35 protein-coding genes, 4 tRNA genes and 6 rRNA genes (2 of these 45 only partly in view) are annotated in these 57,671 nt (G+C 61.3%); 11 read left to right on the forward strand and 34 right to left on the reverse strand.

Annotation, left to right across the window (positions count from 1 at the left end; all coding sequences use genetic code 11):
- The 18 genes from rpoC to LCW13_RS16715 form a co-directional block, all read right to left on the reverse strand.
- Positions 1 to 682, reverse strand: the 5' portion of a protein-coding gene (gene rpoC, locus LCW13_RS16630; protein WP_043334882.1) for a DNA-directed RNA polymerase subunit beta'. Its footprint begins 3,560 nt before the window's first position; 682 of the gene's 4,242 nt are visible here — the first part of the coding sequence; its start codon is at positions 680 to 682; its stop codon lies beyond the left edge, outside the window.
- Positions 683 to 770: 88 nt separating this feature from the next.
- Positions 771 to 4,847: a DNA-directed RNA polymerase subunit beta gene (gene rpoB, locus LCW13_RS16635; RefSeq protein ID WP_225347413.1), complete on the reverse strand. Its 4,077-nt coding sequence runs from the start codon at positions 4,845 to 4,847 to the stop codon at positions 771 to 773.
- 206 nt (positions 4,848 to 5,053) lie between these two features.
- Entirely contained in the window at positions 5,054 to 5,422 is a 369-nt protein-coding gene (rplL, locus tag LCW13_RS16640; RefSeq protein WP_043334886.1) for a 50S ribosomal protein L7/L12, read from the reverse strand.
- 92 nt (positions 5,423 to 5,514) lie between these two features.
- Positions 5,515 to 6,021 carry a 50S ribosomal protein L10 gene (gene rplJ / locus LCW13_RS16645; protein ID WP_043334888.1) on the reverse strand — a complete coding sequence of 169 codons (507 nt, stop codon included), beginning with the start codon at positions 6,019 to 6,021 and terminating at the stop codon, positions 5,515 to 5,517.
- Positions 6,022 to 6,282: 261 nt separating this feature from the next.
- Positions 6,283 to 6,975, reverse strand: a complete 693-nt coding sequence (gene rplA / locus LCW13_RS16650; RefSeq protein WP_215823600.1) for a 50S ribosomal protein L1 — start codon at positions 6,973 to 6,975, stop codon at positions 6,283 to 6,285.
- Positions 6,976 to 6,977: 2 nt separating this feature from the next.
- A complete protein-coding gene (gene rplK / locus LCW13_RS16655; protein WP_043334893.1) occupies positions 6,978 to 7,409 on the reverse strand; it encodes a 50S ribosomal protein L11 in 432 nt (143 codons plus the stop codon).
- A 120-nt stretch (positions 7,410 to 7,529) separates the two neighbouring features.
- Positions 7,530 to 8,063, reverse strand: a complete 534-nt coding sequence (gene nusG / locus LCW13_RS16660; RefSeq protein ID WP_043334895.1) for a transcription termination/antitermination protein NusG — start codon at positions 8,061 to 8,063, stop codon at positions 7,530 to 7,532.
- Between the two features lie 10 nt (positions 8,064 to 8,073).
- Complete coding sequence (gene secE, locus LCW13_RS16665; protein WP_043334897.1) at positions 8,074 to 8,442, reverse strand: preprotein translocase subunit SecE; 369 nt, start codon at positions 8,440 to 8,442, stop codon at positions 8,074 to 8,076.
- Between the two features lie 77 nt (positions 8,443 to 8,519).
- Positions 8,520 to 8,595: transfer RNA gene (locus LCW13_RS16670), tRNA-Trp, on the reverse strand.
- Between the two features lie 163 nt (positions 8,596 to 8,758).
- Positions 8,759 to 8,833, reverse strand: a tRNA-Thr gene (locus tag LCW13_RS16675).
- Between the two features lie 35 nt (positions 8,834 to 8,868).
- Positions 8,869 to 8,942: transfer RNA gene (locus LCW13_RS16680), tRNA-Gly, on the reverse strand.
- Between the two features lie 46 nt (positions 8,943 to 8,988).
- Positions 8,989 to 9,072 (reverse strand) — tRNA-Tyr (locus tag LCW13_RS16685).
- 109 nt (positions 9,073 to 9,181) lie between these two features.
- Positions 9,182 to 10,021, reverse strand: coding sequence for a type III pantothenate kinase (locus LCW13_RS16690; RefSeq protein ID WP_054556896.1), 840 nt, complete (start codon positions 10,019 to 10,021; stop codon positions 9,182 to 9,184).
- Entirely contained in the window at positions 10,018 to 10,998 is a 981-nt protein-coding gene (locus LCW13_RS16695; RefSeq protein WP_225347414.1) for a biotin--[acetyl-CoA-carboxylase] ligase, read from the reverse strand. Before LCW13_RS16695 ends, LCW13_RS16690 begins: the two co-directional genes overlap by 4 nt.
- Positions 10,999 to 11,089: 91 nt before the next feature.
- Positions 11,090 to 14,053 carry a DUF2339 domain-containing protein gene (locus LCW13_RS16700; RefSeq protein WP_225347415.1) on the reverse strand — a complete coding sequence of 988 codons (2,964 nt, stop codon included), beginning with the start codon at positions 14,051 to 14,053 and terminating at the stop codon, positions 11,090 to 11,092.
- A 180-nt stretch (positions 14,054 to 14,233) separates the two neighbouring features.
- Positions 14,234 to 14,349 (reverse strand): 5S ribosomal RNA (rrf, locus tag LCW13_RS16705).
- A 136-nt stretch (positions 14,350 to 14,485) separates the two neighbouring features.
- A 23S ribosomal RNA gene (locus LCW13_RS16710) occupies positions 14,486 to 17,371 on the reverse strand.
- 245 nt (positions 17,372 to 17,616) lie between these two features.
- Positions 17,617 to 19,157: ribosomal RNA gene (locus LCW13_RS16715) — 16S ribosomal RNA — on the reverse strand.
- A 304-nt stretch (positions 19,158 to 19,461) separates the two neighbouring features.
- Here LCW13_RS16715 and LCW13_RS16720 point away from each other — a divergent pair.
- Positions 19,462 to 19,752: a hypothetical protein gene (locus LCW13_RS16720; protein WP_225347416.1), complete on the forward strand. Its 291-nt coding sequence runs from the start codon at positions 19,462 to 19,464 to the stop codon at positions 19,750 to 19,752.
- A gap of 532 nt (positions 19,753 to 20,284) precedes the next feature.
- On the opposite strand, the gene rrf (LCW13_RS16725) is transcribed toward LCW13_RS16720, so the two are convergent.
- The 5 genes from rrf (LCW13_RS16725) to LCW13_RS16745 form a co-directional block, all read right to left on the reverse strand.
- Positions 20,285 to 20,400, reverse strand: a 5S ribosomal RNA gene (rrf, locus tag LCW13_RS16725).
- Between the two features lie 136 nt (positions 20,401 to 20,536).
- Positions 20,537 to 23,422 (reverse strand): 23S ribosomal RNA (locus LCW13_RS16730).
- 245 nt (positions 23,423 to 23,667) lie between these two features.
- Positions 23,668 to 25,208 (reverse strand): 16S ribosomal RNA (locus LCW13_RS16735).
- Together the 16S, 23S and 5S rRNA genes form the textbook arrangement of a ribosomal RNA operon.
- Positions 25,209 to 25,702: 494 nt before the next feature.
- Positions 25,703 to 28,645: an FAD-binding and (Fe-S)-binding domain-containing protein gene (locus LCW13_RS16740; RefSeq protein WP_225347417.1), complete on the reverse strand. Its 2,943-nt coding sequence runs from the start codon at positions 28,643 to 28,645 to the stop codon at positions 25,703 to 25,705.
- 62 nt (positions 28,646 to 28,707) lie between these two features.
- Positions 28,708 to 30,414, reverse strand: a complete 1,707-nt coding sequence (locus LCW13_RS16745) for an L-lactate permease (RefSeq protein WP_225347418.1) — start codon at positions 30,412 to 30,414, stop codon at positions 28,708 to 28,710.
- A gap of 425 nt (positions 30,415 to 30,839) precedes the next feature.
- Here LCW13_RS16745 and LCW13_RS16750 point away from each other — a divergent pair, with 425 nt between their 5' ends.
- From LCW13_RS16750 to LCW13_RS16760, 3 genes are all read left to right on the forward strand, one after another.
- The gene (locus LCW13_RS16750; RefSeq protein ID WP_054556318.1) at positions 30,840 to 31,610 is read left to right on the forward strand and encodes an FCD domain-containing protein; all 771 of its coding nucleotides are present in this window, start codon (positions 30,840 to 30,842) and stop codon (positions 31,608 to 31,610) included.
- Between the two features lie 83 nt (positions 31,611 to 31,693).
- On the forward strand, positions 31,694 to 34,108 hold the full coding sequence (locus LCW13_RS16755) for an ATP-binding protein (protein ID WP_225347419.1): 2,415 nt from the start codon (positions 31,694 to 31,696) through the stop codon (positions 34,106 to 34,108).
- Positions 34,105 to 35,640, forward strand: a complete 1,536-nt coding sequence (locus LCW13_RS16760; RefSeq protein ID WP_225347420.1) for a sigma-54-dependent transcriptional regulator — start codon at positions 34,105 to 34,107, stop codon at positions 35,638 to 35,640. Before LCW13_RS16755 ends, LCW13_RS16760 begins: the two co-directional genes overlap by 4 nt.
- A 63-nt stretch (positions 35,641 to 35,703) precedes the next feature.
- On the opposite strand, the gene LCW13_RS16765 is transcribed toward LCW13_RS16760, so the two are convergent.
- The 3 genes from LCW13_RS16765 to LCW13_RS16775 form a co-directional block, all read right to left on the reverse strand.
- Positions 35,704 to 36,411, reverse strand: a complete 708-nt coding sequence (locus LCW13_RS16765) for a metal-dependent hydrolase (RefSeq protein ID WP_052384803.1) — start codon at positions 36,409 to 36,411, stop codon at positions 35,704 to 35,706.
- Positions 36,412 to 36,703: 292 nt separating this feature from the next.
- Positions 36,704 to 37,246 carry a gamma carbonic anhydrase family protein gene (locus LCW13_RS16770; RefSeq protein WP_043335714.1) on the reverse strand — a complete coding sequence of 181 codons (543 nt, stop codon included), beginning with the start codon at positions 37,244 to 37,246 and terminating at the stop codon, positions 36,704 to 36,706.
- A 197-nt stretch (positions 37,247 to 37,443) separates the two neighbouring features.
- Entirely contained in the window at positions 37,444 to 38,787 is a 1,344-nt protein-coding gene (locus tag LCW13_RS16775) for a sodium-dependent transporter (RefSeq protein WP_225347421.1), read from the reverse strand.
- A 271-nt stretch (positions 38,788 to 39,058) separates the two neighbouring features.
- Between LCW13_RS16775 and prlC the strand changes: the two genes are divergently transcribed.
- Together prlC and LCW13_RS16785 are read left to right on the forward strand one after the other, a co-directional pair.
- Positions 39,059 to 41,107, forward strand: a complete 2,049-nt coding sequence (gene prlC / locus LCW13_RS16780) for an oligopeptidase A (protein ID WP_192838979.1) — start codon at positions 39,059 to 39,061, stop codon at positions 41,105 to 41,107.
- A 147-nt stretch (positions 41,108 to 41,254) separates the two neighbouring features.
- On the forward strand, positions 41,255 to 41,506 hold the full coding sequence (locus LCW13_RS16785) for a YheV family putative zinc ribbon protein (RefSeq protein ID WP_225347422.1): 252 nt from the start codon (positions 41,255 to 41,257) through the stop codon (positions 41,504 to 41,506).
- A gap of 135 nt (positions 41,507 to 41,641) precedes the next feature.
- On the opposite strand, the gene sodC is transcribed toward LCW13_RS16785, so the two are convergent.
- Positions 41,642 to 42,211, reverse strand: coding sequence for a superoxide dismutase family protein (sodC, locus tag LCW13_RS16790; protein WP_107335816.1), 570 nt, complete (start codon positions 42,209 to 42,211; stop codon positions 41,642 to 41,644).
- Between the two features lie 159 nt (positions 42,212 to 42,370).
- A complete protein-coding gene (metF, locus tag LCW13_RS16795; protein ID WP_153636696.1) occupies positions 42,371 to 43,222 on the reverse strand; it encodes a methylenetetrahydrofolate reductase [NAD(P)H] in 852 nt (283 codons plus the stop codon).
- Positions 43,223 to 43,593: 371 nt separating this feature from the next.
- On the opposite strand from metF, the gene LCW13_RS16800 reads away from it, so the two are divergent.
- Positions 43,594 to 44,523 (forward strand): AEC family transporter, encoded by a 930-nt coding sequence (locus LCW13_RS16800; RefSeq protein ID WP_054556323.1) that lies wholly within the window; start codon positions 43,594 to 43,596, stop codon positions 44,521 to 44,523.
- Between the two features lie 3 nt (positions 44,524 to 44,526).
- On the opposite strand, the gene LCW13_RS16805 is transcribed toward LCW13_RS16800, so the two are convergent.
- The 3 genes from LCW13_RS16805 to LCW13_RS16815 form a co-directional block, all read right to left on the reverse strand.
- On the reverse strand, positions 44,527 to 45,402 hold the full coding sequence (locus tag LCW13_RS16805; protein WP_225347423.1) for a UDP-2,3-diacylglucosamine diphosphatase: 876 nt from the start codon (positions 45,400 to 45,402) through the stop codon (positions 44,527 to 44,529).
- A gap of 178 nt (positions 45,403 to 45,580) precedes the next feature.
- Positions 45,581 to 46,753 carry a GGDEF domain-containing protein gene (locus LCW13_RS16810; RefSeq protein WP_225347424.1) on the reverse strand — a complete coding sequence of 391 codons (1,173 nt, stop codon included), beginning with the start codon at positions 46,751 to 46,753 and terminating at the stop codon, positions 45,581 to 45,583.
- A 360-nt stretch (positions 46,754 to 47,113) separates the two neighbouring features.
- Positions 47,114 to 48,589 carry an NCS1 family nucleobase:cation symporter-1 gene (locus LCW13_RS16815; RefSeq protein WP_225347425.1) on the reverse strand — a complete coding sequence of 492 codons (1,476 nt, stop codon included), beginning with the start codon at positions 48,587 to 48,589 and terminating at the stop codon, positions 47,114 to 47,116.
- A 381-nt stretch (positions 48,590 to 48,970) separates the two neighbouring features.
- Between LCW13_RS16815 and LCW13_RS16820 the strand changes: the two genes are divergently transcribed.
- Complete coding sequence (locus LCW13_RS16820; RefSeq protein ID WP_225347426.1) at positions 48,971 to 49,726, forward strand: aspartate/glutamate racemase family protein; 756 nt, start codon at positions 48,971 to 48,973, stop codon at positions 49,724 to 49,726.
- Positions 49,727 to 49,825: 99 nt separating this feature from the next.
- Here LCW13_RS16820 and LCW13_RS16825 read toward each other — a convergent pair whose 3' ends face one another.
- The 3 genes from LCW13_RS16825 to metK form a co-directional block, all read right to left on the reverse strand.
- A complete protein-coding gene (locus LCW13_RS16825) occupies positions 49,826 to 51,097 on the reverse strand; it encodes a cation:proton antiporter (RefSeq protein ID WP_054556326.1) in 1,272 nt (423 codons plus the stop codon).
- Positions 51,098 to 51,250: 153 nt separating this feature from the next.
- Positions 51,251 to 51,754, reverse strand: coding sequence for a M48 metallopeptidase family protein (locus LCW13_RS16830; protein ID WP_216061197.1), 504 nt, complete (start codon positions 51,752 to 51,754; stop codon positions 51,251 to 51,253).
- A 133-nt stretch (positions 51,755 to 51,887) separates the two neighbouring features.
- Complete coding sequence (gene metK, locus LCW13_RS16835; RefSeq protein WP_043335733.1) at positions 51,888 to 53,108, reverse strand: methionine adenosyltransferase; 1,221 nt, start codon at positions 53,106 to 53,108, stop codon at positions 51,888 to 51,890.
- Positions 53,109 to 53,616: 508 nt separating this feature from the next.
- On the opposite strand from metK, the gene tkt reads away from it, so the two are divergent.
- From tkt to LCW13_RS16850, 3 genes are all read left to right on the forward strand, one after another.
- Positions 53,617 to 55,611, forward strand: a complete 1,995-nt coding sequence (gene tkt, locus LCW13_RS16840) for a transketolase (protein WP_043335737.1) — start codon at positions 53,617 to 53,619, stop codon at positions 55,609 to 55,611.
- A gap of 462 nt (positions 55,612 to 56,073) precedes the next feature.
- Complete coding sequence (locus LCW13_RS16845) at positions 56,074 to 57,183, forward strand: type I glyceraldehyde-3-phosphate dehydrogenase (protein ID WP_225347427.1); 1,110 nt, start codon at positions 56,074 to 56,076, stop codon at positions 57,181 to 57,183.
- Positions 57,180 to 57,671 carry the start of a phosphoglycerate kinase gene (locus LCW13_RS16850; RefSeq protein ID WP_225347428.1) on the forward strand. 672 nt of this gene lie beyond the right edge of the window, so the window shows 492 of its 1,164 coding nt (coding positions 1-492); it begins with the start codon at positions 57,180 to 57,182; its stop codon lies off the right edge, out of view. Before LCW13_RS16845 ends, LCW13_RS16850 begins: the two co-directional genes overlap by 4 nt.

Consider the following 57,671-nt stretch of genomic DNA (forward strand, 5'->3'; position numbering starts at 1 on the left):
AGAAGGCTTCCAGCAGCTTGAGGCGCTTGGACAGCTTCTTGATCTTGGTCTCGGAGTTGGTCTGCGGAATCTCTTCACGCAGGCGCTCGACCTCTTCTTCCAGCTCGATGTCCTCGAGCAGCGCCTTGATGGCTTCGGCACCCATGCGGGCATCGAAATCATCACCGAATTCTTCCAGCGCTTCGAAGTACTGCTCATCGTTGAGCAGATGACCCTTCTCGAGAGTCGTCATGCCCGGGTCGATGACCACGAAGCTTTCGAAGTACAGCACGCGCTCGATATCACGCAGAGTCATGTCGAGCAGCATGCCGATACGAGACGGCAGAGACTTCAGGAACCAGATATGCGCGACCGGGCTCGCCAGTTCGATGTGAGCCATACGCTCACGACGCACTGCCGCCTTGGTCACTTCAACGCCACACTTCTCACAGATGATGCCGCGATGCTTCATCCGCTTGTACTTGCCACACAGGCACTCGTAGTCCTTCACCGGGCCAAAGATCTTGGCACAGAAAAGACCATCACGTTCCGGCTTGAATGTCCGGTAGTTGATGGTTTCAGGCTTCTTCACTTCACCAAAAGACCACGAGCGAATCATGTCCGGAGACGCCAGGGTAATCTTGATGGCGTCGAATTCTTCGGACTGCGCCTGCGATTTGAGAACTTTCACCAAATCTTTCATGGGTCGCTCCGTTGCGGAGTTGTCATGGGCAAAGCCTGGCTGCTGACACCAGGCTTTGCGGACCGTCAATACTTGTGGCTTTTCGGCGTCAGCCTTCCAGCTCCATGTCGATACCCAGCGAGCGGATTTCCTTCACCAGCACGTTGAAGGATTCGGGCATGCCCGCCTGCATGGTGTGATCGCCATCTACGATGCTCTTGTACATCTTGGTACGGCCTTCCACGTCATCGGACTTGACCGTGAGCATCTCCTGGAGGGTGTAGGCAGCGCCGTACGCCTCGAGGGCCCAGACCTCCATCTCACCGAAGCGCTGACCACCAAACTGCGCCTTACCACCCAGCGGCTGCTGCGTGACGAGGGAGTAGGAGCCGGTCGAACGCGCATGCATCTTGTCATCCACCAGGTGGTTGAGCTTGAGCATGTACATGTAACCGACGGTCACCTTGCGATCGAACTTCTCGCCGGTGCGGCCATCGTAGAGGTCCATCTGTCCGGAATCAGGGATACCGGCCAGCGTGAGCAACTGCTTGATCTCGTGTTCCTTGGCGCCATCGAAGACCGGCGTTGCCATCGGCACGCCCTTCTTCAGGTTGTGCGCCATGGTGATGATTTCATCATCGCTGAGCACGGAGAGGTCTTCCTGGCGACCGCCGACGGTGTTGTACACCTTGTCGAGGAATTCGCGGATCTGCTTGACCTGCTCGGCACGCTCTTCGCGCAGCATGTGCTCGATCTTCACGCCCAGACCACGCGCGGCCATGCCGAGGTGGGTCTCGAGGATCTGACCGACGTTCATGCGCGACGGTACACCCAGCGGGTTCAGCACGACGTCAACCGACTCGCCATTGCCATCGAACGGCATGTCTTCGACCGGCATGATCGCGGAAATGACACCCTTGTTACCGTGACGACCGGCCATCTTGTCACCCGGCTGGATACGACGCTTCACGGCGACGTACACCTTGACGATCTTGAGCACGCCCGGTGCCAGATCATCACCCTGGGTGAGCTTGCGCTTCTTGTCTTCGAAGCGCTCGTCCATCTCGCGACGACGGATCTCGAGCTGCTCATCGGCCTGAGCCAGCAGTTCGTTGAGAGACTCGTCCTGCAGACGCAGCTTGAACCACTCCTGGCGCGGCAGTGCTTCCAGGTAGTCATCGGTCAGCACGTCGCCCTTCTTGAGCTTCGGACCACCGTTGACGGCCTGACCGACCAGGTTGCGCTGCATACGCTCGAAGGTCGCCTCTTCCGCGATGCGGTAGGTTTCCTGCAGATCCTTGCGGACCTCGGCCAGCTGCATCTGCTCGATGGAGAGCGCACGCTGATCCTTCTCGACGCCGTCACGGGTGAAGACCTGAACGTCGATGACGGTGGCCTTCATGCCGGTCGGGGCACGCAGAGAGGTGTCCTTAACGTCGGACGCCTTCTCGCCGAAGATGGCACGCAACAGCTTCTCTTCCGGCGTCAGCTGGGTCTCGCCCTTCGGCGTGACCTTGCCGACCAGGATGTCGCCCGGGTTCAGCTCGGCACCGATGTAGACGACACCGGACTCATCCAGCTTGGAGAGTGCGGATTCGCCGACATTCGGGATATCGGAAGTGATTTCTTCCGGCCCGAGCTTGGTGTCACGCGCGACACAGGTCAGTTCCTGGATGTGGATGGTGGTGAAGCGATCTTCCTGCACCACACGCTCCGAGAACAGGATGGAATCCTCGAAGTTGAAGCCGTTCCAGGGCATGAACGCCAGACGCATGTTCTGCCCCAGGGCCAGATCACCCATGTCGACGGACGGGCCGTCGGCCAGGATGTCGCCGATGGCGACTTCGTCGCCAGGGCGCACGATCGGGCGCTGGTTCTGACAGGTATTCTGGTTCGAGCGCACGTACTTGGTCAGGTTGTAGATATCAACGCCGGCTTCACCGCCGATGATCTCTTCTTCCCGCACACGCACGACGATGCGCTTGGCATCGACGGAATCGATGACGCCGCCACGACGTGCCACGGCGCAGACGCCGGAGTCACGCGCCACGAAGCGCTCCATGCCGGTACCGACCAGCGGCTTGTCAGCCTTCAGAGTCGGAACGGCCTGACGCTGCATGTTCGCACCCATCAAGGCGCGGTTGGCATCATCGTGCTCGAGGAACGGGATCAGTGCGGCAGCGACAGAGACGACCTGACGCGGAGACACGTCCATCATGGTGACCTTTTCCGGCGCCATGAAGGTGGTCTCGCCACGGTGACGAACCTGAACCAGGTCGTCGACCAGACGGCCGTTCTCGTCGACGGTCGCGGAGGCCTGGGCGATGATGAAATCGCCTTCCTCTATCGCGGACAGATCGACGACATCGTCGGTGACCTGACAATCCACGACCTTGCGGTACGGCGTCTCGAGGAAGCCATAGCTGTTGGTCTTGGAGTAGGTCGCCAGCGAGTTGATCAGACCGATGTTCGGGCCTTCCGGCGTTTCGATCGGGCACAGACGGCCGTAGTGCGTGGCGTGAACGTCACGAACTTCGAAGCCGGCGCGCTCACGGGTCAGACCACCCGGACCAAGCGCGGAGACACGGCGCTTGTGCGTCACTTCGGACAGCGGGTTGTTCTGATCCATGAACTGGGAGAGCTGGCTGGAACCGAAGAATTCCTTCACCGCCGCCGCAACCGGCTTGGCGTTGATGAGATCCTGCGGCATCAGGCCTTCGCTCTCGGCCATGGACAGACGCTCCTTGACCGCACGCTCGACGCGGACCAGGCCGACACGGAACTGGTTTTCCGCCATTTCGCCCACAGAGCGAATACGACGGTTGCCCAGGTGGTCGATGTCATCGACATCGCCATTGCCGTTACGGATGCTGATCAGCTCCTTCATGACGGTCAGGATATCGTCCTGATCGAGCACGCCGCTGCCGGTATCGCTTTCGCGACGCAGGCGACGGTTGAACTTCATGCGGCCCACGCCCGACAGGTCGTAGCGGTCTTCGCTGAAGAACAGGTTCTGGAACAGTGACTCTGCTGCATCCTTGGTGGGCGGCTCGCCCGGACGCATCATGCGGTAGATCTCGACCAATGCCTCGAGCTGGTTACGCGTGGTATCCAGTTTCAGGGTATCGGACACGAACGGACCGCAATCCAGGTCGTTGGTGTAGATGACTTCGAACTGGGTGATCTTGGCCTGAGCCATCTTCTCCAGCAGTTCCGGAGTGATCTCGCTGTTGCTTTCGCAGACCAGCTCACCAGTGGCCGGATCGACCTGATCCTTGGCCAGCACCTTGCCGTACAGGTAGTCCATCGGCACTTCGAGACGCTCGAGGCCGGAGGCTTCCATCTGACGGACGTGCTTCTGTGTAATACGACGACCTTCCTCCACGATCACGCTACCGTCGGCATCCTTGATGTCGAAGGCGGCGGTCTCGCCACGCAGACGTGCCGGCACCAGCTCAACGGAGAAGCCGCTGCGCTCGATGTGGTACATCGTGGTGTCGAAGAACGTACCGAGAATCTCTTCGCTGGTCATGCCCATGGCACGCAGCAGAACGGAAGCCGGCAGCTTGCGACGACGGTCGATACGGACGTAGACGTTGTCCTTCGGATCAAACTCGAAGTCCAACCAGGAACCGCGGTAAGGAATCACACGTGCGGAGTACAGCAGCTTGCCGGACGAGTGGCTCTTGCCCTTGTCGTGGTCGAAGAACACACCCGGCGAGCGGTGCAGCTGTGACACGATGACACGTTCGGTACCATTGATGACGAAGGTACCGTTCTCTGTCATCAGGGGGATTTCCCCCATGTAGACTTCCTGCTCCTTGATGTCCTTGATCGCCTTGTTCGACGATTCCTTGTCATAGATCATCAGGCGCACTTTCACGCGCAGCGGTGCAGAGTAAGTGACTCCGCGCAGCTGACATTCCTTGACGTCGAACGCCGGCGTACCGAAGCGGTAGCTGACATACTCGAGCGCTGCGTTGCCAGAGAAGCTGGCAATCGGGAACACGGACTTGAAGGCAGCGTGAAGGCCGACTTCCAGGCGCTGTTCTGGCACCCTGTCCTGCTGGAGAAAGTCGTGGTAGGAATCAAGCTGGATGGCCAGCAGGTAAGGCACATCCATCACTTGGGGCAGTTTGCCAAAATCCTTGCGGATGCGTTTTTTCTCAGTGTATGAGTAAGCCATCTGTATTCCCCAGCTTGTTCACCTTGGGTGACCGATGCGTGGTCGGCTCATCCCTGATGGCGCGGCGATGTCCATCAGGCGCGGACGGCAAGCCTCCCTTGCGGGCTGGCTCGCCGTCATAATTCGTCTTGCAACAGAAAAAGGCTGGTGGCGGAGTCCGCCACCAGCCAGGAAGCTTACGCAGCGTGCGTAGCCTGGAACACGAGTTACTTGAGTTCCACGGACGCGCCAGCTTCTTCCAGCTTCTTCTTCGCTTCTTCAGCGTCTTCCTTGCTCACGCCTTCTTTCAGGGTGGCCGGAGCGCCGTCGACAGCTGCCTTGGCTTCTTTCAGACCCAAGCCAGTCAGTTCACGAACAGCCTTGATGACGTTGACTTTCTTGTCACCAGCAGCAGTCAGAACGATGTCGAACTCGGTCTGTTCTTCAGCGGCTTCACCAGCAGCGGCCGGGCCAGCGACGACGGCGGCAGCGGCGGAAACGCCGAACTTCTCTTCCATTGCTTCGATCAGCTCAGCCACTTCCATGACGGTCATGTCAGCGACGGCGTTGATGATGTCTTCTTTGGTCAGTGCCATTTTAGCAATCCTAAACTTTGCGGAGCAAAGATGCTCGGTCAAACGGAAATCGATTCAGGCTGCACGAGACAGCCAGGAGGTCAAAGCGCTGCTTACGCGGCGGCTTCGGCTTCCTTCTGATCGCGCAGTGCTGCGATAGTACGGACCAGCTTGCCTGCAGAAGCTTCCTTCATGACAGACAGCAGCTTGGACAGTGCTTCATCGCGGGTCGGCAGAGATGCCAGACGGTCGATATTCGCCGCCGGGATGAACTCGCCTTCGTAGGCCAATGCCTTGACTTCGAACGCCTCGACCTTCTTGGCAAATTCCTTGAACAGACGAGCGCCAGCGCCCGGGTGTTCCATGGAGAATGCAAGCAGAGTCGGGCCGACGAATGACTCGTTCAGCACCTCGTAAGAGGTACCGGACAGCGCACGACGAGCTAGAGTGTTGCGAACAACACGCAGCTGGACGCCCGCTTCGCGGCACTGTTTGCGCAATTCGGTCATTGCACCAACAGTTACACCACGAGAGTCGGCAGCGACTACGGAGAGAGCACCCTTGGCGGTTTCGCTGACCTCAGCAACAATTGCCTTCTTGTCTTCGAGACCTAAAGCCACGGTGTTGACTCCATTTCGTGCCGGGGAACGAATTCCCCAGTGGTTTACCATCTCTCTCACCAGAACTGCGCGGGAGAGTCTTGGAGGATGGCTGCCACCAGCAGGGCTGGGACACCATCTGCGCAGGCTACGCGCAATGCAAGCATCGCGGCGCGATTAAGCCGGCCCCGTCACCGAGATGACAAGGCCAGCGCCTGCGGTCTTTGACGGCGCCCCGCGGCTGAGCACGGGGACCGCAAAGTGAAACATTCTGAGACTGCCTTACGCGTACTTGGCGTGATCGACAGTCAGACCCGGGCCCATGGTGCTGGACAGGGTGATCTTCTTCAGGTAGACACCCTTGGAAGTGCTCGGCTTCAGCTTCTTGACTTCGGCCACCAGGGCGTCAATGTTACCCTGAATGGAGTCAGCACTGAAGTCGATCTTGCCGATACCGGCGTGAATGATGCCGTTCTTGTCAGTACGGAAACGCACCTGACCAGCCTTGGCATTCTTCACGGCAGTCGCGACGTCAGGCGTCACGGTACCGACTTTCGGGTTCGGCATCAGGCCGCGCGGACCGAGGATCTGGCCCAGCTGACCGACAACGCGCATGGCATCCGGAGAAGCGATGACGACGTCGAAGTCCATCACGCCTTTCTTGACCTGTTCTGCCAGGTCGTCCATGCCGATCACGTCTGCACCGGCTTCCTTCGCTGCTTCAGCGTTGGCGCCCTGGGTGAAGACAGCGACGCGCACTTCGTTACCAGTACCATTCGGCATCACGGTAGCGCCGCGAACGACCTGATCGGATTTACGCGGGTCAACACCGAGGTTCAGAGAGACTTCGATGGTCTCCTTGAACTTGACGGTGGACAGCTCGGACAGCAGAGCAACAGCTTCTTCGACGCTGTAGACCTTGCCGGATTCAACTTTCGCGTTGATCGCCTGGGCGCGCTTTGAAATCTTGGCCATGATCAAAGACCCTCCACGTTCAGGCCCATGCTACGGGCAGTACCGGCGATGGTGCGAACAGCAGCGTCCAGATTGGAAGCTGTCAGGTCCGGTTCCTTGGTGGTCGCGATCTCTTCGAGCTGAGCGCGAGTCACGGTACCGACCTTCTTCTTGTTCGGCTCGCCAGAACCGGACTTCAGACCAGCCGCTTTCAGCAGCAGGACGGCCGCAGGCGGCGTCTTGGTAACGAAAGTGAAGCTACGGTCGGAGTAGACAGTGATGACTACGGGAGTCGGGAGACCCGGCTCGACGTTCTGGGTAGCGGCGTTGAACGCTTTACAGAACTCCATGATGTTGACACCGTGCTGACCGAGGGCAGGACCCACGGGCGGGCTCGGGTTAGCTTTACCGGCTGCAACCTGCAGCTTGATGTAAGCCTGTACTTTCTTGGCCATGATAGGACTCCAGTATGGGTGGTAGCGCCTTGCGGCTCCCCGTAAAACCGGGCCGCCTCAGGCGACCCGTCGTGTTGCCGTGATGCTCGTATTCAAACAGGTGAGATGATGACCCTGAGATCAGTCCTTCTCGACCTGGGAGAACTCGAGCTCCACCGGCGTAGCACGCCCGAAGATCAGCACGCTGACCTGCAGACGGCTCTTTTCGTAATTCACTTCTTCGACTACGCCATTGAAGTCCGCGAACGGACCATCAGTGACACGCACCGTTTCACCCGGCTCGAAGAGAGTCTTCGGACGCGGCTTGTCGGTGCCATCCTGAACGCGACGCAGCATGGCGTCGGCTTCTTTCTGGGTAATCGCTGCCGGCTTCTCCGGGGTTCCGCCAATGAAACCCATGACGCGCGGGGTTTCATTCACCAGGTGCCAGGACTGATCATTCATGTCCATCTCGACCAGCACGTAGCCCGGGTAGAACTTGCGCTCGCTCTTGCGGCGCTTGCCGTCACGCATTTCGACGATTTCTTCGACCGGCACGAGAATCTCACCGAAGTGATCTTCCATGGCGTAAAGCTTCACACGCTCGTTGAGCGAACGCATGACCTGCTTTTCGAAACCGGAATAGGCGTGTATGACATACCAACGCTTGGACATGGAAACTCCGTTAACTGACGATGCCGGACATCAGCCAGCCGAGGGTGGTATCGATGAGCCATAGCAACAGGCCCACGATAAGCACGGCACCCAGCACGATGGCAGTTGTCTGGACAGTTTCCTGTCGGGTCGGCCAAACGACGCGCTGGATCTCGCGGCGCGCACTACTTGCCAGCTCGACAACATCACGGCCTTTGTTGGTCGTGATCGCCAGAGCAGCCGCTGCAACACCAAGCACGACGACGCCAAGCACGCGATAAAGCAGCGCTTGGTCAGCAAAATAGGCGTTGCCAGCAACAGCCAGCACAAGAAGAATGACAACGACCGACCACTTGAACCCGTCGTGGCGCGCTTCCTGCACCTCGGCGTTCTGTTTCATCAAAGAGACTCCTCAAGGGTGCAGCGATCGCTAGAATCGAGAATCGGTAAGAAGTCGAATACCATCCTGGGGAAGGATGGCAGGCCAGGAGGGAATCGAACCCCCAACCTGCGGTTTTGGAGACCGCTGCTCTGCCAATTGAGCTACTGGCCTGTAACACTTGCGTGTTCCAGAGACTAAAAACAAGGCTGAATGAACAGCGGGCGCCATCATAGCTGAGACAACCCAAACTGACAAGCCTTATCTTTGACCGCGACCTGGGAGGTCGCCGGAAACGAAAAAGACGAGCCAAACCGCGACTCGCCTTTCCGTTGTATGGAGCTCGTGGGCGGATTTGAACCGCCGACCTCACCCTTACCAAGGGTGTGCTCTACCCCTGAGCTACACGAGCAAAACCTTTGCGCAATCTCGACTGGCGAGATGAACTGGAGCGGGCAGCGGGAATCGAACCCGCGTCATCAGCTTGGAAGGCTGAGGTTCTACCATTAAACTATGCCCGCTTTCCAACTCTTGCTGCCCTGATGCACACGGCATCATAAGCGAATCTGGTGGTGGGGGAAGGATTCGAACCTTCGAAGCTTTCGCGGCAGATTTACAGTCTGCTCCCTTTGGCCACTCGGGAACCCCACCATCTGTGACGACGAATCTTACGTCGCTTGGGATACGCTGTCAAGTGCTTGATTTCATTCTACTTCAAGCGCTTGAGGGAATGTATCGCCTCAGAACGGGACGTAGTATGTCAAAGCATCTGGGTGAGCGCAAGCCCTGAGCGAAGTTTTTCTAGATCAGGCACTCGCGGCTGGTCGGGCGCACCTGACAGGCGCCCTGCCCGCTCGGCAGCGGTCAATGGATACAGCGCCTCCAGGCCGGCATACACCATGTCTGGCCACAGCGCATGCGGCACCCGCAGACCGCGCGCCACCACCCGCGCGTCACCGCCGGTCAGCAGTAGCGGCAAGGCTACCCCTTCACGATCGCAGACCTCGGCATAGAGACGATTGACCGCGCTGACGGCCGCCATGTAGATGCCGTGATTGACGGCCTCTACCGTATTGCGACCCGGCGCGAGCAACGTATCCACCTCGGTATCCGGGTCGATGGCCACATTGCGCGTGCCCAGCTTGAGGCTTTCCTTCATCAGACGCAGCCCCGGGAGAATATAGCCCCCCAGATGCTTGCCACCCGGCAGTACGAAATCCACCGTGATCGCGCTACCGCAATCGACGCTGCAACAGCCCCCGGTGAGATGATGGCCGGCGAGTGCGCCCAACCAGCGATCGACGCCCAGGCGTTGCGGCTCTTCATAGCCGCAGGTGACGCCCAGCGCCTCCCGCGTCGAGTGTGCGACATGCACGACGCCGACCTGCTTGCGCAGCAACTCCACCGTCTCATCCAGCACCTGCTTGCGCGCCACGCTGGAGATACGCACGGCCGTGACGACATCCAGGTCAGGAATGTCCGCGCCCGGCCGCCACTCCTCTCGCGTCCAGACGGCGCCGCGCGAGCGGATCTCGCTGGAAACGGTGTCCTTGAGACGCCATTTTGACAAGGTGTTGCCGATATCAAGATCCAGAATCATGAGACGGCGCGCAGACTGATCTCGCCACCGGCGAGAGTGATGGTTTCGCCATTCATGCGCACCTCGAGATTTCCATTGATATCGACACCTTCTGCCACGGCTTCTTCTCGTCTGTCTCCGCGCAGAATCACCACATCACGCCCCTTGAAGGCATTGCGCTCATTCCAGCGCGCCTGCCATCCGGCAAAGCCCTGCGACTCGAACTCGGGCAACAGTGCCAGCAATGACTCCATCAGACGCGCGGCATAGCGATTGCGTGAAGCACCAGGAATGATGTCACGTATCGCAGCCACCGGCTGGGTGATCGCCTCGCGCCGGGAGGCCGGCAACTCGATGTTCATGCCGATACCGATGACGACATCACAGGGACCGGACACATCCCCTGTGACCTCGACCAGGATACCGGCGATCTTGGGTTGATCCTTCTGTATCTGCAGCAGGACATCGTTGGGCCACTTGAGGCGCGCGGGCAGGCCATCGGCCTCGAGCACCTCCGCCACCGCCACGCCGATCGCCAGACTCAGGCCCTCAAGCGATGCGGCGCCTGATTCGAAGCGCCAGCCAAGCGAGAAGACCAGGCTGCGCCCCCAGGGGGTCTCCCACTCACGCCCACGACGGCCACGCCCAGCCGACTGCACCTCCGCCAGACAGACCTCGGCATGGCCGGCTCCCTGACGAAAGCGCTCGCGGATGAAGGTATTGGTCGAGTCCACCGACTCCTCGACGAACAGGCGCGTCAGGTGTTTGCGAGTCTCGCGCGGCAGCGCCTCGATGATCTGTTGACCATCGAGCAACTCGATGGGGTTGGCCAGTCGATAGCCAAGCCCCTTGATGGCTTCCAGCGGAATGTCGAGCGCCTCAAGTTTCTTGAGCTGCTTCCAGACCGCCGTACGCGACACCCCGAGCTCTTCGCCCAGGGCCTCTCCGGAGTGGTAGCCACCATCTCCAAGCAGACGAATGAGATCACGGATGGTCATGCGGAGGCCTGTCCCTGTGCAAAAGCGCACATTCTATCGGATTCATGGGCTTGCGAGCCAAGAACAACGACCAAAGATAACGCTCTTTTCGTCAATTCCGCTCCCCGGCACGCATTCCCGCCCCTGCCAGGCGATTGAACAAGGCAGAAAGCAGCATCAGGACACTGCCCAGTCCCAGCCATGAACCTACTCGCCACAGCCCCTCAAGGGTGGCGGTATCCCATACCCCCACCTTGATCACGGTGAGGATCAGAATGCCCTGTCCGATGCGCTGCCAGTGCTGCTGCCCCACCTTGGCGCCACTCACGACCAGCGCCGCCGCGACGACCAGCATCAGCACACTGTAGGCATATAGCTCCGCCTGCTCGATGCCCTGCCATAGCCCCAGCTCAGCGCCATGCCAGCAGTGACGCAAGTTGAGCGCCAACCACAAGCCGGCTGACAACAGACCGAGCACTTCGCTCAGCCCGCGCATTCGTGAGCGTGACGCGGCGCTTCCCGTATCCACGTCCGGTGCGCGCCTGGATGTCATGCGCCAGAGCATAGCGGCGCCGAGTGCAGGCAGGCCGTATGCCGGCAGAAGCCAATTGACCAGCGGCCAGCTCCCGACATCCGCCGGGTGCCAGAGCGGATTGAAGATGCCCAGCACGCCGACACTCCAGAGGATCACAGCCGCTCCGCCGACCACCAGTGCCAGCACGCGATACAGCTGCGTCCCTGTCCGCGCCTCAGCACCGGCGCCACGAGCACGCCAGGCGTAGCTTGCCGCCACCCCGGCCAGCGCCAATACCTGCAGGGAAAGCTCCGCCAGGGTGAGGCTGCCCTCGAAGGGCTTCCCACCAGTCAACATATAACGGATTTCCATCACCACCGTCGCGACGGCAAGCTGGACAACGGCACCTTCCAGCCAGCGCTGTGTCCGCGGGCGGTGGCGCATGCCGAGACTGGTCATGGCCACACAGGCCAATACCGGCAGCAGTATCTGCAGTGGCCAGTGCGCGATATCGGCATAGTCGTCATGCGCCATGCCATACATCAAGCGAGCCACGACACCCCACGCCAGCAAGCGTGACAGCTCAGCAAACACGGAGCGCGCCGCGGTATGCCCCTCGCGATACCAGCGCCATTCACAAGCGGTCAAACCCAATAGCTGCAGCGCCAGCGCCAGGGTCAGCGATGGCCCCTCCAGCACTGCCACCAGGGCAAGGAATATTCCGGCCTGCGCCGGCAGCCACAGTCCTGCGGCAAGCTGAGCGCCTTCACGCGCCTGGAAACGCATGGCACCTGCCCAGCACACCAGCCCCCAGATCAATGGCGGCAGCCCTATGTTGACTAGCCCTGTGTTGATCAGCCTCCCTGCATCATTCGCCCCGCTCGCCCATGGCATGACGTCTTGCCAGAGGGCCAGAGCCCACGCCAGCAGCGGCACCATGGTCGCCAATGCCCACCAACAGGCTGCAAGCGACCTCTCTGCTCTTTCACCCGCATCATGACGCGGTCGCCAACGCGCCAGCGACAACAGGCCGACACTCAGTATCAGCGGGCTGATCATCGCGCTGCTCGACAGCGGTGCCGTCAAAGCAAGCCCCCACACCAGCAACCAGAGTCCGTTGCCAGCAACCACCATCGACCACAGCACCGCATGGCGGCGACTAGACCAGGCAATCACCAGCATCGGCATGAGGCTAGCCAGCCACCCCCGATGCCACAGGGACACACCGGAGCCGGCCATTTCAGAAGGCGCCACCAATGAGTCAAAGGAGACGCCATGCACGAGACTGCCCAGCCAGGGCAGCCAGAGTCCCAGCACGACGCTCACTGAGACAAGCCCCCCGGCGAGCCAGTGCCGACGCAGGTCAAGAGATGCGCGCCAGGGCAACCAGGTCGCAAGTGAGGTCTTCGCCTGCCGCTCATCCTTTTCTGCGGCGCCCGTGGATGGCTCCCACACCTCCTCCCACAGATACCCCAACGCCAGCACGGCCAGCCAGACACCACCCACCCAGGGCAACAGCCCCACCAGCAATGTCGTGGCAGAGGAGATACCGAAGGGCATCAACAGCAACCACCAGGCGAGCGCTCCCACCAGACCGCCCCAATACAGCCAGCTCACCGCGACCTGGCGGTACAGCACACGACACGCTGCCGCGATCACACCCGCATACCCCAGCAACAGCAAGGTCGAGGCTTCCTGCCACTGCTGGTGAATGGGCAGCGCCAAGGGCAGAGCATATCCGCCCAACATGCCCAATGCTGCCAACCACGGCCCATGGTGCCGCGCACGCTCCAGCATCCACAGACTCAAGGCTGCCAACAGCACGAAGGTGACCGGCATGGACACCAGCGAAAGCAGAAAGTGACCAGCCAGCAGGCTCGCCACGAGCACCAGACTGCCGGCACCGCTGACGGCGCCTGTCAAACTCGATGACTGGGACGTACGCAGTCTCAGCCACTCGGCCAATACCGTCATGCTCAGGCCGAACCCGAGACCCAGCGCCAGCCGTACCCCCGGCCCCAGCAAGCCCTGCTCAAGGGAGTACCCGACGAGCAGGATGCCTGCCATCACCAGAGACAAGGCACCCACAAGAATCATCCAGTGTTCCTGAAGGAGCGTCAGCAGACGTGATATGCCCCCCGGCAGCACCTCTGATGCCTTGCTTGCAGGGTCTGCGCCCTGCCCCTTCTCGCCTGAACGACTGGAGTCAGCGCCATGCAACAAGCGCTGAAGCAGCCGGTAGGACAGAGAGTGGCCGCCACTGGATGATGCAGCGGCTCGCGAGTCGCGGATCGGTGGTGTTGCATCGGCTGCTGCCAGTCCCTCCCGGGGCGGCACTTCGGCAGGCGATTTGTCCACACCCCCTTCTTGCAAGGGGGTGTGCATAACCGGGGCGCCATGAGCAGGAAGCTCGCGAGCAAGCCTGGCCTCCATATCGCGCAGTCGCTGCTCCAGCGCCTTGATGCGCAGCATGCTGAGCCACCCCATCAAGGAACCACCCAGTACCAGCAACGCCATCATGACGCCCACCAACATCAGCTCATCCATCGTCCAGCCCGTCATCGAAGAGTCGTGCTCAGAGACTACGGCATTTTGCCTGGCACCTCATGCTGTCAGTCTCTCGGCACCGTATTTGCACATTGAACGCAAAAAGCCCGACTCCTGGGGGAGTCGGGCTTTCTTTTCCTGCGCACAAAGAGAACCGCCCCTGCAGCAAGGCTGCAGGGGCGGTTCGGGATAAGTGCCTGACGATGACCTACTCTCACATGGAGAAACTCCACACTACCATCGGCGCTAAGCGGTTTCACTTCCGAGTTCGGCATGGGATCGGGTGGTTCACGCTCGCTATGGTCGTCAGGCGAAACGGTGGCATCTTGCGATGCCTGAGTCTCGAGGCGTATGGCCTCGCGACTCGCAATATGAATCATGCTGACCGATATGTCTCGATCCTGTCGCAATCCCGGCGTTTGCCTGCGCAAACCCCTTGGGTGTTATATGGTCAAGCCTCACGGGCAATTAGTACTGGTTAGCTCAACACATTGCTGTGCTTCCACACCCAGCCTATCAACCTTGTAGTCTTCAAGGGCCCTTCAGGAGGCGCAAGGCCTCAGGGAAGTCTCATCTTGAAGGGGGCTTCCCGCTTAGATGCTTTCAGCGGTTATCCCGTCCGAACGTAGCTACCGGGCAATGCCATTGGCATGACAACCCGAACACCAGAGGTTCGTCCACTCCGGTCCTCTCGTACTAGGAGCAGCTCTTCTCAAACTTCCGACGCCCACGGCAGATAGGGACCGAACTGTCTCACGACGTTCTAAACCCAGCTCGCGTACCACTTTAAATGGCGAACAGCCATACCCTTGGGACCGACTTCAGCCCCAGGATGTGATGAGCCGACATCGAGGTGCCAAACACCGCCGTCGATGTGAACTCTTGGGCGGTATCAGCCTGTTATCCCCGGAGTACCTTTTATCCGTTGAGCGATGGCCCTTCCATACAGAACCACCGGATCACTAGAACCTACTTTCGTACCTGCTCGACGTGTCTGTCTCGCAGTCAAGCACCCTTATGCTCTTGCACTCAATGCACGATTTCCAACCGTGCTGAGGGTACCTTCGTGCTCCTCCGTTACTCTTTAGGAGGAGACCGCCCCAGTCAAACTACCCACCATACACTGTCCTCGATCCGGATAACGGACCTGAGTTAGAACGCCAATGATGTCAGGCTGGTATTTCAAGGTTGGCTCCACCGCATCTGGCGACGTGGTTTCAAAGCCTCCCAGCTATCCTACACAGACAACATCAGCATCCAGTGTAAAGCTATAGTAAAGGTTCACGGGGTCTTTCCGTCTAGCCGCGGGTACACAGCATCTTCACTGCGATTTCAATTTCACTGAGTCTCGGGTGGAGACAGCGTGGCCATCATTACGCCATTCGTGCAGGTCGGAACTTACCCGACAAGGAATTTCGCTACCTTAGGACCGTTATAGTTACGGCCGCCGTTTACCGGGGCTTCGATCAAGAGCTTCGCGTGAGCTAACCCCATCAATTAACCTTCCGGCACCGGGCAGGCGTCACACCCTATACGTCCGCTTGCGCGTTTGCAGAGTGCTGTGTTTTTAATAAACAGTTGCAGCCACCTGGTATCTTCGACCGGTAAGAGCTTACGAAGCAAGTCCTTCACTCGAACCGGTGCACCTTCTCCCGAAGTTACGGTGCCATTTTGCCTAGTTCCTTCACCCGAGTTCTCTCAAGCGCCTTGGTATTCTCTACCTGACCACCTGTGTCGGTTTGGGGTACGGTCGCATGTGATCTGAAGCTTAGAGGCTTTTCCTGGAAGCGTGGCATCGATGACTTCCTGACCGTGGTCAGTTCGTCTCGCATCTCGACCTCAGAGGAACCGGATTTGCCTGATTCCTCGGCCTACATGCTTTCACCAGGACAACCAACGCCTGGCTCACCTAGCCTTCTTCGTCCCCCCATCGCAACCACATCCGGTACGGGAATATTAACCCGTTTCCCATCGACTACGCGTTTCCGCCTCGCCTTAGGGGCCGACTCACTCTGCTCCGATTAACGTAGAACAGAAAACCTTGGTCTTCCGGCGGGGGAGTTTTTCACTCCCCTTATCGTTACTCATGTCAGCATTCGCACTCGTGATACCTCCAGCAGACTTCTCAATCCACCTTCATTGGCTTACACGACGCTCCTCTACCGCTCATCCAGAGGATGAACCCGTAGCTTCGGTACCTGATTTAGCCCCGTTATATCTTCCGCGCAGGCCGACTCGACTAGTGAGCTATTACGCTTTCTTTAAAGGATGGCTGCTTCTAAGCCAACCTCCTAGCTGTCTGAGCCTTCCCACATCGTTTCCCACTTAATCAGGATTTTGGGACCTTAGCTGACGGTCTGGGTTGTTTCCCTTTTCACAACGGACGTTAGCACCCGCTGTGTGTCTCCCACGCTGCACTCACTGGTATTCGGAGTTTGCCTCGGGTTGGTAAGTCGGGATGACCCCCTAGCCGAAACAGTGCTCTACCCCCAGCGGTGATACGTGAGGCGCTACCTAAATAGCTTTCGAGGAGAACCAGCTATCTCCGGGCTTGATTAGCCTTTCACTCCGATCCACAGCTCATCCCAGCATTTTTCAACATACTTGGGTTCGGGCCTCCAATTGATGTTACTCAATCTTCACCCTGGCCATGGATAGATCGCCCGGTTTCGGGTCTATACCCTGCGACTGGTCGCCCAGTTAAGACTCGGTTTCCCTACGCCTCCCCTATACGGTTAAGCTCGCCACAGAATATAAGTCGCTGACCCATTATACAAAAGGTACGCGGTCACACCACGAAGGTGCTCCCACTGCTTGTACGCATACGGTTTCAGGATCTATTTCACTCCCCTCGCCGGGGTTCTTTTCGCCTTTCCCTCACGGTACTGGTTCACTATCGGTCAGCCAGGAGTATTTAGCCTTGGAGGATGGTCCCCCCATGTTCAGTCAAGGTTTCTCGTGCCCCGACCTACTCGATTTCACGTGACTCAGACTTCGACTACGGGACTATCACCCTGTATCGTCAAGCTTCCCAGCTTGTTCGTCTGTCAGTTGTCACGCTTAAGGGCTGGTCCCCGTTCGCTCGCCGCTACTTGGGGAATCTCGGTTGATTTCTTTTCCTCCGGGTACTTAGATGTTTCAGTTCCCCGGGTTTGCCTCTATAGGTTATGTATTGGCCTATAGATACTCACCTGATGGTGAGTGGGTTTCCCCATTCGGAAATCGTTGGGTCGCAGGGTATTTGCCACCTCGCCAACGCTTATCGCAGGCTATCACGTCCTTCATCGCCTCTGGCTGCCAAGGCATCCACCGTATGCGCTTAATCGCTTGACCATATAACCCCAAGGGGTCTGTCAAGGATTACGAATCTGTCGGACCTCTCCGACATATCGTTTTGATAGACATGCGCTTGGCGCACACATCTATCGTCAGCATGATTCACATTGTTAAAGAGCGGCTGTTCAGAGAACAGTGAGAAGCGCGCTCTGTGATGAGCACGCTTGCCACTGCCGGCTAAGCCAGCAATAAGATCAGGTAATTCGTTGTGAGCACTTGCCGCGAGCAGTAGACAGTGTCGATAAGGAGGTGATCCAGCCCCAGGTTCCCCTAGGGCTACCTTGTTACGACTTCACCCCAGTCATGAACCACACCGTGGTGATCGCCCTCCCGAAGGTTAGGCTAACCACTTCTGGTGCAGTCCACTCCCATGGTGTGACGGGCGGTGTGTACAAGGCCCGGGAACGTATTCACCGTGGCATTCTGATCCACGATTACTAGCGATTCCGACTTCATGGAGTCGAGTTGCAGACTCCAATCCGGACTGAGGCAAGCTTTATGGGATTGGCTCCACTTCGCAGTATTGCAACCCTTTGTACTTGCCATTGTAGCACGTGTGTAGCCCTACCCGTAAGGGCCATGATGACTTGACGTCGTCCCCACCTTCCTCCGGTTTGTCACCGGCAGTCTCCTTAGAGTTCCCGACATTACTCGCTGGCAAATAAGGATAGGGGTTGCGCTCGTTACGGGACTTAACCCAACATTTCACAACACGAGCTGACGACAGCCATGCAGCACCTGTCTCAGAGTTCCCGAAGGCACCAATCCATCTCTGGAAAGTCCTCTGGATGTCAAGGGTAGGTAAGGTTCTTCGCGTTGCATCGAATTAAACCACATGCTCCACCGCTTGTGCGGGCCCCCGTCAATTCATTTGAGTTTTAACCTTGCGGCCGTACTCCCCAGGCGGTCAACTTATTGCGTTAGCTGCGCCACTAAGTCCTCAAGGGACCCAACGGCTAGTTGACATCGTTTACGGCGTGGACTACCAGGGTATCTAATCCTGTTTGCTACCCACGCTTTCGCACCTCAGTGTCAGTGTCAGTCCAGAAGGCCGCCTTCGCCACTGGTATTCCTCCCGATCTCTACGCATTTCACCGCTACACCGGGAATTCTACCTTCCTCTCCTGCACTCTAGCCAAGCAGTTCCAGATGCCGTTCCCAGGTTGAGCCCGGGGCTTTCACACCTGGCTGACTTAGCCACCTACGCGCGCTTTACGCCCAGTAATTCCGATTAACGCTTGCACCCTCCGTATTACCGCGGCTGCTGGCACGGAGTTAGCCGGTGCTTCTTCTGCGAGTGATGTCTTTCCTCGGGAGTATTAATCCCAAGGCGTTCTTCCTCGCTGAAAGTGCTTTACAACCCGAAGGCCTTCTTCACACACGCGGCATGGCTGGATCAGGCTTTCGCCCATTGTCCAATATTCCCCACTGCTGCCTCCCGTAGGAGTCTGGGCCGTGTCTCAGTCCCAGTGTGGCTGATCATCCTCTCAGACCAGCTACGGATCGTCGCCTTGGTGAGCCATTACCTCACCAACAAGCTAATCCGACATGGGCTCATCCGATAGCGCAAGGTCCGAAGATCCCCTGCTTTCTCCCGTAGGACGTATGCGGTATTAGCCTGAGTTTCCCCAGGTTGTCCCCCACTATCGGGCAGATTCCCATGCATTACTCACCCGTCCGCCGCTCGACGCCTCCTAGCAAGCTAGGATCGTTTCCGCTCGACTTGCATGTGTTAAGCCTGCCGCCAGCGTTCAATCTGAGCCATGATCAAACTCTTCAGTTGAAAGCTTGATAGTCTGTTAAGCAGACCAAACTTGGTTCAGAGTCAAACTTCTCGTGAGAGGCTTGCTCCGATATTTGGTGACCTTGTCACCACTCATCGGCAAGCGCTCACACGAATTACCTGATCAAATTTTTAAAGAGCATCGCTGTTAAGCGAGGAGGCATATTCTACCCGGAACGTTTGAGAAGTCAAGCACTTGATAATGAGTCAGTCGACTGCCTCTAAGCATCATCAAGCGGTGAGGAGCGTTGCTCGATCACCTGTTCCGTAAGGAGTGCGGCGTATTCTAGCGAATCGCCCGGGATTGTCAACCGATGATCTCGAAGCGGACTTCAAAAACACCAAGCAAAACAATCACCTGCAAACCTCGTTCACCGCTGGTAACGCCATGCGTCCCCGGCAGCGGATGCGTACTTTACGCACGAACCACCGTGAGGGCAAGGGCTTTTTGAAGATCAGGCCAGATTTCGCCTTCACACCCCTGATTCTGGCACCTGGAGCACTCCAGCCAGCCGATCTCTGGCAACAAGACTCGTCTTTAGCACCCTTTTCTTCACCTGGCGGCGCACGCAAAAAAGCCCAGTTTTGCGCATAAAAAATATCCCGAATGACGCCACTCCCGACCCAGACATGATGGAAGTGAGCATCTCTCTGATGAACTCCGACGCTGACAGGTTCATGCGAGTTGCTTCTAGCCGCACAAAAATACGCCCCCACATCAAAAGCTGCAGGGGCGATGCTTGGCAAAACCAGGGATAAAGAAAGAGCGCACATCATTTTTCGTCAATGGCAGAACCATCACAGCACGATGATGAGCCAAAGACTTTCTTCTTGTGCAGCCTGGGAAGGTTATCTCTCGCACCACTTTTCCATGCACGTCTTTCTGCACACGGATTTTCTATTGAGCCAATTTTTCCTGGCCACAAAGAGAACCGCCCCTGCAGCAAGGTTACAGGGGCGGCTCGGTATAAGTGCTTGACGAACTTTTCATGACTGTCATGGGGCGGCCATCCGCGACTCTTGCAGGGAGAGACTGTTCTAGCCGCATTCTTTCCTGAGCACAACTTTTCCTGAACACAAAGAGAACCGCCCCTGCAGCAAGGCTACAGGGGCGGTTCGATATAAGTGCCTGACGATGACCTACTCTCACATGGAGAAACTCCACACTACCATCGGCGCTAAGCGGTTTCACTTCCGAGTTCGGCATGGGATCGGGTGGTTCACGCTCGCTATGGTCGTCAGGCGAAACGGTGGCATCTTGCGATGCCTGAGTCTCGAGGCGTATGGCCTCGCGACTCGCAATATGAATCATGCTGACCGATATGTCTCGATCCTGTCGCAATCCCGGCGTTTGCCTGCGCAAACCCCTTGGGTGTTATATGGTCAAGCCTCACGGGCAATTAGTACTGGTTAGCTCAACACATTGCTGTGCTTCCACACCCAGCCTATCAACCTTGTAGTCTTCAAGGGCCCTTCAGGAGGCGCAAGGCCTCAGGGAAGTCTCATCTTGAAGGGGGCTTCCCGCTTAGATGCTTTCAGCGGTTATCCCGTCCGAACGTAGCTACCGGGCAATGCCATTGGCATGACAACCCGAACACCAGAGGTTCGTCCACTCCGGTCCTCTCGTACTAGGAGCAGCTCTTCTCAAACTTCCGACGCCCACGGCAGATAGGGACCGAACTGTCTCACGACGTTCTAAACCCAGCTCGCGTACCACTTTAAATGGCGAACAGCCATACCCTTGGGACCGACTTCAGCCCCAGGATGTGATGAGCCGACATCGAGGTGCCAAACACCGCCGTCGATGTGAACTCTTGGGCGGTATCAGCCTGTTATCCCCGGAGTACCTTTTATCCGTTGAGCGATGGCCCTTCCATACAGAACCACCGGATCACTAGAACCTACTTTCGTACCTGCTCGACGTGTCTGTCTCGCAGTCAAGCACCCTTATGCTCTTGCACTCAATGCACGATTTCCAACCGTGCTGAGGGTACCTTCGTGCTCCTCCGTTACTCTTTAGGAGGAGACCGCCCCAGTCAAACTACCCACCATACACTGTCCTCGATCCGGATAACGGACCTGAGTTAGAACGCCAATGATGTCAGGCTGGTATTTCAAGGTTGGCTCCACCGCATCTGGCGACGTGGTTTCAAAGCCTCCCAGCTATCCTACACAGACAACATCAGCATCCAGTGTAAAGCTATAGTAAAGGTTCACGGGGTCTTTCCGTCTAGCCGCGGGTACACAGCATCTTCACTGCGATTTCAATTTCACTGAGTCTCGGGTGGAGACAGCGTGGCCATCATTACGCCATTCGTGCAGGTCGGAACTTACCCGACAAGGAATTTCGCTACCTTAGGACCGTTATAGTTACGGCCGCCGTTTACCGGGGCTTCGATCAAGAGCTTCGCGTGAGCTAACCCCATCAATTAACCTTCCGGCACCGGGCAGGCGTCACACCCTATACGTCCGCTTGCGCGTTTGCAGAGTGCTGTGTTTTTAATAAACAGTTGCAGCCACCTGGTATCTTCGACCGGTAAGAGCTTACGAAGCAAGTCCTTCACTCGAACCGGTGCACCTTCTCCCGAAGTTACGGTGCCATTTTGCCTAGTTCCTTCACCCGAGTTCTCTCAAGCGCCTTGGTATTCTCTACCTGACCACCTGTGTCGGTTTGGGGTACGGTCGCATGTGATCTGAAGCTTAGAGGCTTTTCCTGGAAGCGTGGCATCGATGACTTCCTGACCGTGGTCAGTTCGTCTCGCATCTCGACCTCAGAGGAACCGGATTTGCCTGATTCCTCGGCCTACATGCTTTCACCAGGACAACCAACGCCTGGCTCACCTAGCCTTCTTCGTCCCCCCATCGCAACCACATCCGGTACGGGAATATTAACCCGTTTCCCATCGACTACGCGTTTCCGCCTCGCCTTAGGGGCCGACTCACTCTGCTCCGATTAACGTAGAACAGAAAACCTTGGTCTTCCGGCGGGGGAGTTTTTCACTCCCCTTATCGTTACTCATGTCAGCATTCGCACTCGTGATACCTCCAGCAGACTTCTCAATCCACCTTCATTGGCTTACACGACGCTCCTCTACCGCTCATCCAGAGGATGAACCCGTAGCTTCGGTACCTGATTTAGCCCCGTTATATCTTCCGCGCAGGCCGACTCGACTAGTGAGCTATTACGCTTTCTTTAAAGGATGGCTGCTTCTAAGCCAACCTCCTAGCTGTCTGAGCCTTCCCACATCGTTTCCCACTTAATCAGGATTTTGGGACCTTAGCTGACGGTCTGGGTTGTTTCCCTTTTCACAACGGACGTTAGCACCCGCTGTGTGTCTCCCACGCTGCACTCACTGGTATTCGGAGTTTGCCTCGGGTTGGTAAGTCGGGATGACCCCCTAGCCGAAACAGTGCTCTACCCCCAGCGGTGATACGTGAGGCGCTACCTAAATAGCTTTCGAGGAGAACCAGCTATCTCCGGGCTTGATTAGCCTTTCACTCCGATCCACAGCTCATCCCAGCATTTTTCAACATACTTGGGTTCGGGCCTCCAATTGATGTTACTCAATCTTCACCCTGGCCATGGATAGATCGCCCGGTTTCGGGTCTATACCCTGCGACTGGTCGCCCAGTTAAGACTCGGTTTCCCTACGCCTCCCCTATACGGTTAAGCTCGCCACAGAATATAAGTCGCTGACCCATTATACAAAAGGTACGCGGTCACACCACGAAGGTGCTCCCACTGCTTGTACGCATACGGTTTCAGGATCTATTTCACTCCCCTCGCCGGGGTTCTTTTCGCCTTTCCCTCACGGTACTGGTTCACTATCGGTCAGCCAGGAGTATTTAGCCTTGGAGGATGGTCCCCCCATGTTCAGTCAAGGTTTCTCGTGCCCCGACCTACTCGATTTCACGTGACTCAGACTTCGACTACGGGACTATCACCCTGTATCGTCAAGCTTCCCAGCTTGTTCGTCTGTCAGTTGTCACGCTTAAGGGCTGGTCCCCGTTCGCTCGCCGCTACTTGGGGAATCTCGGTTGATTTCTTTTCCTCCGGGTACTTAGATGTTTCAGTTCCCCGGGTTTGCCTCTATAGGTTATGTATTGGCCTATAGATACTCACCTGATGGTGAGTGGGTTTCCCCATTCGGAAATCGTTGGGTCGCAGGGTATTTGCCACCTCGCCAACGCTTATCGCAGGCTATCACGTCCTTCATCGCCTCTGGCTGCCAAGGCATCCACCGTATGCGCTTAATCGCTTGACCATATAACCCCAAGGGGTCTGTCAAGGATTACGAATCTGTCGGACCTCTCCGACATATCGTTTTGATAGACATGCGCTTGGCGCACACATCTATCGTCAGCATGATTCACATTGTTAAAGAGCGGCTGTTCAGAGAACAGTGAGAAGCGCGCTCTGTGATGAGCACGCTTGCCACTGCCGGCTAAGCCAGCAATAAGATCAGGTAATTCGTTGTGAGCACTTGCCGCGAGCAGTAGACAGTGTCGATAAGGAGGTGATCCAGCCCCAGGTTCCCCTAGGGCTACCTTGTTACGACTTCACCCCAGTCATGAACCACACCGTGGTGATCGCCCTCCCGAAGGTTAGGCTAACCACTTCTGGTGCAGTCCACTCCCATGGTGTGACGGGCGGTGTGTACAAGGCCCGGGAACGTATTCACCGTGGCATTCTGATCCACGATTACTAGCGATTCCGACTTCATGGAGTCGAGTTGCAGACTCCAATCCGGACTGAGGCAAGCTTTATGGGATTGGCTCCACTTCGCAGTATTGCAACCCTTTGTACTTGCCATTGTAGCACGTGTGTAGCCCTACCCGTAAGGGCCATGATGACTTGACGTCGTCCCCACCTTCCTCCGGTTTGTCACCGGCAGTCTCCTTAGAGTTCCCGACATTACTCGCTGGCAAATAAGGATAGGGGTTGCGCTCGTTACGGGACTTAACCCAACATTTCACAACACGAGCTGACGACAGCCATGCAGCACCTGTCTCAGAGTTCCCGAAGGCACCAATCCATCTCTGGAAAGTCCTCTGGATGTCAAGGGTAGGTAAGGTTCTTCGCGTTGCATCGAATTAAACCACATGCTCCACCGCTTGTGCGGGCCCCCGTCAATTCATTTGAGTTTTAACCTTGCGGCCGTACTCCCCAGGCGGTCAACTTATTGCGTTAGCTGCGCCACTAAGTCCTCAAGGGACCCAACGGCTAGTTGACATCGTTTACGGCGTGGACTACCAGGGTATCTAATCCTGTTTGCTACCCACGCTTTCGCACCTCAGTGTCAGTGTCAGTCCAGAAGGCCGCCTTCGCCACTGGTATTCCTCCCGATCTCTACGCATTTCACCGCTACACCGGGAATTCTACCTTCCTCTCCTGCACTCTAGCCAAGCAGTTCCAGATGCCGTTCCCAGGTTGAGCCCGGGGCTTTCACACCTGGCTGACTTAGCCACCTACGCGCGCTTTACGCCCAGTAATTCCGATTAACGCTTGCACCCTCCGTATTACCGCGGCTGCTGGCACGGAGTTAGCCGGTGCTTCTTCTGCGAGTGATGTCTTTCCTCGGGAGTATTAATCCCAAGGCGTTCTTCCTCGCTGAAAGTGCTTTACAACCCGAAGGCCTTCTTCACACACGCGGCATGGCTGGATCAGGCTTTCGCCCATTGTCCAATATTCCCCACTGCTGCCTCCCGTAGGAGTCTGGGCCGTGTCTCAGTCCCAGTGTGGCTGATCATCCTCTCAGACCAGCTACGGATCGTCGCCTTGGTGAGCCATTACCTCACCAACAAGCTAATCCGACATGGGCTCATCCGATAGCGCAAGGTCCGAAGATCCCCTGCTTTCTCCCGTAGGACGTATGCGGTATTAGCCTGAGTTTCCCCAGGTTGTCCCCCACTATCGGGCAGATTCCCATGCATTACTCACCCGTCCGCCGCTCGACGCCTCCTAGCAAGCTAGGATCGTTTCCGCTCGACTTGCATGTGTTAAGCCTGCCGCCAGCGTTCAATCTGAGCCATGATCAAACTCTTCAGTTGAAAGCTTGATAGTCTGTTAAGCAGACCAAACTTGGTTCAGAGTCAAACTTCTCGTGAGAGGCTTGCTCCGATATTTGGTGACCTTGTCACCACTCATCGGCAAGCGCTCACACGAATTACCTGATCAAATTTTTAAAGAGCATCGCTGTTAAGCGAGGAGGCATATTCTACCCGGAACGTTTGAGAAGTCAAGCACTTGATAATGAGTCAGTCGACTGCCTCTAAGCATCATCAAGCGGTGAGGAGCGTTGCTCGATCACCTGTTCCGTAAGGAGTGCGGCGTATTCTAGCGAATCGCCCGGGATTGTCAACCGATGATCTCGAAGCGGACTTCAAAAACACCAAGCAAAACAATCACCTGCAAACCTCGTTCACCGCTGGTAACGCCATGCGTCCCCGGCAGCGGATGCGTACTTTACGCACGAACCACCGTGAGGGCAAGGGCTTTTTCAAGAGATTGTCATCAGGGTGTCATGCATCTCGAACACCTCCCATCACCTTGGTGCCGAGGCTCTATCGACCAGACCGAGAATCGATTGATAGCTGAGTCCGGAGTGCTCACTCAGCCCTATCTCGCAGGTGCGCGAATTGGAAACCCCGTAGTCGCAATCGGCCACTACCTCCTTCAGTCCCTTCAATGCCGAGGCATTGAGCTCCGGTGTACTGAAGCCCTTGTCGCCGGCGAAGCCGCAGCAGGTGATCTCTTCCGGCACGACGACTTCACTGGCGCACTGCCGCGCCAGCGCCACGAACTGCTCTGCCAGCCCCATGCGGACACTGGAGCAGGTGACATGCACCGCGACTCTCGCCTTGAGCGGTGTGATCGAGAGATAGGGCAATAGATAGTCGAGTACCAGCTGCACCGGCTCGACCAGAGTCAGCGACACCTCGAGATGCTCGCCCGCATAGGCCTGAGCCTGTGCCAGGCACGGACTGGTATCACAGAAGATCGGCAGCCGTCCGCCGTCACTCGCCTCCACCAGCGCCGTTGCCAGCTCGGCGGCCTTGGCATCTCCCGCCTCGAACTGCCCCTTGGACTGGAAGGCCATGCCACAGCACAGCGCCTCCAGACCTTTCGGCAGCACGACCTCGAAGCCGGCCTTGTCCATCAAGGCCAGCGCCATTTCCGTGACACTGCGCGGATCGCGATCATCAGCAGCGACCCCGAAGACACGCGTGGCGCAGGACGGGAAGTAGACGACATGCCCATTGGGCGCTGCACTGCGCCCCAGTGGCTGCGCGAGACGCTTGAGATAATCACGCGCAGCGGCAGCCGGCATGCTGGGAGTCCATTGCTGCACCCTGTCGCCGGACACCTTGCGAGCAGTCTGGGTCAGGCGGCGCATGTTGCGCGTGCCGACGACACCATGCAGCCCATCCGCCAGCCTGAGCACGCCACGCATGCCGCTGGTGACACGCGTGAAGTGCTCACCGGCCCAATGCGCCACCTTCATCTTGCCTGGATGATCGGCACCGGCGTTCTCCTCATGACGTAGCCCCCGGATCAGATCACCGGTATTGATGCCGACCGGACACTGGGTCGCGCACAGGCCATCGCCCGCACAGGTCTCCATGCCCTGATAGGCGTATTCCTGCCTGAGCACTGCCAGCTGGTCGCGCTGTGCATCATCCAGTGCCTCGAGCGCAGCCAGGCGTGCGATCTCCCGCCGGATGACGATGCGCTGGCGCGGCGTCAGGCTCAGGTTCTTCGACGGGCAGACCGACTCACAGAAACCGCACTCGATGCAGCGGTCTACCAGCGGGTCCGCCGCCGGCAATGGCTTGAGGTTTTCCAGATGCAGGCGAGGATTGCGCGTCAGGATCACTTCCGGGTTGAGCAGGTTGTCCGGATCGAAGGCCTCCTTGATACGCCACATCAGGGCATAGGCATCCTTGCCCCACTCAAGCTCTACATAAGGCGCCATGTTGCGACCGGTGCCATGCTCGGCCTTGAGCGAGCCACCATATTCCTGCCCCACCAGCTGCGCGACGTCATCCATCAGCGCCTGATAGCGCGCCACCTCGCCTTCGCGCTCGAAGCCCTGCGGGAAGACGAAGTGAAGATTGCCCTCCAGCGCATGGCCAAACAGGATCGCCTGGGAGTAACCATGCCGCTGGAAGACCTCCGTCAGCGCACCGACGCCTTCCGCCAGCCGCTCGATGGGGAAGGCGACATCCTCGATGATCACGGTGGTCCCCAGATCACGCACTGCACCGACCGCCGGGAACAGCCCCTTGCGGATCTTCCAGTACAGCGCATAACGCTGCGCATCCTGAGTGAAGGCCCACGACTCGCAGGTCTCGATGCCTTCCAGCACGCGGGCAACCTCGGCCATGCGCGCCTCCAGCTCCTGATGATGCGCGCCCCGCACATCCACCAGCAGCGCGACCGCCTCTTCCGGCAGGGCGCGCAACACGTCCGGCATGCCCGGTGCGTCCTCCACGGAGCGCAGCGCCGCGCGGTCCATCAGCTCCACCGCCGCGACCGGTGCCATCTTCAGCAGCATGGTGGCGCGACAGGCCGCATCGATGTTCGGGTAGTACACCAGCGCCGCCGCCTTGTGCGGCTCCTCGATCACGGTGCGGTAGGTAATGGAGGCGATGAAGCCCAGCGTGCCTTCCGAACCGATCATCAGATGCTTGAGGATCTCGAGACCATCGGCATAGTCGACCAGCGCATTGAGGCTATAACCGGTGGTGTTCTTGAGCCGGTACTTGTGGCGGATGCGCTCGGCCAGCTCAGGGTCGGCGCGCACACTGGCCGCCATGCGTTCCAGCTCCGCCAGCAGACCACCATGACTGGCGCGAAAGGCCTGCACGCTCTCCGGCGAGGCCGTATCCAGGCAGGTGCCATCGGCGAGAATGACGCGCAGGTCCTCGACGGTGCGATAACTGTTGTGTGCCGTGCCGCAGCACATGCCGGACGCATTGTTGGCCGCGATACCGCCGATCATGCAACTGTTGATCGAAGCCGGGTCCGGGCCGATCTTGCGTCCGAAGGGGGCCAGCAGCTGATTGGCACGCGCCCCGATCACCCCCGGCTGCAGGCAGATGCGACTGCCCTGCTCCAGCACCTTCGCCCCTCGCCACTCACCACCCAGCTGGATGAGCACCGAATCCGTCAGCGCCTGACCGGACAGTGACGTCCCTGCCGCACGGAAGGTCACCGGCAACTTGCGCGCCCGGCACTCGCGCAACACATGCCCCAGCTCCTGCTCGTCATGCACCCGCACCACCAGCTGCGGCACCAGCCGATAGAAGCTGGCATCCGTCCCGTAGGCCAGGGTGCGCAGCGGATCATGGATCAGGCGCTCACCGGGAATGTGCTGCGCCAACGCCTCGCGCAGGGCGTCATAGGCAGCAGCACGCGCCTGGGGTGAGGCATGCCCGCCCATGGCAGGGTGAGCAGTGGAGTCAGGGGCAGCAGCGGCGGTCATGGCCAGTCTCTTTATCAGTCAGTCAGGATGTCTTTCAGGGTATCAGTCAGCACGGATCACGCTTACGGCAGCAGCGGATCACTCAGACCCACCAGGTGGAACGCCAGCATGCCCAGCACGCCGGAGGCCAATAGATAGTAGGCGGTCGGAATCGCCGTCATGCGCAGGGTACGACCCTCACGCCCCAGCAGACCGACGGTCGCCGAGGCCGCCACGACGTTGTGGATGGCGATCATGTTGCCGGCCGCAGCCCCGACCGCCTGCAGCGCCACCATCAGCGCTCCCGACAGCCCGAGCTGGGCGGCGACGTTGAACTGGAACTGGGACAGCATCATGTTGGAGACCGTATTGGAGCCGGCGATGAAGGCACCCAGCGCGCCGATGCCCGAGGCGAACAACGGATAGGCCTGACCGAGGCTGTCAGCTACCACGTCCGCCATCACCACCGGCATGGACGCCAGGTCGTTCAGGTTGACGCCGGAGTTGATCAGGATGCGTACCATCGGAATGGTGAACACCAGCACGAAGCCGGCGCCGACCAGTGTGCGCCAGGATTCGCTGGCCGCCGCCACCAGCTGGCGAGAGGCCATGCGATGCAGCAGCAGCGTGATCAGCGCCACGAAGACCATGATGCCGCCAGGCAGATAGAGCGGCTGAATCGCGCCGGAGATACCGCTGGCACCCAGCAGGTCAGTGGCACTGAATTGCACGCTGACCAGCCAGCCCTTGAAGTCACTCGATACGCGTGAGGCGACCAGCAGCAGCGCGATCAGCCCATAGGGCAACCACGCCAGCCACAGAGGCAGCGGCTTTCTGCCCGCCGCGGCGGTCTCGACATCATCACGCTCCAGCGTCAGGTCACCCAGCCAATGCTTGGGCCACTCGGCCTCGGGCGGAAAATCCCAGCTGTCCTTCGGCAGTAGAAATCCGGCACGCGCCGCTGGCACCACGAGGATCAAGCCGACCAGAGCGCCGATCAGTGACGGGAATTCCGGGCCGAGGAAGATACCCGCTGCCACGTAGGGCAGCGTGAAGCACAGGCCGGCGAACAGCGCGAACGGCGCAATCGACAGTCCTTCGCTCCAGCTTTTCTTCGCGCCGAAGAAGCGCGTCATCATCACGGTCATGAACAACGGCATCAGCAGGCCGACGATGCCATGCACGATGGCGACCTCCGAGGTGATCAGCTGCATGAAGGCCTCCCAGCTGGAGTGGTTCGCCAGCAGCTGCTCACCGAGATTGGCCTTGTCGAGGCCCGCATTCACGCCGATCACGATCGGCGTGCCCACCGCCCCGAATGATACCGGCGTCGACTGGATCATCATGCCCACCATCACCGCCCCCAGCGCCGGGAAGCCGATGGCGACCAGCAACGGCGCCGCGATGGCCGCAGGCGTCCCGAAGCCGGAAGCGCCCTCGATGAAGCTGCCGAACAGCCAGGCGATGATGATGGCCTGTACGCGACGGTCGGGACTGACGGTGGTGAAGGCGCCGCGGATCACCGCGATCGCCCCGGAATGCTTGAGCGTATTGAGCAGGAAGATGGCGCCGAAGATGATCCACAGCACCGAGACGGTCACCATCAGCCCCTGCAGCGTGGAGGCCAGAATGCGCGTCAGCGACATCTGCCACACGAAATAGCCGATGGCAGCGGTGACGAGAAAGATCAATGGCATGGCGCGACGCGCGGGCCATTGCAGACCGACGAGCAGGATGCCCGCCAGCAGGATAGGGGTGAAGGCCAGCAAGGCCAGCAGTGGCTCGGACATGACGGAAACTCCGCAGGCGAATTGTTGTGATTGTTGTCTGGCACGGCAGTGAAGGACTCGGGGGTTGGCGCACCCTTGGGTCAGGCCTTTCGATAAATTGGTCATACCAATTTACCCTACTGTGCTTCGGCATAATCTAGGCGTCGCCTCGAAAGGGGTCAAACATCATGTGGTACAAGGTATCTAGACATTGGTCAAAGCAGCCTCATTGCGTAAAATTGGTCTTACCAATTACTGAGAACGCCAACCTCCCACGCGAGGCGTGGTTATCACACATATTGGTAAGACCAATGTCGGCTGTGGCGTGGAATGCCCACGGGCCACACTGATCATCGGCAGCGCCGCAAGCGCCCCTCTCTTGCATGCTGCGCTCTGGCTTTCCAGCGTTCGGCGCCGCCTTTCACCTTTGCCGCAAGGACACTTCCATGCGTTACGCCCCTGTCCGCCAACCCCGTATCGCCGATGTACTCACCGAGCGCCTCGAAAGCATGATCATCGAGGGCAGCCTGAAACCCGGCGAGCGCCTGCCACCGGAGCGCACCCTGGCCGAGCAGTTCGAGGTCTCGCGCCCCTCCGTGCGGGAGGCCATCCAGAAGCTGGCCGCGCGCGGACTGCTGACTTCACGCCAGGGCGGCGGCACCTACGTCTCTGAAGAGCTGGCGCGCGCCTGGTCGGACCCGCTCAGCGCGCTGCTGGGGCGCCACGGCGAGTTCAATCTCGACCTGCTGGAATTTCGCGATGCGCTGGAGGGCATCAGCGCCTACTACGCCGCCATGCGCTCCACCCCTGCCGACAAGGCAATGCTGCGCCAGCGCTTCGAGGACCTGGAGAAGAGCTTCGAGGGACGTGACCCGGAGCGCGAGGCCGGTGCCGATGCCGCCTTCCACCTCGCCATCGCCGAGGCCGCGCACAACGTGGTGCTGCTGCACTCGATGCGCAGCCTGTTCCAGTTGCTGGAGAAGAGCATCGTGGCCAACCTGCGCCACCTGTTCGAGAAGCCGGAATCACGCCCGCGCCTGATCCAGCAGCACCGCAGCCTGTTCGAGGCGATCATGGAAGGCCGCGCCGAAGATGCGCGCAACGCCGCCCATGAGCATCTGGTATTCGTCGAGGATTCGCTGCTGGAACTGGAGCGCGCCGAGACTCGTGCCCAGCGCGCCTTGCGCCGTGCCCAGGCGGCGCCGGATGGCTCATGACGCTCAGTCATGACGCTCTGGCTGAATATGGAGTTCCGGATATGCAGTGCTTGAGATGAGGGCCTGAACATGAAGGCTTGCCGATGAAGGACACGCGCCTGCCCCAGCTGTGGCGTCTCGTACTGGCGGTCGCGCTACCGCTGGGGCTGATGCTATGCGTGTGGCAGGCGGTCTCGATGGCGCGCAGCCAGGGTCTGGAGCGCCTGGGGCATGAGGCAGACAACGAACTGCGTCTGACCGCCGCCAGCCTGCGTGGCCAGCTGAATCGCCACGCCTATCTGCCCAGACTGGTGGCAGAGAATGACCAGCTGCGCGACTTCCTCGATCACCCAGAAGACCCCAGCGCGGAAGTGGCACTCAATCAGCGACTGGACCGCATGCGTGAGCTGGCCGGCATCTCGGACCTCTATCTGGTCGATGACACCGGCACCACCATCGCCGCCAGCAACTGGCGCTCCGCCAATACCTTCATCGGCCAGAACTATCGCTTCCGCCCCTACTGGCAAGACGCCATCAATGGCGGCGAGGGGCGCTTCTACGGGCTGGGCACCAGCTCCGGTGAGCGCGGTTACTTCTTCAGCGCTGCCGTCACCAGCCCGCAGGGACGACGTGGCGTGGCCGTGGTCAAGGTGCAGATAGAGGCTCTGGAGGCGGCGTGGCTCGACCAGAATGCCGACATCATGGTCACTGATCCGCATGGCGTGATCTTCATCGCCAGCCAGGCGCAGCGGGTACTGCGCACGCTGGAGCCACTCAGCGAGGAGACACGCAACCGGCTGCTCGACACCCAGCGCTATGCCAATCAGCGCCTGCGCCCGCTGCGCCTGCATCACCGCGAGGCGCTGCCGGAGCTTTTGGGCCCGCCCTTTGAGTCGCGCCGCGACACGACCTCCATCGAGCTGTTGCAGCTGACACCGGGGGATCTCTGGCAGCACGCCTGGTTGAGCCTGTCCCAGCCACTGCCGGACATCGGCTGGCGCCTGCATGTGCTCAAGCCACTGGCACCGCTGCGCAGCGGTATCTGGCAAGCGGCCGGACTCGCGGCCGGTGGCTATGCCTTGCTGTGTCTGCTGGCAGGGCTGGGCTGGCAGCGACTGCGCATCCTGCGTGAGCGTCGCCTGTTCGCCGAGCGCGAGCGCCAGAATCTCGCCAGCAGCCAGCAACGGGTGCGCGGCATCATCGACCGCACTCAGGCTGGCCTGTGCATCCTCGATGAGCGGGTGCGGCTGGTGTATCTCAATCCGACGGCCATTGCGCTGTTCGGCTCGCCCTTGAGTGCCGATGCCTCACCGGGCGACTCACTCCGCCAGCCCAGCGCCCGCGAAGGGCGTGATCTGCGCGAGCTTTTCCTGCCAGCCGAGCGCCACCTGCTGGACCGCCTGACCCAGGCCCGCTCCGTCGGGCCGCTGGAAGTGCATGGCCTGCGCGAGGGTGTCGCGGTACCACTGGAGCTTTCCTGCTCGCCGCTGCCCAGTCCCAACGGTCCGCGCTGGCTGGTCACGGTCTTCGATGTCAGCGAACGCCGTGCCCAGGCCGAACAGCTCGCCCAGGCACGCGATGCCTTCGAGCAACGGGTGGTCGAGCGCACCCGCGACCTCGCCGCCAGCAACACGCGCCTGAGTGCCGAAGTCGAGGAGCGCACCCGCGCCGAACGCGAGCTGCGCGAGACGCGCGATGAATTGATCCAGACCGCCAAGCTCGCCGTCCTGGGGGAACTGGCCGCCGGCATCAATCACGAGCTCAATCAGCCATTGGCCGCCATCCGCGCCTATGCCGAGAACGCGACCGCCTTCCTCGCCCGCGCCCAGACCACCCAGGTCGAGAGCAACCTGCGCCAGATCACCGAGCTGACCCAGCGCATGGGCGAGATCAGCGCGCAGCTGCGTCAGTTCTCACGCAAGAGCGGTGACCGTCTGGAGGCCATCGATCTCACCACCAGCCTCGACTACGCCCTGCGCCTGCTGCATGCACGCTGCGAGGCACTCGGCGTGACCCTCATTCACGAAGCGAGTCCAAAGCTAGCGCGGGTGCGCGCCGAGCCGGTACGTCTGGAGCAGGTATTGGTCAACCTGATCGGCAATGCACTGGATGCGCTTGCCGACATGCCCCCCGAGCGCACGGAGCCCCCCAGCATCCAGCTCAACCTGCATGAGCAAGCGGGCAGCGCCGGCAATCAGGTCGTGCTGGAAGTCCACGACAACGGCCCCGGCCTCGAGCCATCGCAACTGGTGCGGGTGTTCGAACCCTTCTATACCCAGCGCGCCGACGGTCAGGGACTCGGGCTGGGGTTATCGATCAGCGCGCGTATCGTCGCTGACCTCGGCGGCACCCTCGAGGCGTACCCCTCGCCGCTGGGTGGTGCACTGTTCCGGCTGACGCTGCCGGCACTCTCGATGCCCTCACTATCGATACACTCACTTGCGACGCCCTCACATCAGCCGTCGCCCTCACAACCCCCAATGCCACCCACCGCCAACCATTCACAGGAGCCGTCATGAGCGACGTCACGAATACCGACATGCAGGTGCTGGTGGTGGATGACGAACCGCACCTGCGCGACAGCCTGAGCCAGAGTCTGATGCTGGCCGATTACCGCACTCGCCCGCTGGCCAGTGCCGAGCAGGCGCTGGCGATCCTGCGCGCCGAAGCGCCCTTCGAGGGTGTGGTGGTCACGGACATTCGCATGCCGGGCATGGATGGCCTGAGCCTGCTGCACGCGGCGCATGCCGTGGATGACGAGCTGCCGGTGATCGTGATGACCGGTCATGGCGACATCGACACCGCCGTCGCGGCCATGCAGGCCGGTGCCTGGGATTTCATCGAGAAGCCCTTCGATCGCGAGCGCATGCTCGATGGCGTGCGGCGTGCGGTGGCCGCCCGCCGGCTGACGCTGGAGAACCGCTCGCTGCGCGAACAGCTGGATACCCAGCGCAACAGCGCCGGCCCCAGGCTGGTCGGCAGCAGTGACATCATGCAGCGCCTGGACGCCCAGGTGTCACGCCTGGCGGCGGTCGATGCCGACACCCTGCTGTATGGCGAGACCGGCGCCGGCAAGGACCGTGTCGCCCGCTGCCTGCACGAGCGCAGCGCTCGCGCCAGCAAGCCCTTCGTGGCGCTCAACTGTGGCGGCATGCCGGAGACGTTGATCGAGTCGGAACTGTTCGGCCATGAGAAAGGTGCCTTCACCGGTGCCAGCGAGCGCCGCATCGGCAAGCTGGAACACGCCGACGGCGGCACCCTGTTTCTCGATGAGATCGAATCGATGCCGATGTCGTTGCAGATCAAGCTGTTGCGGGTGCTGCAGGAGCGCAGCATCGAGCGGCTCGGCAGCAATACGCCACGCCCCATCGATATCCGCGTCATCGCCGCCACCAAGCGGGATCTGCGCGAAGCGGCCAGCGCCGGCGAGTTTCGCGAAGACCTCTACTACCGCCTGAACGTGGTCACGCTGTATCTGCCGCCACTGCGCGAGCATGCCGAGGATATCCTGCAACTGTTTCGGCACTTCGCGATTCTGGCCAGCGAACGCACCAGTCTGGAAGTCCCGCCGCTGGACGCCACCACCCTGCAGGCACTGCTGGCGCATGACTGGCCGGGCAACGTGCGTGAATTGAGAAACTGTGCGGAACGCCATGTGCTGCTTGGCGGGCTGGAGGGCAACATCGGCGACAGCATGGCGGAAGGGCGACCGCTCACCGCGGGCACGAGTGGCCCAGCCGTGAACAGCACGGAAGCCACAAGAGAGGCGGTCAGAGAAGGCATCACCGCCGGCATGGGCGAGCGGGATGCTTCAGGCGCACCGAGGGAATCAGGCGAGCTGGGGGAACTGGAGCACAACGTGAAGGCAGCCACGCAGGCGCAATCGCTGCCGCAGCGCATGGAGGCGTTCGAGGCCGCGCTGATTCGCGAGGCCCTGGCGGCCAGCAAAGGTCAGGTGGTGATGGCCTGCGAACGACTGGGGCTGCCGCGCAAGACACTCTACGACAAGCTCAAGAAGCACGGCCTGAGCGCCGAGCCCTATCGTGCCTGATGCATCACAACCAAGGCATCACAACAGCAACGGAGATTCGCGCCGGCCTTCAGCCAGACGGCATCAGACGCCGGCCATCAGCCGCGACAGACCTGCGCCGAACACGGACAGCGGCCCCTGCAGGTGCATGATGTCCACCAGTACCGACAATGGTGGCAGCCAGGGCGTCATGGCGGCGATCACCGCCACCATCGCCAGCGAATTGCCCGGCTCACGATAATCGAACAGCTTGAAGGCGGTGCCGAAGCTGCGCTTCAGGCGTGCGCCGACCATGTCGACGCTGTACATCTCATCGAGCAGCAGGTGGATCATGGCGCCGAACAACAGGGCCGCGCCCTGCCACCAGGCCTGCTCTTCACTCTGGCCCAGCACATGCAGGCTGGCGGCCGTCACGCCCAGCGAGCACAGCAGTGACGCCAGCAGCGAGTGCCAGATACCGCGATGGACGGTAAAACGCTTGAAGATGGCGCTGGCCACATAGCGCACGCCCAGATAGGTGGCGCCGCCCGCCATCATCAAAGGCCCCGCCAGCAGGCGGTCCTGCAGCAACAGCACGCAGGCCATGGTCGCCAGTACCGCAAACAGCGTGAACAGGATACGGATGGCGCGCGAGTTGTCGGAGTCGATATCCGGCAGGATACCGCCGAAGGTGGTCAGGCTCGCCAGCGGAACCCCCTCCGCCAGCGACCACAGGCCGCCCTGCCAGCCCGCCGCCGCGACGATGCCGCCGGCAAAGGCCGCTACGGTGATATGGGTACGAAAATTGGCCATGAAATACGGGTCGCGAGCCCTCGACGATGTCACTGGACCAGACGCCACACGCTGGCACTGGATATACGTCCAGATTATGACGCAAGCATTTCATGAAAAACAATGGCTTGTCCTGGTTTGTACGCACCACTGCCACATCTGCCTTCTTAAGCTCGTGGAAAACCGACCCTGGCTTGCGTCAAATCCGCCCCTGGCTTGTGGAGAATCCGGCCCTGAAACGAGCACTCCCCCGCCGGCCTGAGCCGACGGGGGAGTGATCATTGCTGCGTCTGCCGCTCTGTGCGAGGGAGATTCAGTCGACGTAGTCTTCGGCCAGATGCTGATCCTTCAGCTTGACGTAGTTCACCGCCGAATAGGTGAAGAACTCACGCTCACTGTCCTTGATCGGGCGCAGTGCCTTGGCCGGGTTGCCGGCATACACATGCCCGCCCTCGAGACGCTTGCCCGGTGGCACCAGCGCACCCGCCGCGATGATGACTTCATCTTCCACCACCACGCCGTCCATCACGATGGCGCCCATGCCGACCAGCACACGGTCGTGAATGGTGCAGCCATGCAATACGGCCTTGTGGCCGATGGTGACGTCATCACCGATTTCCAGCGGATAGCCGCCCGGATTGAAGTCACTGGCGTGGGTGATATGCAGTACCGCGCCATCCTGCACGCTGGTGCGCGCGCCGATGCGGATACGGTGCATGTCGCCGCGAATCACCGCCAGCGGCCATACCGAGCTGTCATCCCCGAGGGCGACATCACCCAGCACCACACTGGCCGGATCGACGAAAACCCGCTCGCCCAGTCGCGGCGTCAGGCCCTTGAAGGATCTAATGCTCATGCCTTACCTCCTGAATTAGGCAACCAGCCTACTGCGCCAAACACCGGGATGCCAATAGCGCAACGGCCTGACTCGCGTTGCGATGTTTTCGACACCCCGTCCCGACGCCCCGCTTGCAGGCTCGCCATGCCCCACGCATCGCGCCATGCCGCACGCCGACTCAACGCCAGATTCACGTACCGATTGCGCAGGCGCGCTTACTTGAAGAAGCTCCAGCCCAGCACGACGACAACCAGCGGAATCGAGATCCAGCGCAGCACCCAACGCCAAGTGCGGAAGAAGCCACGCGAGGTGCCGAGGCCTGCCAGCGCACGATTCTGCGGCATCACCCAGGCCGCGAAGATGGCGATCAGCAGCCCGCCGATCGGCAGGAAGAAGTCCGGCGGAATCGTCGTCACCGCATCGAAGACATTCATCTCGCCCAGCACGTGCACGTCCTTGAGGCTCGAGAAGGACAGCACCGACAACAGCCCCATCGCCCACACCGAGACACCGACCACCAGTGCCGCGTGGCGACGCTTGAGACCCCAGCCCTCCAGCACCTCGACGATGGGCTCGGCGATGTTGATCGAGCTGGTCCAGGTCGCCAGCAGCAACAGCAGGAAGAACAGCGCCAGCAGCACGCTGCCGCCCGGCAGATTGGCGAAGGCGATCGGCAGGCTGACGAACATCAGGCCAGGGCCGGAGGCCGGGTCCATGCCCTGGCTGAAGACCGCCGCGAAGATGGCGATCCCCGCCAGCAGCGCCACACCGATATCCAGTGCCGCCACGGCGATCGCCGCCGTCGGCAGACTCTGGCGCTCCGGCATGTAGGCGCCGTAGGCCATCAGGGCACAGGCGCCGACCGCCAGAGTGAAGAAGGCATGCCCCATGGCATTGAGCATCACGTCCAGCGTGATGGCACTCGGGTTGGGCATGAACAGCCAGCTCAGCGCGGGGCCGAAGCCGGGCGTACTGATGCTGTAACCCGCCAGCGCCAGCAACAGCACGTAGAGCAGCGGCATCATCAGGTTGTTGAGGCGCTCGAGCCCGGAAGAGATGCCGGCGACCACCACACTCATCGTCATCAGCATGAAGACGGTGTGGTTGAAGGTCATCGTGACCGGGTCTTCCAGGAAGGCACCGAAGGAAGCGCCGATCTCCGGCGGGCTCATGCCGCTGAAGTCACCCTTCAGCGAATCGACCAGATACTCGATCGACCAGCCCGACACCACCGAATAGAACGACAGGATGAAGAACATGGTGATGGCGCCGAACAGTCCCAGCCAGCGCCAGTGCGGGGTGCGTCCACCGCTGACGGCCAGATGGGCCAGCGCCTGCATCGGTCCGCGACGTCCGGCGCGCCCGATCATGATCTCGGCCATCATCACCGGCAGGCCCAGCAACAGCACGAAACCGATATACAGCAGCAGAAACGCGGAACCGCCGTTCTCGCCGGTCATGTAGGGGAAGCGCCAGATGTTGCCCAGCCCTACGGCGGCGCCGGTCACGGCCAGAATGAAGGCTCGGCGACTGCCCCAGCGTTCGGTGGTTTCGCTCATGTCTGCTCTCGTGGTCTCGGTACGGGGGAAGGATACGGGCCCCACTCAGGGGCCAAGGCCAGCAAGATAGCAGCCGTACCGGCCTCGGCCAATGCGACATGCGCGTGGCAACGCCCGCCTATCGAGGCGATAGATTGAATAACACGCGCCGAGGCCTCACATTCTAGGTATCCCCGCGGCAGCGGTGACGCCGTTTTCACGGCGCAATCGATGCGCAAGTTCTCCTTTACCGCTCACCGCTGCCGCCCACCCGAATGACGCGAGGTACATGATGTCGATCAATCCCCTGCTGGAACGCAACACCCTGCCCCCCTTCGACACCCTCAAGGCCGAGCATGTCGAGGACGCGATCAGCGAACTGCTGGAGCACAACCAGCAGGAGATCGAGCGCCTGATCGAGGCCACCCGCGATGACACGCGCTGGGACAACTTCGCCGCGCCGCTGGAAGCGCTGGGCGATCGCCTGAGCCAGGCCTGGTCGCCGGTCTCGCACCTCAACTCGACCATGAACTCGCCCAAGCTGCGTGAGGCCTACCAGGCCTGTCTCGCCAAGCTGTCGGCCTACTCCACCTGGGTGGGTCAGAACAGCGACCTGGCCGCGGCCTATCAGCGCCTCGCGGACAGCGATGAGTTCGCAAGCCTCGATGAAGCCCAGCAGAAGGCGATCACCAACAGCCTGCGCGACTTCCGCCTCGCCGGTGTCGATCTGCCGCAAGACAAGAAGCAGCGTTACGGCGAGATCCAGGCGCGCCTGTCCGAGCTCTCCAACACCTTCTCCAACCATGTGCTGGATGCCACCCAGGCCTGGCACAAGGATGTCGGCGAAGAGGCGCTGGCGGGCGTACCGGAAAGCGGCCTTGAAGCGCTCAAGGCCAATGCCGAAGCCAAGGGCCTGGAAGGCTATCGCATCACCCTGGACTTCCCGAGCTTCTTCCCGGTGCTCAGCTATGCCGACAACCGCGAGCTGCGCGAGGAGGTCTACACCGCCTTCGTCACGCGCGCCTCGGAGAAGGGCCCCAACGCCGGTGAATTCGACAACGGTCCGGTGATCGAGGAGATTCTGGCCCTGCGCCAGGAGCTGGCCGCGCTGATCGGCTTCGACGACTACGCCTCACTGTCGCTGGCGACCAAGATGGCCGACTCGCCGGCGCAGGTCATCGCCTTCCTGGATGACCTCGCCACCCGCGCCGTGCCGCAGGCGCGTGAAGAGTTCAACGAGCTGGCGGCCTACGCCACCGAGAGCCTCGGCATCGACGACCTGCAGCCGTGGGATGTCGGCTACGCAAGCGAGAAGCTGCGCGAATCGCGCTACGCGATCAATCAGGAGCAGCTGCGCCCCTACTTCCCGGCGCCGCAGGCCATCGACGGGCTGTTCGAGGTCGTCAACCGCCTCTACGGCATCACCTTCAAGCAGCGCGAAGTGCCGGTCTGGCACGAGGACGTCAGCTACTACGAGGTGATCGAGAATGACACCCCGATCGCCGGCTTCTATCTCGATCTCTACGCGCGTGAAGGCAAGCGGGGCGGTGCCTGGATGGATGAGTGCCGCGTCCGTCGTCGCCGCGAGGATGGCAGCCTGCAGTTGCCGGTCGCCTACCTGACCTGCAACTTCACCCGCCCGGTGGGCGATCGCCCGGCACTGCTGACCCACGATGAAGTGGTCACGCTGTTCCACGAGTTCGGTCACGGCCTGCATCACATGCTGACCCGTCAGGAAGTCGCCGAAGTCTCCGGCATCAATGGCGTGGCCTGGGACGCCGTCGAGCTGCCCAGCCAGTTCATGGAGAACTTCTGCTACGAGCGTGAAGGGCTGGATCTGATCGCACGTCACGTCGACACCGGCGAGCGCCTGCCGGATGACATGCTCGAGCGCCTGCAGGCAGCCCGCAACTTCCAGGCGGCGATGACCATGGTCCGCCAGCTGGAGTTCTCGCTGTTCGACTTCCGCCTGCATCATGAGCTCGACAAGCCGTCGGCCAGCGATGTCCAGGCGCTGCTCGATGAGGTGCGCAGCAAGGTCGCCGTGGTGCCGGCGGTCGAGTTCAACCGCTTCCAGAATGGCTTCAGCCATATCTTCGCCGGCGGTTACGCCGCGGGTTACTACAGCTACAAGTGGGCCGAGGTGCTGTCGGCAGACGCCTTCAGCGCCTTCGAGGAAAGCGCGGTCTTCGATACCGCCACCGGCCAGCGCTTCCGTGACGAGGTACTGGCACGCGGTGGCTCGCGTGACGCCGCCGAGCTGTTCCGCGCCTTCCGTGGCCGTGACCCGCAGGTCGATGCCCTGCTGCGTCACTCCGGCATCGGTGCCCAGGCGGCCTGATCTCGCCCCGTCTCGGGATGGCGCAAGCCTGACCACGAGCTGCTGACCATGCGCCCCTGACCTTTACCGGTCGGGGGCGTATCATATGGCGCATCATCCGCCCGAGGCGGGATTGCCAGACCTACCCTGACCCTGACTGGAGGCACCATGTCTACCATCAAGCGCTTCATCGCCGGTGCCGTCTGCCCGCGCTGCGGAGCAATGGACCGCCTGCGTACCTGGGAGCAGAACGAGACCCGCTACCGTGACTGCGTGTCCTGCGACTTCTTCGAACAGCAAGCCGTCGAGGAACCGCCGACCCTCGCCGAGATTTCCACGCGCGTGAGCGACCCCCGCGAGACGCCGGCGAGCGATGAGGTTCAGCCGGTGCGCATTCTGGACCCCGGCAAGCTGCACTGACATCTGCTATAGCGCTGCGACATGAAAAAGCCCCGCCAATTGGCGGGGCTTTTTCATGTCATCTCGGCAGGTGGTTCAATTGACCACAGACCAGTCGACCGTAGATCTGTCGATCACCGTTCAGTCGACCACACATCAGTCAACTACACCGCAGGCGACGCGCGAACCGCCACCGCCCAGTTTGGGCGTATCGGTGTAGTTGTCACCGCCGGAGTGGATCATCAGCGCATGGCCGCTGAGGTCGCTTTCCTTGAGGCGCGGTGCCAGCACCGGCAGCGAGATCTTGCCATCGGCATCGACGCTCAGCGCCGGAAGGTCACCGAGGTGGCCGTCACCGTAGGGCCCCTGGTGGGTACCGGTCTCTTCTGGATCAAAGTGGCTACCTGCCGCGGCCGCGGCGACGGTCTCGCCATCCTTCTCGGCCGGTTCGCAGCTGGCATTGGCATGCAGGTGGAAGCCGTGGATGCCGCTCTCGAGCCCCTCGATCTTCGGCGTCAGCAGCAGACCATCATCGGTATCCTCGGCCATGACACTGCCGACGGACTCACCGACGCCATCACTGCTGACGCGATGCATTTCCACCTCGGTGGCGGCCTGGGCGACGCCGCCGAACAACCAGGCGCCGAGCGCCACCGTCGCGGCGGTCTTGAGGGGCTTTCTGGACGAGGTCGTAAAGGATGCCGTGTGCTGTGTCTCGTGATTCATGAGCAATCTCTCCATCACTGAGGCCGGCGTCACTGCCGACGCCTTGAGTGGCTTGCGGGCCGCTGTCACAAGCGGCTACCCGTCAGACCTCAGGGCGAGCGACGCCACATTCAATGCCGCTTTTCCAATTACTTGTCGCGCGCACCCGGCGCGCGTGACTCAACGAGAAGAGATCCCCAGATTTTCCAGCACCTTGAGACACGGCTCGGCCTGATTGAGGGTATAGAAGTGCAGGCCCGGCGCGCCGCCATCCAGCAGACGCTGACTCATGCGCGAGATCACCTCGGTGCCGAAGGCCTGAAGGCTCTCGCTGTCATCGCCATAGCTCTCGAGCTGCCGGCGGAGCCAGCGCGGGATGTCCGCCCCGCAGGAATCAGAGAAACGCGCCAGCCTGGTGTAGTTGGTGATCGGCATGATCCCCGGGATGATCGGCTGCTGGATGCCGGCGGCACGCGCGCGCTCCACGAAGTGGAAGTAGGCATCGGCATTGAAGAAGTACTGGGTGATGGCGATATCGGCGCCGGCCTGCATCTTGCGCGCGAAGTTCTCGAGATCGCTGTGGTAGTTGTCGGCCTGCGGATGGCACTCCGGATAGGCCGCCACCGCGATCTCGAAGTGGTCACCGGTCTCCTCGCGCACGAACTCGACCAGCTCATTGGCGTAACGCAGCTCGCTGCGCGAGCCCATTCCGGAGGGCAGGTCCCCGCGCAACGCCACCAGGCGCTTGACGCCCTGCTCGCGATATTGCGCCAGGATCTCGCGCAGCTCGCCGCGGTCACTGCCGACACACGACAGGTGCGGCGCGGTACAGATGCCGCTGGCGCTGACCGACTGCACGGTGTTGAAGGTGCGCTCACGCGTGGAGCCACCCGCGCCATAGGTGACGGAGAAGAACTCCGGCTCCAGCGCCGCCAGCTGATCGCGAACCCCCTTGAGCTTTTCACGCCCGGCCTCGGTATTCGGCGGGAAGAATTCGAAGCTGATCCCTGACGGATGTTCGCTTGCACTCATGGGGCGGCCCTCGTGGTCGTCGTGTCCGGCATTGATGTCGTTATCGCCGCACACTTCGCGGTGCGCGTGCAGCAATACACGTCCGGCACGTCACGCCACCGCCCTTGCACTGCATGTCGAGCATTCTGACCGCCGCCGCCGACCCCGGCCAATGAAAGGTTTTCGCCTCAACTTCAATACCATTCATATAAGAAAGTGCGTGTTTATAACCATTGCTGACAGTGGCGTCCTGCCCCTCACCAGGCGCGCAACCACGCGATGCGCAGCCGGATCAAGGAAAGGCGCAATGAGCATCATTCATGAGATGACGCTGACAGGGGCCACACGGCATGATGAGCCAAAAGGACAATGACGCTTTACAAGGAACCGTGATGGACCACATCGATCTGCAGCAACCGCTCTGGATGCTGATCACCTTCGTCGCCCTCGGCGCCCTCTGCGCACGCCGCCTCGCGATCGACCCGCGCCCCATCGCCACCTTGCTGATCTATGTGATCGCGCCGCTGACCTTCTTCCGCGGGCTGGTGCTCGGCGAGCCATCGCTGAGTGATCTGGGCCTGACGCTGGGACTGTTCTCGCTGGCCAGCAGCATCTGCCTGCTGGTGCGCCCGCTGGCCGCGAAGTTCTTCCCGCCGCAGGAAGCCGCCCTGCTCGCCTTCTCCTCGGGCACCGGCAATACCGGCTACTTCGGCCTGCCGGTCGCGATGCTGTTGCTGCCGCCGGAAGGCGTGACACAGTACCTGTTCTGCCTGCTCGGCATCACGCTGTATGAGTTCACGCTGGGCTTCTATGTCAGTGCGCGCGGGCAGTTCTCGATGCGCCAGAGCCTGGTCAAGATCGTGCGTCTGCCGCTGATCTACGCCTTTCTGGCCGCCCTGCTGGTGGGGACGCTGGGGCTCGAGGTACCGGGGGCGGTGATGGAGGGACTCGACTACTTCAAGTACAGCTACACGGTGCTGGGCATGATGATCATCGGCATGACGCTGGGCGGTGTCAGCCTGCGCGAGATCGACCCGCGCTTCATTCTGGCCGCGACCGGTCTGCGCTTCGTGATGTGGCCGCTGCTGAGTCTGGGCAGCGTGATGCTGCTGGGCAGCCTGTTCGCCCTCGACCCGGTGCTGGCGCAGGTGTTGCTGCTGCTGGGCGTGGTGCCGATGGCCGCCAATGTGGTCGTGCTGGCCATCGAGCTGAATATCCAGCCGGCCAAGGGCGCGATCGCGGTGATGCTGACCACCCTGGCGGCGCCGCTGATCATCCCGCTGTATCTGTCATGGATGCTGGCGATCAGCGGCCTGGGGTGAGGCTCAGGCGCCAGCCATCTCGGGCGTGACGGCATCGGGCGTCGCGGCCGGCGCCTGACGCGGCATCAGATGGCGCGGCGCCGTCTCGATGATTTGACCCTGCCAGTCGATCAGGTGCAGCGCGCCTTCGGCATCTTCCGCCAGCGCGGTGCAGTGCTCGACCCAGTCGCCATCGTTGCAGTAGAGCACGCCTGCCTCGACCCGGAAGCCCGCCTGGTGGATATGCCCCCCGACATAGCCATCCAGCCCTTCGAGGCGCGCCTGACGCATGGCGGCTTCCTCGAACTGGGCCACATAGCGCTGGGCGGTGCCGCTACGACGCTTGAGCGCGCTGGCCAGCGACCAGTACGGCAGCCCGAACATGCCACGCGCGCGGTTGCACCAGCGATTGAGTGACAGGATGAAGCCGTGCATGCCATCGCCCAGCTTGAGCAGCCACGGCGCGATGCGCACATGGGTGTCGAATTCATCGCCGTGGGAAACCAGCAGGCGACGGCCGCTGCCGGTGGTATGGATCGCGCGCCGCTCGATGCTCACGTTGTGCAGCTTCAGGCCGCACAGGCGACGGAAGGCGGCATCATGATTGCCGGGAATGTAGATGACCTCACAGCCGCTGCGCGCCAGACGCAGCACCCGCGCCACCAGCGCCTGCTGGTCCTTGTCGAGCACCGCACGCTTGCGCATCGCCAGCAGGTCGACGATATCGCCGACCAGATACAGGCGTTCGGGGCGCACGCGACGCAGCAGCTTCGCAAGCAGCGCCGCCTGGCAGTCCGGGGTTCCCAGATGCACATCGGAGATGAACAGCGTGCGAACCTGACCGAGAGCGTCGGGAGCAGGCGGCATTTCAGCACGGGGAGCCGATTGCGGAGCGGTCATGTCAGTCACCTCTGGGTTGCCAGGCGGAATCGACAGGCGAGGCCCAGATGGCCCCTGTCGTTGCCCAGCAAGACTGAGGGGAGGCGATGACATACCCGTAACAGCGACATGAAAAAGCGATGACAGCCATTGCCATCAATCACTTGCAGCATGAAAGAAGGGAAGATCGCGGGCTTTCTCACGCCTGAGGGTCGTTGGCGCCCGCCATGGCCCGCCGCCGAGCGCGCTTCTGACGATACATGCGGTCATCCGCGATATGGATCAGATCATCGACATCCACATCGCCCTGCAATACCGGGTCGTGGGTGACGCGCCCGATGCTGACCTCGACCGGGAAGGGGATTTGCTGCTCCAGGCGTTGCTCCTGAAGATGGCGCATCAGCTGGGTCGTCGCCTGCTGGCTGGCCATATCACAGGCTCCGGGCATCACGACCAGGAATTCATCGCCGCCCAGACGGCATGCCAGTCCGTCTTCACCGGCCGCCTGGGCGACACTCCGGGCCACCAGCTGGATCAGGCGATCCCCCTCAGCGTGCCCGAAGCTGTCGTTGACGTGCTTCAGGCGATCGACATCCACGAACAGGATCGACATGCATTGCCGGGTGCTCGTGCTCTCGGCCAGCATCCGCTCGAGAAAATCAAAGCCGAAACGGCGATTGGGCAGCCCCGTCAGCAGATCATGATTGGCGCGATATTCCAGCTCGTTCTGCTGAGTGAGCAACCGCTGATTCATGTCGTGCAATTCGAGATTGCGCGCCTCCAGCGTGCGCTGCAACCGGATGGTGCGATGGAAGGTCGAGGCTCGGGCGTGCGCCAGTGCCGGCGCGATGAAGAGGGTTCCCAGGGTGTAGGCACCGCCAGCGCCGGCCAATGTCGTCAACGACAAGGGACTCAGCCACACATAGATGGGCACATAACACAGTATCAGCGGCAGGCTGCTGGCCAGCTGGTAGCGCCAGCCCCACACCAGCCAGGCGGGCATGGCGATCAGCATGCAGGTCGAGAAACTCAGGTTCCACAACGTCAGCGTCAGCGCATCCGGAATCAGCGCGGCACCGAAGCAGAAGAACAGGTTGGCGGGTATCGCCCCGGCCAGCAGGATCTTGTCCGAATGCACGCCGCCGCGGCGCAGCTGGAGGATGCACAGCAGGCAGCAGAGGAAGATGATCAGCCGCCCCACCCACAACGCCTGCCAGGCAGACGGCACCTGGAAATAGTCAAACAGCAGGAAGCAGGCGAAGCACGCCATGGCGAACATGATGAAGGTATTGTTGATTCGCGTGCGATAGTGCTGCGCTTCGATATCCGAACCGTCCCTGCCCGGCAACATCAGATGTTCATGAAGCAGCATGTTCCATCCTCGACACTCGGTAGCATCAACCAATGTTACACCGCGCGCAGAGCACACCTCACTGGAATAAAGAGTTGATCAGTAAACGCAAGAATACCGTCTGCCTGATAGAACAATGTGCTGTGTCATCAGGCCGGCCAGGCGGAGAAAGGGCAAAGAGGTGTCGGCAACAAGAATGTGCCGGCAACACGAACGAAAGCGCCCTGCTGTCGTCATCCATATCGGTGGCGACAGCAGGGCGCTGAAGGTAAAGCCAAGGCAATACCAGGTCACGGCCAGGTCACGGCCAGGTCATGGCCAGGTCATGGCCAGGTCATGGCCAGGTCACGGCCAGCTCACGGCCAGCTCACGGCCTGAGCGTCATGACATCTTCTGGCGCACCCCGGCCGGCACATAGATGCGTGCAGAGGCGGCATCTCCCAGCCAGTACCCCGAGAAGATGCCATAAAGCCCTGCCGCCATCAGACCGCCGATGAACAGCGTGAAGTGGGTGATGTCGCCCAGCGGCAGGAAGCTGATGATCAGCGTCACCGCCGAGGAGACCAGCAGCGCCTTGACCGCCGCGACGTTGACGCCCTTCTCGAAGAAGTACTCGCCTTCCGTGCTGTCGGTGAACAGCGCCTTGGCGTTGATGCCGCCCTTGTTGACCAGATAGTGGTCGAACAGGATCACGCCATACACCGGGCCGATGGCCGCGGCGAGGATACCCACGGTGTACTGGATGATCTCCGGGTTGTTGAACAGATTCCACGGCGTGATGAAGATGGAGCCGATGGCGGCGAGCATGCCGCCCATGCGCCAGCTGATGCGGGACGGTGCCACATTGGAGAAGTCGAACGCCGGTGACACGAAGTTGGCCACGATGTTGATGCCGATGGTCGCCAGCACCAGGGTCAGGATGCCCAGCGCTGCCGCGACGCCATTGTCGATGCGGGCGACGGTCTCCATCGGGTCATGCAGCATCTCGCCGAAGATGGGCTGCGTGCCGGACACCACCACCACGGTGATGACGGCAAACAGCAGGAAGTTGACCGGCAGGCCCCAGAAATTGCCGCGCTTCACATCCCCGGGGGTAGCGCAGTAGCGCGAGAAGTCCCCGAAGTTGAGCGTCGGCCCCGCGAAGTAGCCCGCCACCAGCGCCGCGGCGATCACCATCTGCCACAGGGCGTCGCTGCCAGAGAGCGTCTTGCTGCCCAGCGTGAAGCTGATGTTGTCCCAGCCGGCCTGCCAGACGATCCAGCCCGCCAGCGCGAACATCACCACATAGACGGCTGGCCCGGCGAAATCGATGAAGCGCCGCACCGCATTCATGCCCCACCAGAACACCAGCGCCTGCAGTACCCACATGAACAGGAAGCAGTACCAGCCCAGCTGCGAGAGCCCGAACAGCTGGGTCTCGGTCAGCCCTTCCAGCGACGGCACGTAGCGCAGCAGCACCAGCATCAAGGCATGCGCCGCTAGATACGTCTGGATGCCGTACCACACCACCGCGATCAGCCCGCGGATGATCGCCGGAATGTTGGCACCATGGATGCCGAAGGACTGACGGCAGACCACCGGGAAGGGCACCCCCGTCTGCTGGCTGGGCCGCGAGATCAGATTGGCGAACACCTGCACCACCAGAATGCCGACCAGCATCGAGACCAGAATCTGCCAGCTGGCCAGCCCCAGGGTGAACAGACTGGCGGCAAAGACGTAGCCACCGACGCTGTGCACATCGGACATCCAGAACGAGAAGATGTTGTACCAGTTCCAGTTCTGCTCGCAGGGGGCGAGGTCCTCATTGATGAGCCGCTTGCTCGCGTTGCTCAGATCAGGGGGAGTCTGGGGTGTCATTGTTGTCTCCAGAGGGGCTTGTGGGCCATGGGCCAGTCACGAGGCGTCATGCCTCGCCATACCCTCCCCTTATCAACAAGCGTGCCAGTGAAACACTTGTTGCGGATGTTCAATCTCCAAGCGTTTTCCCCAGGACCCGATCTGCGTGGCACCCCTGCCAGCAACGTCATGTGCGTGGCAACTCCTGAGACATCAGGCACCATTAACTTCCGCTGTATTAGCCATATGCACCACAGAAGCGCGCCGTCAATGAAACGAACGTTGCGCCAGCAGGTGTCGCCGGGACTGGCACGGATGCTGCTCGTGTTTTGTGTGCTCCGCTCGTACGGCCCTGCATCCGACGCGCGCCGGCACGAGAAAGCCCTTCACGAGCCACCCATCATGAGAGAGCCCGCCATGTTGCGTCTCAAGGTCATCAATCCCAACACCAGCCAGGCGATGAGTCAGCAGATGGCGCACTCGCTGCAACGGCAGCTCTCCCGGGACGTCCACCTCGAGGTGCTGACTGCCGAGCATGGCGCCCCCAGCATCGAGACCGCCGTCGAGGAAGCCATGGCGGTGGTCGCGCTGCTGGCGCTGATCGCCCGTGATCGTGAGGGCCTGCTGGAGACCCCGCCCGCCGATGGCTATCTGCTGGCCTGCTTCGGTGACCCCGGCCTCGAGGCCGCAAGTGAACTGAGCCCCGTGCCGGTGATCGGCATCGCCCAGGCCGCCATGCACATGGCCACGCTGGCGGCTCCCTCCTTTGCCATCGTCACCAGCATGACCAGCACGCTGCCGATGTCCGAGCAGCTGCTGGAGCGCTATGCGATGCGCCCTCTGTGCAAGGCGCTGCTGGCCTGTGACGTACCGGTACTCGCGCTGTCCGAGGCGCGCACTCCCCCCGCGCCATTGCTGGAGCGCTGTGAACACGCCAGAGCCAGCGGTGCCGGCAGCATCGTGCTGGGCTGCGCTGCGATGGGGCCGCTGCGTGATGCCATCGCGTCAGAGATCGGCCTGCCGGTGGTCGATCCGCTGCTGGCGGGGCGCGACCTGCTGCTGACCCTGATGCGCCAGCCCGCTGTCGCTCGCGCGAAGCAAGCGGGTGAGGTGAAACCTCTCAGCGGTGTCTTTGCCCGGGGCCTGGCGGCCCTTTGACCCGCAGGCGAACTGCCCTTGGCTGGCGCCTCGCGACCGAAACGCAAACGCCCCCGCACTGCTGTCAGTGAAGGGGCGTTTGCATTGGCCGACTCTGACTCAGTGCTTGTCGTTCGACTCTCCCGAGTGGCTGCGATCGCCGACCACCGCCGTCACCAGCTTGCCGATACTCAACCCCTGCACGAGGATCGAGAACAGCACGATGATGTAGGTGGTGACCACCAGCGGCTCGCGGAAGTCGCCTTCGGGAATCGCCAGTGCCAGCGCCACCGAGATGCCGCCGCGCAGGCCACCCCAGGTGAGCACGCGCGTGGTGCCGGGACGGAAGGTGTACCAGCGACGCAAGAGGCTCAGCGGAAGGCCGATCAGCGCCAGGCGCGAGAGCAGGATCACCGCCACCAGCACCAGCGCGATGCCGATCGAGGTCAGCGTGATCGGCATCAGTACCAGTTCGAGGCCGATCAGCACGAACAGCACCGCGTTGAGAATCTCGTCGACCAGCTCCCAGAAGCCGTCCAGATAGCGGCGGGTGTTGTCGGACATGGCGCCATCACGCGCCATGTTGCCGATGATCAGCCCCGCCACCACCATCGCGATGGGGCCGGAGACATGCAGCGCCGAGGCCAGCGCATAGCCGCCCAGCACCAGCGCCAGACTCAGCATCACCTCGACCTGATACTGGTCGATGCTGCGCATCAGCTGGTAGACCAGCGCGCCCAGCGCCAGCCCGAGCAGGATGCCGCCGCCGGCTTCCTCGAGGAACAAGAGCCCCATGTGGCCGAGCTCGACCTCGCCGCTGCCGGCCGACGCCGCACTCAGCAGCGCGGTGAACAGCACCACCGCCACGCCATCATTGAACAGCGATTCGCCGACGATGCGGATTTCCATGTCGGCAGGCGCGCCGGCACTGCGCATGATGCCGAGCACGGCGATCGGGTCGGTGGGCGAGATCAGCGCACCGAACACCAGGCAATACAGGTAGGGCACCTCGATACCGGCCCACTGGAACAGCCACCAGGCGGCGGAGCCGATCACCAGCGTCGAGATCAGTACGCCCAGCGTGGCCAGCAGGCCGATGGAGCGGCGATAGGCCTTGAGGCGCGAGAGGTCCACGTGCAGCGCGCCGGCGAACAGCAGGAAGGACAGCATGCCGTCCATCAGCAGGCTGTTGAAATTGATGCGCCCCAACCAGTCTTCCGCGGTATCGGCCACGACGGTGGTCACCGCGAAGTGATCGAGCCCGATCACGCCCAGCGACAGCACCAGGCCGATGGCCATCACTCCGATGGTCGGCGGCAGGCGCAGGACGCGATGATTGAACCACATGCACACGGCAGTGATGGTGATGAACAGTGCAGCGAGATTGAGCATCCGAAAACGGTCCTTTGCAGTGGCGCCGATACCCCTGATGGCATGACGTCCTTGTCATTCTTTCCAGTTCTTCTGTCGCGTGAGCGGCCGCGTGGCTGTCTGAGCTGAGCGTGACTGTCCAGAGCGGCTCATGGCTACCAGAACGGAGCGCGGCTACCAGAGATCGCCGTGGCGTTCACGGTGGCAGAGATAGAGACGCAGCTCGAACTCACGTTGATGATACTCCGGCTGCATGTGACAGCAGAGCCGGTAGAACGCCTTGTCGTGGGCCTTCTCGCGCAGATGCGCCAGCTCATGCACCACGATCATGTTGAGCAGTGGCTCCGGCAGACGCCGGAACAGCGACGAGATACGGATCTCGTTCTTGGCCTTGAGCTTGTTGCCCTGCACCCGCGACACGAAGGTGTGCAGCCCCAGGGCGTTGTCGATGACGTGAATCCGGTCGTCGTAGATCACCTTGCTGATCGGCGCCGAGCTGCGCAGATACCGATTCTTCAGCGCCATGGTGTAGTCATGCAGCGCCCGCGCACCCTGCAGCTGATGAGGCTCGGGATACTTGCCGAGGAAGAAGGCTGCCGTCTTGCCCGACGCCAGCAGTTCACTCGCCTGCTGTTGGATCTCGGGGGCGTAGCCCTTGAGATAGCGTAGATCAGCCACTGGGCATCTCTCCTGTTGCTGTCCGAAGGAGGGCCAGAGACAAGAAAACCCGCCGAGGCGGGTTTTCTTGTCATGGCGCCGAAAGCGAGGGGCGAGACGTCCGCCACCTGCCAGGCCTGTCGAACTGGCGGACTTACAGGCCAGCGGCAGCCTTGAGGCCAGCGGCACGATCGGTCTTTTCCCACGGGAAGGCGGTGAAGGTTTCGGTCTTCTGCTCGCCGCTCACGTCGGTCCAGCTGTAGCTGTGCTCGAACGGCTCACGACCGAAGTGGCCGTAGGCAGCGGTCAGCTGATACATCGGGTGCGCCAGGTCCAGCATGGTGGTGATGGCGTACGGACGCAGGTCGAAGTGCTCGCGCACCAGCTCGACGATCTTGGCATCGCTGATCTTGCCGGTGCCGAAGGTGTTGATCGAGACGGAGGTCGGCTCGGCGACACCGATGGCGTAGGAGACCTGGATCTCGCACTTGTCGGCCAGGCCGCTGGCGACGACGTTCTTGGCCACGTAGCGACCGGCATAGGCGGCGCTGCGGTCGACCTTGGACGGGTCCTTGCCGGAGAAGGCACCACCACCGTGACGGGCCATGCCGCCGTAGGTGTCGACGATGATCTTGCGACCCGTCAGACCACAGTCACCCACCGGGCCACCGATGACGAAGTTGCCGGTCGGGTTGATGTGGTATTCGGTGGTCTCGGACAGCCACTCGGCCGGCAGCACCTGCTCGATGATCTCGCGCTTGACCATCGCGCGCAGGTCTTCCTGGGACACTTCCGGGTCATGCTGGGTCGACAGCACGACGGCTTCGACGGCGACCGGCTTGCCGGCTTCGTCGTAGCGGAAGGTGACCTGGCTCTTCGCATCCGGACGCAGCCACGGCAGCATGCCGTTCTTGCGCAGTTCCGCCTGACGCTCCACCAGACGGTGAGCGTAGTGGATCGGCGCCGGCATGAAGGAGTCGGTCTCGTTGGTGGCGTAACCGAACATCAGGCCCTGGTCGCCCGCGCCCTGATCTTCCGGCTTGGTGCGATCGACGCCCTGGGCGATATCGATGCTCTGCTTGCCGATCAGGTTGAGGACACCACAGGTCTCGCCGTCGAAGCCGACGTCGGAAGAGGTATAGCCGATATCGGTGATGACACGACGTACCAGCTCCTCGAGATCCACCCACGCGCTGGTGGAGATCTCACCGGCCACGATGGCAACGCCTGTCTTGACGAGCGTTTCGCACGCCACGCGTGCCTGCTTGTCGCGCGCGATGATGGCATCGAGCACGGCGTCGGAAATCTGGTCGGCAATCTTGTCCGGATGCCCTTCGGACACGGACTCGGATGTGAAGAGTGAGTATTCGCTCATTGGTCCTCGACCCTCTTTTCGGATGCGGGGATGATTCGGCCACTGACGGCAGACTGCGTTGACGACCGAGTAGAAACACGCTTGCGGCGCACGATGAAGCTCAACACGGGCGGTTGAGCCTCGGGGGGGCGAGTTTACACGCCACTTATGTGAGTTCCTAGCGCAATGGGGCCCGTGGGGCCGTCCAATCGAGACCTTTTTGCGACAAGCGCTGCACACAGGGTAATAAGCCGTTGCCACCTTTGGACGAGCGCGCATCCCGGATGCGATTTGCCGCGCCCTGTCATCTCGGTGACAATACCCGCCCGGAGATCACGCTCGGACGCGAGTCCGAGCGTACAAGGTTCACGCGACGCACTGTCCTTTCCGGCGCACTGTTTCAGGCGCACAGTCCTGAAGGAGACCCAGGCAGCAGCATGCCCTGGCTCTCGGGATGCACTGAGCGTCCGGCGCAGCACGCCGTGATTCATTGCCCCACTCTTGACGCCCGCAGGCGAGGAGCTACTGCATGCCTTCCCGTTTTGACCTGGCCAACGCCATCCGTGCACTTTCCATGGACGCCGTTCAGAAGGCCAAGTCTGGCCACCCCGGCGCCCCCATGGGCATGGCCGACATCGCTGAAGTGCTCTGGAACGACCACCTCAAGCACAACCCGGCCAACCCGAACTGGGCCGATCGTGACCGCTTCGTGCTGTCCAACGGCCATGGCTCCATGCTGCTCTACTCCCTGTTGCACCTCTCGGGTTATCAGCTGAGCCTTGAAGACCTGCAGAACTTCCGCCAGCTGCATGCCAAGACCGCCGGTCACCCGGAATACGGCTACGCGCCGGGCATCGAGACCACCACCGGCCCGCTGGGTCAGGGTCTGGCCAATGCCGTCGGCATGGCGATCGCCGAGAAGACACTGGCGGCGCAGTTCAACCGTCCGGGTCACACCGTCGTCGACCACACCACCTGGTGCTTCCTGGGTGACGGTTGCATGATGGAAGGCATCTCCCACGAGGTCGGCTCGCTGGCCGGCACCCTGGGTCTGGGCAAGCTGATCGCCCTGTATGACGACAACGGCATCTCCATCGATGGCGAAGTCGAAGGCTGGTTCACCGATGACACCGCCAAGCGTTTCGAGTCCTACGGCTGGCACGTCGTCTCCAACGTCGACGGCCACAAGCCGGAAGAGATCAACGCCGCCATCGCGCTGGCCAAGAGCCACGACGACAAGCCGAGCCTGATCATCTGCAAGACCGTGATCGGCTTCGGCTCCCCGAACAAGGAAGGCACCGAGTCCTGCCACGGCGCGCCGCTGGGTGACGACGAAGTCGCTGCCACCCGCGAGAAGCTGGGCTGGACCCACGCGCCCTTCCACGTTCCGGAAGACATCTATCAGGGCTGGGACGCCAGCGAGCGCGGCGCCAAGCTCGAGAGCGACTGGGATGCACGCTTCGCCCGTTACGCCGAAGCACACCCGGAACTGGCCGCCGAGTTCACCCGTCGCCTGGAAGGCAAGCTGCCGCACGCCCTGACCAGCGAGAAGATGATCGAGGATGCCCAGGCCGCCGGCGACAGCCCGGCCTCGCGCAAGGCGTCCTTCGAGTGCCTGAACCAGCTCGGCCCGCAGCTGCCGGAACTGCTCGGCGGCAGTGCCGACCTGGCCCCGTCCAACCTGACCTTCTGGAAGGGCGCCCAGGCGATCACCCGCGAAGACTTCAGCGGCAACTACCTGCACTACGGTGTGCGTGAGTTCGGCATGGGCGCGATCATGAACGGCGCCGGTCTGCACGGCGGCTTCATCCCGTACGGCGCGACCTTCCTGATCTTCATGGAATACATGCGCAACGCCGTTCGCATGGCCGCCCTGATGGGTCAGCAGGCCGTCTACGTCTTCACCCACGACTCCATCGGTCTGGGCGAAGATGGCCCGACGCACCAGCCGATCGAACAGCTGACCAGCCTGCGCACCACGCCGAACCTGTCCACCTGGCGTCCGGCGGATGCCGTGGAGACCGCGGCAGCGTGGGATGCAGCCATCAAGCGTCACTCCGGCCCGACCGCGCTGATCCTGTCGCGTCAGAACCTGCCGCACCAGAACCGTGACAAGGCACAGCTGGCCAACATCAGCCGTGGCGGTTACGTGCTGAAGGATGCTGCCAACGGCCAGCCGGAAGTGATCCTGATCGCCACCGGCTCCGAAGTCGGCCTGGCGATGGATGCCGCCGCCGAGCTGGAAGCCGCCGGTCGCGCCGTGCGTGTCGTGTCCATGCCGGCCACCGACCTGTTCGATGCGCAGGACGCGGAATACCGCGAATCCGTGCTGCCGTCTTCCGTCACCGCGCGCGTGGCGATCGAAGCCGGTCATCGTGACTACTGGTTCAAGTATGTCGGCCTGAACGGCGACATCATCGGCATGGAGACCTTCGGGGAATCCGCGCCGGCTGGCGACCTGTTCAAGCACTTCGGCTTCACGGTCGAGAACGTGGTCGAACGCGCCAACAAACTGCTGGGCTGATCACCGCCTGACCCACCCCGTCGATGACGGAGTGGGATGCAGACCGACGCCGCCGCCTCCCGCTGGGAGCGGCGGCGTTTTCGTCTGTGCGACACTCGAGGAGCCCTCAAGCGTCACCGGCTGTCGCCTGTAGTCGACGTGGCTCACACGAGTCGCGGCTTGATGACACGATTCATCCTGCATGAGCGGTCATTCTCCGGTGATCATGCCCACGACAGACAGCGCAGACGGCGACTACACAACCCCTCCAGTTGAGTAGTGTGACTACGTGTCCTTAGACGAAAAAAACCAGAAATCAGGCGCTTGCGCGCCTTTCGCTCCCTCCGCCCAGCAAAGCGATGCGCTACCATGGACCCCCTGAAAAACACTCGGAACACGACACCCTTGAACCACCAGCCGCCTCTGCCCACCGCCGACGCTCCCCAGGGAGACAAGGCGTCCCGACGCCAGGGAAACGCTCCCTTGCGAGTGGCCATCAATGGCTACGGACGCATCGGTCAGTGTGTGCTGAGAGCGCTGGTAGAACGTGAAGCACGCGGTGAGGCACTGCCGCTGGAAGTGGTCGCGATCAACGAGCTGTCAGACCTGGACACCATCACCTATCTGACCCGCTACGACACCACCCACGGCCGCTTCCCCGGCACGGTGGAACAGCGCGACGGCCAGCTGGTCGTCAACGGCCATGCGATCAGCATCCTGTCCGAGGCCAATCCAGATTGCCTGCCCTGGCGGGCATTGGGGATTGACCTGGTGCTGGAGTGCTCCGGCAGCTTCAAGGACCGCGCCACCGCCGAGCGGCATCTGGCGGCAGGCGCCGGCCGGCTGCTGTTCTCCCAGCCCGGCGATACCGACGCCGATGTCGATGCCACCATCGTGTGCGGCATCAATCAGTCGGCGCTGGCCCCCGCCGAGGCGGGACAGCCAGGCAGCGGCATGCGCATCGTCTCGGCGGCGTCGTGCACCACCAATTGCCTGATTCCGATTCTGACGGTGCTGGAAGAGGCCTTCGGGCTGGAGCGCGGCGTCACCACCACGGTGCACTCGGCGATGAACGACCAGCCGGTGATCGACGCCTACCACCAGACGGACCTGCGCCTGACGCGCTCGGCGATGAGTTCGATCGTGCCGGTGGACACCGGCCTGGCCAAGGGCATCAACCGCCTGATGCCGCACCTGGAAGGACGCTTCGAATGTCTGCACCTGCGCGTGCCGACCATCAACGTGTCCTGCATGGACATGTCCATCGAGGTGAAGCGTGACGTGAGCGCGGATGAGGTCAATGACCTGCTGCGCGAGGCCTGCGCCCAACGCCTGCAGGGCCTGATGGGATTGAGCGAGGAGCCGACGGCATCCATCGACTTCAACCACGATCCGCGCTCGGGTATCGTGGATGCGACCCAGACCCGTGTTGCCGGCGGCCGGCTGATCAAGATGCTGTGCTGGTTCGACAACGAATGGGGCTTTGCCAATCGCATGCTGGACGTCGCCACCCATTGGCACGCCTGCGAGATGACAACGCCTCTGGCGAGGGAAGCTCTCTCCACCGATTCACGACCAAGGAACCCGTCATGAACGTGCAAACGATGACCGCCCTCGACCTGTCCGGAAAGCGTGTGCTGATCCGCGAAGATCTCAACGTGCCGATCCGCGACGGTCAGGTGACCAGCGACGCGCGCATCCGTGCCAGCCTGCCGACCATCAAGGCGGCACGTGACGCCGGCGCACGCGTGATGCTGATGAGTCATCTGGGCCGCCCCACCGAGGGTGAGCCGGAAGACCAGTTCTCGCTGGCACCGGTCGCGGCACATCTGGGCGAGCTGCTGGGCAGCCCGGTGCGCCTGATCAACGACTACCTCGACACGGCACCGGATGTCGCCGAAGGCGAGGTCGTGCTGCTGGAGAACGTGCGCTTCAACAAGGGCGAGAAGAAGGACGAGGAATCCCTGTCCCGCGCCTACGCCGCGCTGTGCGATGTCTACGTGATGGATGCCTTCGGCACCGCGCACCGTGCCCAGGCCTCGACCCATGGCGTGGCACGCTTCGCCCCGGATGCCTGCGCC

Source organism: Cobetia amphilecti (genome assembly GCF_020217465.1).
Classification (GTDB): domain Bacteria; phylum Pseudomonadota; class Gammaproteobacteria; order Pseudomonadales; family Halomonadaceae; genus Cobetia; species Cobetia amphilecti.

Coding starts and splice junctions, on each gene's coding strand:
- rpoB (WP_225347413.1), bottom strand. CDS start 4,847: ATGGCTTACTCATACACTGAGAAAAAACGCATCCGCAAGGATTTTGGC.
- rplL (WP_043334886.1), bottom strand. CDS start 5,422: ATGGCACTGACCAAAGAAGACATCATCAACGCCGTCGCTGACATGACC.
- rplA (WP_215823600.1), bottom strand. CDS start 6,975: ATGGCCAAGATTTCAAAGCGCGCCCAGGCGATCAACGCGAAAGTTGAA.
- rplK (WP_043334893.1), bottom strand. CDS start 7,409: ATGGCCAAGAAAGTACAGGCTTACATCAAGCTGCAGGTTGCAGCCGGT.
- nusG (WP_043334895.1), bottom strand. CDS start 8,063: ATGTCCAAGCGTTGGTATGTCATACACGCCTATTCCGGTTTCGAAAAG.
- secE (WP_043334897.1), bottom strand. CDS start 8,442: ATGAAACAGAACGCCGAGGTGCAGGAAGCGCGCCACGACGGGTTCAAG.
- LCW13_RS16690 (WP_054556896.1), bottom strand. CDS start 10,021: ATGATTCTGGATCTTGATATCGGCAACACCTTGTCAAAATGGCGTCTC.
- LCW13_RS16695 (WP_225347414.1), bottom strand. CDS start 10,998: ATGACCATCCGTGATCTCATTCGTCTGCTTGGAGATGGTGGCTACCAC.
- LCW13_RS16700 (WP_225347415.1), bottom strand. CDS start 14,053: ATGACGGGCTGGACGATGGATGAGCTGATGTTGGTGGGCGTCATGATG.
- LCW13_RS16740 (WP_225347417.1), bottom strand. CDS start 28,645: ATGACCGCCGCTGCTGCCCCTGACTCCACTGCTCACCCTGCCATGGGC.
- LCW13_RS16745 (WP_225347418.1), bottom strand. CDS start 30,414: ATGTCCGAGCCACTGCTGGCCTTGCTGGCCTTCACCCCTATCCTGCTG.
- LCW13_RS16750 (WP_054556318.1), top strand. CDS start 30,840: ATGCGTTACGCCCCTGTCCGCCAACCCCGTATCGCCGATGTACTCACC.
- LCW13_RS16755 (WP_225347419.1), top strand. CDS start 31,694: ATGAAGGACACGCGCCTGCCCCAGCTGTGGCGTCTCGTACTGGCGGTC.
- LCW13_RS16760 (WP_225347420.1), top strand. CDS start 34,105: ATGAGCGACGTCACGAATACCGACATGCAGGTGCTGGTGGTGGATGAC.
- LCW13_RS16765 (WP_052384803.1), bottom strand. CDS start 36,411: ATGGCCAATTTTCGTACCCATATCACCGTAGCGGCCTTTGCCGGCGGC.
- LCW13_RS16770 (WP_043335714.1), bottom strand. CDS start 37,246: ATGAGCATTAGATCCTTCAAGGGCCTGACGCCGCGACTGGGCGAGCGG.
- LCW13_RS16775 (WP_225347421.1), bottom strand. CDS start 38,787: ATGAGCGAAACCACCGAACGCTGGGGCAGTCGCCGAGCCTTCATTCTG.
- prlC (WP_192838979.1), top strand. CDS start 39,059: ATGTCGATCAATCCCCTGCTGGAACGCAACACCCTGCCCCCCTTCGAC.
- LCW13_RS16785 (WP_225347422.1), top strand. CDS start 41,255: ATGTCTACCATCAAGCGCTTCATCGCCGGTGCCGTCTGCCCGCGCTGC.
- sodC (WP_107335816.1), bottom strand. CDS start 42,211: ATGAATCACGAGACACAGCACACGGCATCCTTTACGACCTCGTCCAGA.
- metF (WP_153636696.1), bottom strand. CDS start 43,222: ATGAGTGCAAGCGAACATCCGTCAGGGATCAGCTTCGAATTCTTCCCG.
- LCW13_RS16800 (WP_054556323.1), top strand. CDS start 43,594: ATGGACCACATCGATCTGCAGCAACCGCTCTGGATGCTGATCACCTTC.
- LCW13_RS16805 (WP_225347423.1), bottom strand. CDS start 45,402: ATGACCGCTCCGCAATCGGCTCCCCGTGCTGAAATGCCGCCTGCTCCC.
- LCW13_RS16810 (WP_225347424.1), bottom strand. CDS start 46,753: ATGCTGCTTCATGAACATCTGATGTTGCCGGGCAGGGACGGTTCGGAT.
- LCW13_RS16815 (WP_225347425.1), bottom strand. CDS start 48,589: ATGACACCCCAGACTCCCCCTGATCTGAGCAACGCGAGCAAGCGGCTC.
- LCW13_RS16820 (WP_225347426.1), top strand. CDS start 48,971: ATGAGAGAGCCCGCCATGTTGCGTCTCAAGGTCATCAATCCCAACACC.
- LCW13_RS16825 (WP_054556326.1), bottom strand. CDS start 51,097: ATGCTCAATCTCGCTGCACTGTTCATCACCATCACTGCCGTGTGCATG.
- metK (WP_043335733.1), bottom strand. CDS start 53,108: ATGAGCGAATACTCACTCTTCACATCCGAGTCCGTGTCCGAAGGGCAT.
- tkt (WP_043335737.1), top strand. CDS start 53,617: ATGCCTTCCCGTTTTGACCTGGCCAACGCCATCCGTGCACTTTCCATG.